The 56,670-nt window shown below is 46.0% G+C and carries 53 protein-coding genes, 12 tRNA genes, 3 rRNA genes and 1 riboswitch (2 of these 69 running past the window's edge); of the genes, 14 read left to right on the forward strand and 54 right to left on the reverse strand.

Annotation, left to right across the window (positions count from 1 at the left end; translation table 11 throughout):
* Positions 1–333, forward strand: the 3' portion of a protein-coding gene (locus tag AC1MBV_RS16310) for a flavodoxin family protein (RefSeq protein ID WP_480948810.1). Its footprint begins 201 nt before the window's first position; only the last 333 of its 534 coding nucleotides appear in the window; its start codon lies off the left edge, out of view; its stop codon occupies positions 331–333.
* Between the two features lie 31 nt (positions 334–364).
* On the opposite strand, the gene AC1MBV_RS16315 is transcribed toward AC1MBV_RS16310, so the two are convergent.
* Together AC1MBV_RS16315 and AC1MBV_RS16320 are read right to left on the reverse strand one after the other, a co-directional pair.
* Positions 365–862: a hypothetical protein gene (locus AC1MBV_RS16315; protein WP_480948811.1), complete on the reverse strand. Its 498-nt coding sequence runs from the start codon at positions 860–862 to the stop codon at positions 365–367.
* Between the two features lie 213 nt (positions 863–1,075).
* Positions 1,076–1,474 carry a hypothetical protein gene (locus AC1MBV_RS16320; RefSeq protein ID WP_480948812.1) on the reverse strand — a complete coding sequence of 133 codons (399 nt, stop codon included), beginning with the start codon at positions 1,472–1,474 and terminating at the stop codon, positions 1,076–1,078.
* Positions 1,475–2,276: 802 nt separating this feature from the next.
* Here AC1MBV_RS16320 and AC1MBV_RS16325 point away from each other — a divergent pair.
* Positions 2,277–2,912, forward strand: a complete 636-nt coding sequence (locus AC1MBV_RS16325; protein WP_255748403.1) for a LysE family translocator — start codon at positions 2,277–2,279, stop codon at positions 2,910–2,912.
* Positions 2,913–3,480: 568 nt separating this feature from the next.
* Here AC1MBV_RS16325 and tnpA read toward each other — a convergent pair.
* Positions 3,481–3,912, reverse strand: a complete 432-nt coding sequence (gene tnpA / locus AC1MBV_RS16330; protein ID WP_255748404.1) for an IS200/IS605 family transposase — start codon at positions 3,910–3,912, stop codon at positions 3,481–3,483.
* A gap of 259 nt (positions 3,913–4,171) precedes the next feature.
* On the opposite strand from tnpA, the gene AC1MBV_RS16335 reads away from it, so the two are divergent.
* Entirely contained in the window at positions 4,172–4,486 is a 315-nt protein-coding gene (locus AC1MBV_RS16335; protein ID WP_255748406.1) for a hypothetical protein, read from the forward strand.
* Between the two features lie 212 nt (positions 4,487–4,698).
* Complete coding sequence (locus tag AC1MBV_RS16340) at positions 4,699–4,878, forward strand: hypothetical protein (RefSeq protein WP_255748407.1); 180 nt, start codon at positions 4,699–4,701, stop codon at positions 4,876–4,878.
* A gap of 400 nt (positions 4,879–5,278) precedes the next feature.
* On the opposite strand, the gene groL is transcribed toward AC1MBV_RS16340, so the two are convergent.
* Positions 5,279–6,904 (reverse strand): chaperonin GroEL, encoded by a 1,626-nt coding sequence (groL, locus tag AC1MBV_RS16345; RefSeq protein WP_255748408.1) that lies wholly within the window; start codon positions 6,902–6,904, stop codon positions 5,279–5,281.
* A gap of 63 nt (positions 6,905–6,967) precedes the next feature.
* Positions 6,968–7,252 (reverse strand): co-chaperone GroES, encoded by a 285-nt coding sequence (groES, locus tag AC1MBV_RS16350; protein ID WP_255748409.1) that lies wholly within the window; start codon positions 7,250–7,252, stop codon positions 6,968–6,970.
* Between the two features lie 276 nt (positions 7,253–7,528).
* On the opposite strand from groES, the gene AC1MBV_RS16355 reads away from it, so the two are divergent.
* On the forward strand, positions 7,529–8,191 hold the full coding sequence (locus AC1MBV_RS16355; protein WP_255748410.1) for a CPBP family intramembrane glutamic endopeptidase: 663 nt from the start codon (positions 7,529–7,531) through the stop codon (positions 8,189–8,191).
* Between the two features lie 117 nt (positions 8,192–8,308).
* Here the strand turns inward: AC1MBV_RS16355 and map are convergent, their stop codons facing one another.
* Together map and AC1MBV_RS16365 are read right to left on the reverse strand one after the other, a co-directional pair.
* On the reverse strand, positions 8,309–9,064 hold the full coding sequence (gene map / locus AC1MBV_RS16360; protein WP_255748411.1) for a type I methionyl aminopeptidase: 756 nt from the start codon (positions 9,062–9,064) through the stop codon (positions 8,309–8,311).
* A 113-nt stretch (positions 9,065–9,177) separates the two neighbouring features.
* Positions 9,178–9,822 (reverse strand): redox-sensing transcriptional repressor Rex, encoded by a 645-nt coding sequence (locus AC1MBV_RS16365; RefSeq protein WP_480948813.1) that lies wholly within the window; start codon positions 9,820–9,822, stop codon positions 9,178–9,180.
* Between the two features lie 281 nt (positions 9,823–10,103).
* On the opposite strand from AC1MBV_RS16365, the gene AC1MBV_RS16370 reads away from it, so the two are divergent.
* Positions 10,104–12,053 (forward strand): ABC-F family ATP-binding cassette domain-containing protein, encoded by a 1,950-nt coding sequence (locus AC1MBV_RS16370; protein WP_480948814.1) that lies wholly within the window; start codon positions 10,104–10,106, stop codon positions 12,051–12,053.
* A 350-nt stretch (positions 12,054–12,403) separates the two neighbouring features.
* On the opposite strand, the gene tsaD is transcribed toward AC1MBV_RS16370, so the two are convergent.
* The 5 genes from tsaD to AC1MBV_RS16395 all read right to left on the reverse strand — a co-directional run bounded on the left by tsaD (position 12,404) and on the right by AC1MBV_RS16395 (position 17,002).
* Positions 12,404–13,432, reverse strand: a complete 1,029-nt coding sequence (gene tsaD, locus AC1MBV_RS16375) for a tRNA (adenosine(37)-N6)-threonylcarbamoyltransferase complex transferase subunit TsaD (protein ID WP_255748414.1) — start codon at positions 13,430–13,432, stop codon at positions 12,404–12,406.
* Positions 13,429–13,884: a ribosomal protein S18-alanine N-acetyltransferase gene (gene rimI / locus AC1MBV_RS16380; protein ID WP_255748415.1), complete on the reverse strand. Its 456-nt coding sequence runs from the start codon at positions 13,882–13,884 to the stop codon at positions 13,429–13,431. The genes tsaD and rimI overlap by 4 nt, the downstream gene beginning before the upstream one ends.
* 2 nt (positions 13,885–13,886) lie before the next feature.
* Positions 13,887–14,576: a tRNA (adenosine(37)-N6)-threonylcarbamoyltransferase complex dimerization subunit type 1 TsaB gene (gene tsaB, locus AC1MBV_RS16385; RefSeq protein ID WP_255748416.1), complete on the reverse strand. Its 690-nt coding sequence runs from the start codon at positions 14,574–14,576 to the stop codon at positions 13,887–13,889.
* The gene (tsaE, locus tag AC1MBV_RS16390; RefSeq protein WP_255748417.1) at positions 14,557–15,024 is read right to left on the reverse strand and encodes a tRNA (adenosine(37)-N6)-threonylcarbamoyltransferase complex ATPase subunit type 1 TsaE; all 468 of its coding nucleotides are present in this window, start codon (positions 15,022–15,024) and stop codon (positions 14,557–14,559) included. The genes tsaB and tsaE overlap by 20 nt, the downstream gene beginning before the upstream one ends.
* Positions 15,025–15,328: 304 nt before the next feature.
* A complete protein-coding gene (locus tag AC1MBV_RS16395; protein ID WP_480948815.1) occupies positions 15,329–17,002 on the reverse strand; it encodes an alpha-keto acid decarboxylase family protein in 1,674 nt (557 codons plus the stop codon).
* 235 nt (positions 17,003–17,237) lie between these two features.
* Between AC1MBV_RS16395 and AC1MBV_RS16400 the strand changes: the two genes are divergently transcribed.
* On the forward strand, positions 17,238–17,699 hold the full coding sequence (locus AC1MBV_RS16400; protein WP_255748421.1) for a MarR family winged helix-turn-helix transcriptional regulator: 462 nt from the start codon (positions 17,238–17,240) through the stop codon (positions 17,697–17,699).
* Between the two features lie 814 nt (positions 17,700–18,513).
* Here AC1MBV_RS16400 and rrf read toward each other — a convergent pair.
* From rrf to acpS, 27 genes are all read right to left on the reverse strand, one after another.
* Positions 18,514–18,630, reverse strand: a 5S ribosomal RNA gene (gene rrf, locus AC1MBV_RS16405).
* Positions 18,631–18,703: 73 nt separating this feature from the next.
* Positions 18,704–21,631 (reverse strand): 23S ribosomal RNA (locus AC1MBV_RS16410).
* A gap of 239 nt (positions 21,632–21,870) precedes the next feature.
* A 16S ribosomal RNA gene (locus tag AC1MBV_RS16415) occupies positions 21,871–23,419 on the reverse strand.
* The 16S, 23S and 5S rRNA genes sit together here with 12 tRNA genes alongside, the layout of an rRNA operon.
* A gap of 217 nt (positions 23,420–23,636) precedes the next feature.
* A tRNA-Ile gene (locus AC1MBV_RS16420) sits at positions 23,637–23,713 on the reverse strand.
* 10 nt (positions 23,714–23,723) lie between these two features.
* Positions 23,724–23,797: transfer RNA gene (locus AC1MBV_RS16425), tRNA-Gly, on the reverse strand.
* A 5-nt stretch (positions 23,798–23,802) separates the two neighbouring features.
* A tRNA-Pro gene (locus AC1MBV_RS16430) sits at positions 23,803–23,879 on the reverse strand.
* A gap of 4 nt (positions 23,880–23,883) precedes the next feature.
* Positions 23,884–23,960 (reverse strand) — tRNA-Arg (locus AC1MBV_RS16435).
* Between the two features lie 9 nt (positions 23,961–23,969).
* Positions 23,970–24,055 (reverse strand) — tRNA-Leu (locus tag AC1MBV_RS16440).
* Positions 24,056–24,068: 13 nt separating this feature from the next.
* Positions 24,069–24,153: transfer RNA gene (locus AC1MBV_RS16445), tRNA-Leu, on the reverse strand.
* Between the two features lie 6 nt (positions 24,154–24,159).
* Positions 24,160–24,231, reverse strand: a tRNA-Lys gene (locus tag AC1MBV_RS16450).
* Positions 24,232–24,234: 3 nt separating this feature from the next.
* Positions 24,235–24,309 (reverse strand) — tRNA-Gln (locus AC1MBV_RS16455).
* Positions 24,310–24,364: 55 nt separating this feature from the next.
* Positions 24,365–24,440, reverse strand: a tRNA-Asp gene (locus AC1MBV_RS16460).
* 21 nt (positions 24,441–24,461) lie between these two features.
* Positions 24,462–24,536: transfer RNA gene (locus AC1MBV_RS16465), tRNA-Glu, on the reverse strand.
* 6 nt (positions 24,537–24,542) lie between these two features.
* Positions 24,543–24,634: transfer RNA gene (locus tag AC1MBV_RS16470), tRNA-Ser, on the reverse strand.
* A gap of 1 nt (position 24,635) precedes the next feature.
* Positions 24,636–24,710, reverse strand: a tRNA-Asn gene (locus AC1MBV_RS16475).
* Positions 24,711–24,865: 155 nt separating this feature from the next.
* The gene (locus AC1MBV_RS16480; RefSeq protein WP_255749056.1) at positions 24,866–25,339 is read right to left on the reverse strand and encodes a SprT family protein; all 474 of its coding nucleotides are present in this window, start codon (positions 25,337–25,339) and stop codon (positions 24,866–24,868) included.
* 32 nt (positions 25,340–25,371) lie between these two features.
* Complete coding sequence (locus AC1MBV_RS16485; RefSeq protein ID WP_480948816.1) at positions 25,372–27,528, reverse strand: Tex family protein; 2,157 nt, start codon at positions 27,526–27,528, stop codon at positions 25,372–25,374.
* A 114-nt stretch (positions 27,529–27,642) separates the two neighbouring features.
* A complete protein-coding gene (sigB, locus tag AC1MBV_RS16490; RefSeq protein ID WP_255749054.1) occupies positions 27,643–28,431 on the reverse strand; it encodes an RNA polymerase sigma factor SigB in 789 nt (262 codons plus the stop codon).
* Positions 28,403–28,882: an anti-sigma B factor RsbW gene (gene rsbW, locus AC1MBV_RS16495; protein ID WP_255749053.1), complete on the reverse strand. Its 480-nt coding sequence runs from the start codon at positions 28,880–28,882 to the stop codon at positions 28,403–28,405. The genes sigB and rsbW overlap by 29 nt, the downstream gene beginning before the upstream one ends.
* Positions 28,875–29,213, reverse strand: coding sequence for an STAS domain-containing protein (locus AC1MBV_RS16500; protein ID WP_255749052.1), 339 nt, complete (start codon positions 29,211–29,213; stop codon positions 28,875–28,877). The genes rsbW and AC1MBV_RS16500 overlap by 8 nt, the downstream gene beginning before the upstream one ends.
* 64 nt (positions 29,214–29,277) lie before the next feature.
* Positions 29,278–30,279, reverse strand: coding sequence for a PP2C family protein-serine/threonine phosphatase (locus AC1MBV_RS16505; RefSeq protein ID WP_255749062.1), 1,002 nt, complete (start codon positions 30,277–30,279; stop codon positions 29,278–29,280).
* A gap of 308 nt (positions 30,280–30,587) precedes the next feature.
* Positions 30,588–30,938: a type II toxin-antitoxin system PemK/MazF family toxin gene (locus AC1MBV_RS16510; protein ID WP_255749051.1), complete on the reverse strand. Its 351-nt coding sequence runs from the start codon at positions 30,936–30,938 to the stop codon at positions 30,588–30,590.
* A 3-nt stretch (positions 30,939–30,941) separates the two neighbouring features.
* Positions 30,942–31,220, reverse strand: coding sequence for a CopG family ribbon-helix-helix protein (locus tag AC1MBV_RS16515; RefSeq protein ID WP_023509569.1), 279 nt, complete (start codon positions 31,218–31,220; stop codon positions 30,942–30,944).
* Between the two features lie 156 nt (positions 31,221–31,376).
* On the reverse strand, positions 31,377–32,567 hold the full coding sequence (gene alr, locus AC1MBV_RS16520; RefSeq protein WP_480948817.1) for an alanine racemase: 1,191 nt from the start codon (positions 32,565–32,567) through the stop codon (positions 31,377–31,379).
* 303 nt (positions 32,568–32,870) lie between these two features.
* On the reverse strand, positions 32,871–33,875 hold the full coding sequence (locus AC1MBV_RS16525; RefSeq protein WP_255749049.1) for a LolA family protein: 1,005 nt from the start codon (positions 33,873–33,875) through the stop codon (positions 32,871–32,873).
* Positions 33,876–33,922: 47 nt separating this feature from the next.
* Positions 33,923–35,437: an NAD(P)H-hydrate dehydratase gene (locus tag AC1MBV_RS16530; RefSeq protein WP_480948818.1), complete on the reverse strand. Its 1,515-nt coding sequence runs from the start codon at positions 35,435–35,437 to the stop codon at positions 33,923–33,925.
* 55 nt (positions 35,438–35,492) lie between these two features.
* Complete coding sequence (gene acpS / locus AC1MBV_RS16535) at positions 35,493–35,855, reverse strand: holo-ACP synthase (RefSeq protein WP_480948819.1); 363 nt, start codon at positions 35,853–35,855, stop codon at positions 35,493–35,495.
* A 286-nt stretch (positions 35,856–36,141) separates the two neighbouring features.
* Here acpS and AC1MBV_RS16540 point away from each other — a divergent pair, with 286 nt between their 5' ends.
* Positions 36,142–36,756, forward strand: a complete 615-nt coding sequence (locus AC1MBV_RS16540) for a rhomboid family intramembrane serine protease (protein WP_255749045.1) — start codon at positions 36,142–36,144, stop codon at positions 36,754–36,756.
* Between the two features lie 120 nt (positions 36,757–36,876).
* Positions 36,877–37,119, forward strand: coding sequence for an indolepyruvate ferredoxin oxidoreductase subunit alpha (locus AC1MBV_RS16545; protein WP_480948820.1), 243 nt, complete (start codon positions 36,877–36,879; stop codon positions 37,117–37,119).
* A gap of 181 nt (positions 37,120–37,300) precedes the next feature.
* Here AC1MBV_RS16545 and AC1MBV_RS16550 read toward each other — a convergent pair whose 3' ends face one another.
* The 3 genes from AC1MBV_RS16550 to AC1MBV_RS16560 form a co-directional block, all read right to left on the reverse strand.
* Positions 37,301–37,567, reverse strand: coding sequence for a late competence development ComFB family protein (locus AC1MBV_RS16550; RefSeq protein ID WP_255749042.1), 267 nt, complete (start codon positions 37,565–37,567; stop codon positions 37,301–37,303).
* Between the two features lie 356 nt (positions 37,568–37,923).
* Entirely contained in the window at positions 37,924–38,895 is a 972-nt protein-coding gene (locus tag AC1MBV_RS16555) for a peptidoglycan-binding protein (protein ID WP_304654900.1), read from the reverse strand.
* Between the two features lie 410 nt (positions 38,896–39,305).
* Positions 39,306–40,037, reverse strand: coding sequence for a DsbA family protein (locus AC1MBV_RS16560; RefSeq protein WP_255749040.1), 732 nt, complete (start codon positions 40,035–40,037; stop codon positions 39,306–39,308).
* Positions 40,038–40,325: 288 nt separating this feature from the next.
* On the opposite strand from AC1MBV_RS16560, the gene AC1MBV_RS16565 reads away from it, so the two are divergent.
* Positions 40,326–40,928, forward strand: a complete 603-nt coding sequence (locus AC1MBV_RS16565; RefSeq protein WP_255749038.1) for a DedA family protein — start codon at positions 40,326–40,328, stop codon at positions 40,926–40,928.
* A 37-nt stretch (positions 40,929–40,965) separates the two neighbouring features.
* Here the strand turns inward: AC1MBV_RS16565 and AC1MBV_RS16570 are convergent, their stop codons facing one another.
* The 7 genes from AC1MBV_RS16570 to AC1MBV_RS16600 all read right to left on the reverse strand — a co-directional run bounded on the left by AC1MBV_RS16570 (position 40,966) and on the right by AC1MBV_RS16600 (position 47,986).
* Entirely contained in the window at positions 40,966–41,859 is an 894-nt protein-coding gene (locus AC1MBV_RS16570) for a DUF1002 domain-containing protein (protein WP_255749061.1), read from the reverse strand.
* Positions 41,860–42,089: 230 nt separating this feature from the next.
* Positions 42,090–42,389 (reverse strand): Dabb family protein, encoded by a 300-nt coding sequence (locus tag AC1MBV_RS16575; protein ID WP_255749037.1) that lies wholly within the window; start codon positions 42,387–42,389, stop codon positions 42,090–42,092.
* Between the two features lie 201 nt (positions 42,390–42,590).
* Positions 42,591–44,453 carry a bifunctional homocysteine S-methyltransferase/methylenetetrahydrofolate reductase gene (locus tag AC1MBV_RS16580; RefSeq protein ID WP_480948821.1) on the reverse strand — a complete coding sequence of 621 codons (1,863 nt, stop codon included), beginning with the start codon at positions 44,451–44,453 and terminating at the stop codon, positions 42,591–42,593.
* The gene (gene metC, locus AC1MBV_RS16585; RefSeq protein WP_480948822.1) at positions 44,453–45,640 is read right to left on the reverse strand and encodes a cystathionine beta-lyase; all 1,188 of its coding nucleotides are present in this window, start codon (positions 45,638–45,640) and stop codon (positions 44,453–44,455) included. The genes AC1MBV_RS16580 and metC overlap by 1 nt, the downstream gene beginning before the upstream one ends.
* Positions 45,633–46,754: a PLP-dependent transferase gene (locus AC1MBV_RS16590; RefSeq protein WP_480948823.1), complete on the reverse strand. Its 1,122-nt coding sequence runs from the start codon at positions 46,752–46,754 to the stop codon at positions 45,633–45,635. The genes metC and AC1MBV_RS16590 overlap by 8 nt, the downstream gene beginning before the upstream one ends.
* 131 nt (positions 46,755–46,885) lie before the next feature.
* A riboswitch (SAM riboswitch) is annotated at positions 46,886–47,002 on the reverse strand.
* A 35-nt stretch (positions 47,003–47,037) separates the two neighbouring features.
* On the reverse strand, positions 47,038–47,169 hold the full coding sequence (locus AC1MBV_RS16595) for a hypothetical protein (protein WP_480948824.1): 132 nt from the start codon (positions 47,167–47,169) through the stop codon (positions 47,038–47,040).
* On the reverse strand, positions 47,153–47,986 hold the full coding sequence (locus AC1MBV_RS16600) for a MurR/RpiR family transcriptional regulator (protein WP_480948825.1): 834 nt from the start codon (positions 47,984–47,986) through the stop codon (positions 47,153–47,155). The genes AC1MBV_RS16595 and AC1MBV_RS16600 overlap by 17 nt, the downstream gene beginning before the upstream one ends.
* 182 nt (positions 47,987–48,168) lie before the next feature.
* Here AC1MBV_RS16600 and AC1MBV_RS16605 point away from each other — a divergent pair, with 182 nt between their 5' ends.
* From AC1MBV_RS16605 to AC1MBV_RS16620, 4 genes are read left to right on the forward strand one after another with little or no spacing between them, the layout of a single operon-like run.
* Positions 48,169–49,029, forward strand: coding sequence for a DUF8171 family membrane protein (locus AC1MBV_RS16605; RefSeq protein ID WP_480948826.1), 861 nt, complete (start codon positions 48,169–48,171; stop codon positions 49,027–49,029).
* A complete protein-coding gene (locus tag AC1MBV_RS16610) occupies positions 49,022–50,743 on the forward strand; it encodes an ABC transporter ATP-binding protein (RefSeq protein ID WP_480948827.1) in 1,722 nt (573 codons plus the stop codon). Before AC1MBV_RS16605 ends, AC1MBV_RS16610 begins: the two co-directional genes overlap by 8 nt.
* A complete protein-coding gene (locus AC1MBV_RS16615; RefSeq protein ID WP_480948828.1) occupies positions 50,710–51,534 on the forward strand; it encodes an energy-coupling factor transporter transmembrane component T family protein in 825 nt (274 codons plus the stop codon). Before AC1MBV_RS16610 ends, AC1MBV_RS16615 begins: the two co-directional genes overlap by 34 nt.
* A gap of 12 nt (positions 51,535–51,546) precedes the next feature.
* Positions 51,547–52,323, forward strand: coding sequence for a PHP domain-containing protein (locus AC1MBV_RS16620; RefSeq protein WP_480948829.1), 777 nt, complete (start codon positions 51,547–51,549; stop codon positions 52,321–52,323).
* 80 nt (positions 52,324–52,403) lie between these two features.
* Here AC1MBV_RS16620 and msrA read toward each other — a convergent pair whose 3' ends face one another.
* The 5 genes from msrA to AC1MBV_RS16645 all read right to left on the reverse strand — a co-directional run.
* Complete coding sequence (gene msrA, locus AC1MBV_RS16625) at positions 52,404–52,937, reverse strand: peptide-methionine (S)-S-oxide reductase MsrA (RefSeq protein ID WP_480948830.1); 534 nt, start codon at positions 52,935–52,937, stop codon at positions 52,404–52,406.
* A complete protein-coding gene (locus AC1MBV_RS16630) occupies positions 52,921–54,024 on the reverse strand; it encodes a sensor histidine kinase (protein ID WP_480948831.1) in 1,104 nt (367 codons plus the stop codon). Before AC1MBV_RS16630 ends, msrA begins: the two co-directional genes overlap by 17 nt.
* A 210-nt stretch (positions 54,025–54,234) precedes the next feature.
* Positions 54,235–54,906 (reverse strand): response regulator transcription factor, encoded by a 672-nt coding sequence (locus tag AC1MBV_RS16635; RefSeq protein ID WP_480948832.1) that lies wholly within the window; start codon positions 54,904–54,906, stop codon positions 54,235–54,237.
* A 68-nt stretch (positions 54,907–54,974) separates the two neighbouring features.
* On the reverse strand, positions 54,975–56,138 hold the full coding sequence (locus AC1MBV_RS16640) for an ABC transporter permease (RefSeq protein ID WP_255749023.1): 1,164 nt from the start codon (positions 56,136–56,138) through the stop codon (positions 54,975–54,977).
* A protein-coding gene (locus AC1MBV_RS16645) for an ABC transporter ATP-binding protein (RefSeq protein WP_304654899.1) crosses the window boundary here: on the reverse strand, positions 56,138–56,670 show its 3' portion. The gene runs 154 nt beyond the window's last position; only the last 533 of its 687 coding nucleotides appear in the window; its start codon lies off the right edge, out of view; it ends in the stop codon at positions 56,138–56,140. The genes AC1MBV_RS16640 and AC1MBV_RS16645 overlap by 1 nt, the downstream gene beginning before the upstream one ends.

Below are 56,670 nucleotides of genomic sequence, written 5' to 3' on the forward strand. Positions count from 1 at the left end.
GTTACTCCGGTTTACTGGTATGGGATGTCCAGTTTATTAAAACTATATATTGATCGTTGGTCTGAAACCCTTAGGGATCCAACAATGCTCGATTTCAGAGAAAAAATGAAGGCGAAAGAAGTTCATTTAATTACTGTTGGCGGCGATGAACCTTACATAAAAGTTTTACCCATGATCCAACAAATGCAATGTATTTGTGACTTTTTACAAATGAAATTCGGCAGTTATGTCATTGGCAAAGGGGACAAAAAGGGGGACGTTTTAACAGATAAGAACGCCTTGAATTCTGTTGCCCATTTAAATCACTATTTTAAAAATCGAGCTAATCATTGATCCAATTGGTCTGCCTTTAAAAATGATATGATCACTCTTTTATGTCGCTTTGCGATGCATTTCTGTAGAACATGAGCCAGTTGTTTTTTGTCCCGTCTTGTTCGAATTGAATGACGTGCCCATTATATTGATACTGAAGCAGGCGTTTTCCATTTATTTTTGGCGACATGCGCATTTCTTTAACGATCTTTTCTCGAGAAGTCTTCAAATGCACAACGAAGCTATATTTAAAGCGTCTCTGATCCTTAAAGGCATCCGTTTCAATGTTGTCATCGATCTGAAACGTTTGACCGTTTTTCTGATACACATAGCTCTGCACTTCTTCACGATCAATGTGCCGATCCGGCTCTCCCCAAGCTTTTTTGACGTCCGTCAAACTAAATCCATCGTTCAAAGAAAGCGGTGTCCCGCTGATTTTCCCATGCTTTAGATCTTTAACGAGTGCGGCATTTACTTGAACTTGCTTCGCATTTGTTGACTTCTTCACATGCGTGCACCCGGCAAATAGAACCAAAAGCAGAATACTCATTGCTAAAATTTTGTATGCCTTAATTTTCAATCACCTCTTAAAATTTTGCTAAACGATTATTTATAGGATACCTAAAAAGCTGCTGCTAATCAGTGTCATGTGAGTTTTTCCATCTCCTCTATTTTACCGATGAGTATAGACATGCTATTTTCTTCTCTTCTCATTATTCATTTTAATATGTACTACACCCAGAAACCCCTGAGTGGTGGCGTTTTATTTTGCCTTGAGAACTGCTTGTTCAATCAATTGCGGAATCAGCGCTTTAATATCGCCAATCGCCTGCTCTCCGAGTGAGATCAATTCCGGTGCCTGAGCGATGACGGACTTGACTGCGTCATCTTTGACACGCGCAGCAAGTTCTGAAGTAAACGCTCCTTTGGCCTTGGCATCCGCAACAACTCGCTGATTAAAATCTGCAACGACAGTCTCAGCAATTGATGACAGTCCATCAAGAACTTTATTAGCTATATCAGCCTGAGACGAGCTCAGATGTTTGTCCGCTGCCAATTTAATCTTTGGCACGAAGGCTGTGATTAAAGCACCGACACCTGCCACTAATAGAGATAAAACTGCCGATAAAACCTGTACTCCTAAATCCTGCACAACACTCATCCTTTCAAAAGGTTAGTCTGCTTACGCTCATTAGCTTATTCACGGTTACTTTCCTTGCTTGAGCGATCTTCCACAGACTGTCGCCTTTTTTGGCAGTGCAGATCATTAAAAAGAGACCGAGGAAATAACGGTATTTACCCGTCATTTCCTCGGCCTCAAACTTTTTCTATTTAGTATACAAAAGATACGATAAAGGTCACTAACGATAGAACAAATAAAACTGAGGGAATCCATGCAAGACCAGTTTGATCACAGAAGTCCGATAGTGATGTGTATTTTTCTTTAAATGATAATTGATACAGAGCCTGTATAGCAAAAGTCATTGACGCACTGCTCAATAAAAAAAGAACGCTGATCAGTAAAAGCATATAGATTACCTCCTCACCATTCGTTTAGTATCAAACGAAAACAATTCCCTTTCATCATACTTTATTTAAGTAACCTCTGCCTGGATAAATCTGCATGTTAAGTTAATTATGCAAGCTAATCAAAAATATAGTATGCTATTTTTTCAGGCTATTGAGGTGACTATAGTATTGGTGTCTTGTCTTTGCACATTGGCAACATCATCTTCGAACTTGAGAAGCTCGTCCCCAAAACATCTGGCTTACATTGCCGCATCCATATTTTCATCTTCAATTCTCTTTTATGAGATAGCTATTTCTGCGATCTCCTGCACTTTCTCTTTGACTGCGGAACTGAAAAGGAATTGACGGGCATTAATCCTGTGCAGCAGGGTCAGAAAAATTCATGAATCCAGGTTCACTCAAAGCAAAGCAAGGTAATGGAAAGGGGTTTATTGATGCATCTTTTGTTCACGTACATAGTATTAGGTTTTTCTATTTCAGTTCCTGTTGGTCCGATCACCATTGGTATGACCAAGCAGGGATTAAGAAATGGCTTTTTATTTGGGTGGTGCGTTGGTCTTGGTGGAATGACCGTTGATTTTATCATGATTCTCTTCATCTATTTCGGCTTTTCTACAATTCTATCGATGCCGATAATTAAAAGTGTAATGTGGCTGTTTGGCTGTTTCTTTCTTATCTATCTAGCTGTTGACAGTTTTAAAGAGAGTAAAGATTTTATTCATGATGAGGAACAGAAACCTGTTCAGCGTTCGCTTCTAAAATCCTATTTGTCGGGTTTAATGGTAGCAATATCGCCGGGAAGTATTATTTTTTGGATTGGTATTTTCGGCTCCATCCTCACAAATTCATTAACCGCTTCTACATCACATTCTTTTCTTTATATTGCCTTAGGAATACTATTGGGAATTATTCTTCACGATATCGTTCTGCTCAGCGTCATACACATGACACGCCGATTTGTGAATCAAAAGTTTATGCGTTGGTTCTCTATTGGCGCAGGTTTTGTATTACTGGCATTTGGCATCCGGTTTGGGTATGAATTTATAAGATCTTTGACCACAGCATATTAAGCATCTTGCTGCCGACATCATTTGGGACAATGCCTCCGTATGGATACAAAAAAGAGGTCTCTCATCGATTTCAAAATCGGTTGAGAAACCTCTTTTTTTAATAAACTAATACTTGAAAATTGAAAAAATATTCCAACCTCTTGTCAGCTCTGCAGTCTCCATGAATAAAATAGGGAAAGATTCCGTTCTTACCAGCTGTTGAGGGCAGCTGGCAGGCAAACGTACTCATCGTGTGAACAGTGGATGCCAATACCATTCCTAATACCTTCTTAATTCAGCCTTAAGCTGTTTTTAACATTTGAGAGGTACAATAAATGTCAGTGAGGGTGGCGTCAGTGGCCGCCATCAGTGTTGGCGATGGTGGGGCCAATACTATTTTTGTATAGCCGCAACCCATCATTTACCCGTGTCTAGCACTCCTAGAGCAATTGGCTGCATATCTCCTCTAAACGCCCACCTGCTAAAGCAGGTGGGTTCAGACATAAATGTCTGCGACTTAAAGTCGCCATTCAAGACTGAAGTCTTCTGAAAGTTCTTGTGCTCAATGCACACTGAATTCTGACTGAACTCAGTCATCAATCCTGAAAATGTCGTCCCTGACTTTATTTGATTGATTGGCAATATAAGTTCGGATGATTCCGTCTGTCACGGTGCCCACCGTTGCACAGAAATAGCCTCTGGACCATAAATGCTGACCCCAATATCGTTTTTTCAATTCTGGAAATTCATCCTGTAATAACCGGGATGAACATCCTTTCAAATACTGCATGACTTTACTTGGAGCCAAACTGGGCGGACAGGAAATTAGCAGGTGAATGTGCTCTTTACCTACGCTACCTTGCAGAATCGTGATCCCTCTGGCGTCACAACCTTGCCGGATCAGTTCCCGTAACCGGACAGCAACCTGGCCTCGCAACACTTTGTAGCGATATTTTGTCACCCAGATCACATGATACTTAATGTCATAGATCGCGTGACCATTTTTTTGATAACCGTCCATACTTTTCACCTCTGTAAAAAGTATGGACACGAAAAGATAAGGCTAAAAGCGGATACCGTCTAAAGACGGTGGGTTTAGACCCCGCTTTTGGAAACTAAAGCAAAATCAAAACAACCCCTGAGGGTGCCGCTTTCATTCATTCTCTATTATTTTCTGACATGATACGCCGCGTCTCCTTTAGCATCACATGCCATTTAATATGGTAAAATAGGGTATCGTTCGATCGAGACGAATCCCGATTTATTAAGGAGATGATTGGATGAAAAAGCCTTTTGTATTGCCTGCAATTATTGCACTGCTGACAATTGTGGCCTGCTTTTTTGGGTATGCGTTTCAAGAAATGGCCTACTGGACCAAAAACAGCATGTTTTGGTACTGGTTTGGCGCTGTGCTGGCTTATTTATTTTCTGCAGCAGCTATCACGTTTATCATTATCGACATAACGATCAAGAGAAACCTCGGAACCATCGAGCGCGTGATCGATGGATTAGTCATGGGTGGTGGGCTACTTGTCATCATCTTGACTATTCTTTGGACTACATTTATCATCATCGCTTGGCAGTCAGGAATGTAAAAATGCATGCTATGAAGAGTTCTACAGGAATTTTCCTTATTGCTGCTATTATCCTCAGATTTCACCTTAGCACCCTAAAAACTACTTGGTTCAGTTGTTTCCCCTTTCATTTTCAGTGTTCCTGATTTTGGATAAGAAGAAATGATTGGGTCGTGTCAAATCGCACATTTCTTCAACTCCTTACAATTTCATTCAATGAAAGGAAGTTTAAAATGAACTGGAAACTCTATACGCTGCTTGTTATCCCTGCCGTAATTATGATGTTCGTTTTTGGTTTTCTTTTTCCTCTTCCATCTAAATACTTTATCTGTATCATGATTATTCCAGCTGTTTTTTGGATTCTATACTATTCCATCGATTACGCTCAGAAAAGAGAAAAAAATCGCAATTAAAATTTATGCTCATGTCACTCAAAAAATAAGAAAAACCGGGCAAAAAGCGCCCGGTCCTTAATCTCCAGCCATGTGTGATTAGTTTGTGTCTTTACAGTGCTGAATCATCGCTTCGGTTGCTCGCATCAACTGAGCGCGACCGCGGGCGCACCGCGAGCCTCCTCAGACAAGCAGAAATCTGCGGGGTCTCGCTGGCACCTGATCCCGCAGGCGTCTCGCACCTCCGCTTTGATTCTCGGTCAAGACACTGGTTTATTTGTTTAAATACGAGGCAAAATCTTATACTTTCTTTACTTGTGAAAAAACACTTCTCATGTATCCAAATGGATACATGAGAAGTGCCCTAAAAAACAATCTATTCATACTGAAAAACATTGTTAAATCAATGTTTTTTAGTTTATTACATCATACCGCCCATTCCTGGTGCTCCGGCTGGCATTTGCGGTTCCGGATGTTCTTCAGGCTTGTCGGCAACGACTGCTTCAGTTGTCAGCAGCATTGCAGATACAGAAGCCGCGTTTTGCAGTGCGGAACGTGTAACCTTTGTTGGGTCAACAATTCCGGATTCAATCATGTTTACCCATTGATCCTTGGCAGCGTCATAGCCGATGCCTGGTTTCTGGGATTTCAGTTTTTCAACGATGACAGAGCCTTCGAGGCCTGCGTTTTCGCCAATTTGACGAACAGGTTCTTCGAGTGCGCGGACAACGATGTTCACGCCGGTCTTTTCATCGCCTTCAGCTTCAACAGCTTCAACGTTCTTGATCACGTTAGCAAGAGCTGTACCGCCGCCGGCTACGATACCTTCCTGAACTGCAGCGCGAGTCGAGTTCAGAGCGTCTTCAATACGCAACTTGCGTTCTTTCAATTCAGTTTCAGTTGCTGCACCGACTTTGATTACGGCTACGCCGCCGGACAGTTTTGCAAGGCGTTCTTGCAGCTTTTCTTTGTCAAAGTCAGACGTTGTTTCTTCCAACTGTGCTTTGATCTGACCGACACGCGCGCCGATCTTGTCGGATGCGCCTGCACCTTCAACGATCGTCGTGTTGTCTTTCGTAACGATAACCTTGCCGGCTGTTCCGAGTTGATCAACCGTTGTTTCCTTAAGTTCGAGACCAAGGTCACTTGTAACGACCTGTCCGCCGGTCAGTACAGCGATGTCTTCGAGCATTGCTTTCCTGCGGTCGCCGAAGCCAGGAGCCTTAACAGCAACAACGTTGAATGTACCACGCAGTTTGTTCAGTACGAGCGTTGCCAACGCTTCGCCTTCAACATCTTCAGCGATGATCAGCATTGGTTTGCCTTGTTGAACAACTTTTTCAAGAACAGGAAGAATTTCTTGAATGTTTGAGATCTTCTTGTCGGTGATCAAGATGTATGGATTGTCGAGAACGGCTTCCATTTTATCCTGGTCTGTAACCATGTATGCGGAAGCATAACCGCGATCAAATTGCATACCTTCAACAACGTCAAGTTCAGTAACAAAGCCCTTGGATTCTTCAAGCGTAACAACACCATCGTTGCCAACCTTTTCCATAGCTTCGGCAATCAGTTCGCCGACTTTTTCGTCAGCTGCAGAAATAGCTGCAACTTGTGCGATTGATGCTTTGCCTTCAATCGGCTTTGAAATTTCTTTCAATCCCTCAACGGCAGCCTGAGTTGCTTTTTCAATACCGCGGCGAATGCCCATTGGGTTTGCACCGGAAGCAACGTTCTTCAAGCCTTCGCGAATCATAGACTGCGCAAGAACCGTTGCAGTTGTCGTACCGTCGCCGGCTACATCGTTCGTCTTGCTAGCGACTTCGGATACAAGACGTGCACCCATGTTCTCGAATTTATCTTCAAGTTCGATTTCTTTTGCAATTGTTACACCGTCATTCGTAATCAGCGGTGAACCGTATTTCTTATCAAGTACAACGTTGCGGCCTTTCGGTCCGAGCGTTACTTTTACTGCATCAGCTAAAACGTCGACACCGCGAAGCATCGAGCGGCGCGCTTCTTCACCAAATTTAATATCTTTTGCCATTGTGAATAGTCCCTCCTAAATTAAATTAGATCTGAGGATCTTCTGTTAAACGAGCATTGCAAGTCAGTCAATAACAGCGAGAATATCGTCCTGACGAACAACGAGATAGCTTTTGCCGTCATATTTTACTTCAGTGCCTGCATATTTTGAAAAGATCACTTTTTCTCCTTCTTTTACGTCCAAAGCGATACGTTCGCCTTTGTCGGACACCTTGCCGGCACCAACGGCAATAACGCGGCCTTCTTGCGGCTTCTCCTTCGCCGAATCAGGAAGTACGATACCGCTTGCTGTTTGTTCTTCTTTTTCTTGTGGTTCGATCACAATACGATCACCCAATGGCTTTAACATGTTGAAATACCCTCCTTAAAAATGTTAAGTTAAGTACCTTTGTTAGCACTCAGTTCGCCTGAGTGCTAATCCATTTAATATAATAATCAATTCCCAATAGATTTGCAAGTTTTTACTCGAAAATATATGTAACCATAAAAATGGTTCAAATAGTTATTAAAGGATAAAGAAAATCCGCTATGTTAAAATAGACAAAACAAGCAATAACCTTCTAGAATGCTTTCAGCTTTTCACAAATAATCCTAAATTATACAAATAGATATGAGGTGTCTGACTTTGGTTTTACGGTATATCCTGATCGTTCTTGTTTATCTTATCTGCTTTATATCTCCGCTGATTCCCGGATTTCCGAAAGGTGGATCGTCCTCCGGTGATGCATACGCAGCCGTCTTTTTCTTAACCTTAATTATTGTCTCACTGCTGCTAATACCCGAGCGTAGGTTGGCACGCGGTCCGGTTGCTTCTATCGGCGAGTCGATCGCTTGGGCAATTTGCGGTGTGTTCATCCTGTTCGTTCTTCAGATTGCGACAGCACTGATCAACAGCCTCATATTAGGTCAGCCGATCAGCTCGCAGCATACTCAGGATGTCGTCCAGATGACCCGCAAGGCGCCTTTGTTTATATTCGCAGTCAGCATCATCGGACCGATGCTTGAAGAAATTGTTTTCCGCAAGATTCTTTTCGGAAGTTTGAAAAAGGGCATTGGCTTCTTTTTTGCCGCGTTGATCAGTTCCCTAATCTTTGCTGCCGGCCATTTTGATTTTTCGCATCTGCTTATTTATGTTGTGATTGGCTTCTTTCTTTGCTATGCCTATCACAAGACCGGTCGCATTTGGGTGACCATGTTCATGCATGCAGCCATGAATGCCACTGTTGTTCTACTCAGCTTGAGTGTGCACATTCCGAATACAACCAGCTGGATTCACTGGTTTATGTAAAAGAGCGGTTGAAAAAATTTGGGAGGCCAAGTCCTTTCTTTGATCTATTAAACGTTTTTTTGTATAAAAACAGCGGGGCCCGTTAATTGGGGCTCCGCTTCTTCTATCCCGTACTCTTTATTCTTCATCAAGTGCGGTCAGAATTTCCGGACCGTTTTTCGTGATCGCCAATGTGTGTTCGTACTGTGCGGACAATGAACCGTCGATCGTGCGTGCCGTCCAACCGTTATCATCAACCTTTGAACGCCAGTCACCAATGTTCAACATCGGTTCAATCGTAATCGTCATGCCTTCTCTAAGGCGAAGACCGCGACCAGGGCGGCCATAGTGTGCAACCGGCGGATCTTCGTGCATTGTCGGTCCGATACCGTGGCCGACAAATTCACGAACAACGCTGAGTCCGCGATCCTCGGCATATTTTTGAATAGCGTAGCCGACATCGCCGAGCCGGTTTCCGACAACCGCTTGTTTAATACCTTCATAAAGCGATTCTTCCGTTGTCTTCAGCAAATGCTTCGCCTCATCAGAAATTTCACCGACTGCATAGCTCCACGCTGAATCCGACATCGCGCCGTTCAGATTAACGACCATGTCGATCGTGACGATATCTCCATTTTTCAGAGGCTTTTTATTCGGAAAGCCATGGCAGATTTCATCGTTAACTGAAGCGCAGGTCGCATACTTATAGCCCTGAAATCCCTTTTCTTCAGGAATCGCGCCGTGCTTTTCAAGAAATTCATTTACAAACTCTTCGATTTCCCAGGTCGTCACGCCGGGACGAATCATTTTTTTAATATGCTGATGCGCTCGAGCAAGCAGCTGACCGGATCTTTTCATTTCAGCAATTTCATTTTGTGATTTTAATTGAATCATTCCTGCATTCCACCTTATTTTTAAACCGCATAAGCGCGAACGAACTGCTCACTGTCCGCGCATGCGTTGATTCTTAACCAGTTAATGCTATGCACCTGTATTTTACCACTTAATCATTTAGAATTCCTTTCTTCCATCGAATGATTAAGAAAATAAATCAGCGCCTGAAGTTCAACCGTCATATCCACATGACGGACATAAGCGTTTGCCGGCAGAGACAAGGTCGTCGGAGAAAAATTTAAAAATCCGTGAATGCCTGATGCAAGCGCCATTTCCGCTGCTTCCTGCGCGTGTGCAGCTGGAACAGTTAAAATAGCGGCTGTTATGTCACTATTGTCGTCGGTTGCCAACGTATCCATTGCATAAATTTCCGTACCGCTGACTTCCGTACCGACAAGCGAAGGATCAATGTCATAGGCCTTCACGATCTTGGTATTGTTATTCTTTTGAAAGTTGTGATTGAGCAGTGCAGTGCCCAAATGTCCGACACCAATCAGGACCACTTTTGACAATTCATCTTGATAAAGTGTTTTCCTTAGAAAATCCATCAGATGCTGCGTATCGTAGCCGTATCCTTTTCTTCCGAGCGCACCGAAATAAGAAAAATCCTTGCGAATCGTTGTTGAATCGATTTGCACAAGATCTCCGAATTCCGAAGATGAAATACGCGTTTTTCCTACTGCAACCAAGCCCTGCAGTGTTCGATAGTACAGCGGCAGCCGCTCGGCAGTCGCCTGAGGTACATTTTGGTTCGCCATGACCGGGTCTTCCCCCCCAATTTTACAAAACAGATCGTGTTGCCATCATTTATCTGTGTCTCTAGTTCAACTATACTATAATCATCATTATTTTTGTTATTTATTTCACAATCATGATCGAATTTGTCTTAATCCAACATTGCATGCCTCCGCAGTTGCCGAATAATTTACGAGTAGGCTACAATGAACATATCTATCTTATTATGTGTACAGATTCCGAAGCAAACATCCTGCTTCCGGAAAATCGACCGCTATTCCTAATCTTTCTGAGGTGAAAATCTGTGTTGCTCTTACAAACCAATGAGATCAGTAAATCCTTTGTAACTGATCTTGTTTTATCTAATATCTCCATAGAAGTACAGCTTGGAGAACGCGTTGCGCTGGTTGGCCGTAACGGCGCTGGCAAATCAACGCTGCTTAAAATTATTGCCGGAGAAATGAGTGCGGACAGCGGTGAGATCATCATGCCAAAAGACCGTACAATGGGCTACCTGCCGCAGAATGCCACACTCGACTCGACGCGCGGAATCTATGATGAATTGCTGTCTGTGTTCGGGCCCCTTATCGCACTTGAGAAGAGAATGCGTAAGATGGAAGAACAGATGGCGGATCCCGGCAGCTTTGCTAATCCTAAAGATTACGATCAGCTGCTGAAGACTTACGATGCAATGCAAGCAGACTTCCGCGAAAAAGGCGGTTTCACTTACCAGGCAGAAACACGCAGCGTGCTGAACGGCTTGAATTTCGGTGGCTTTCCCGATGAGACGCCAGTAAGCAATTTATCCGGTGGGCAAAAGACTCAGCTTGCGCTCGGCAAGCTCCTGCTCATCAAGCCGGATCTGCTGATTCTTGACGAACCAACCAACCACTTGGACATTGAAACGCTATCATGGCTGGAAGGTTACTTGCAGCGCTACAACGGCAGTGTGCTTGTCGTCTCTCACGACCGATATTTTCTCGATAAAATTGCGACAAAGGTCTATGAAATTACCAGACATAAAGTGCGCAAATACACAGGGAACTATTCGCGTTATCTGGAAGTGCGCGCGGCAGAATTTGAAAGTGAACTGAAAGCCTATGATAAGCAGCAAAAAGAGGTAGCAAAACTGAAGGATTTTGTTCAGAAAAATATTGTACGTGCTTCGACGACAAAACGAGCGCAAAGCCGACGCAAACAATTAGAAAAAATGGATCTTATGGATCGTCCAATGGGCGACGCCAAATCGGCTACCTTTACCTTCGATATTGAACAGCAAAGCGGTCGTGATGTGCTCGCGGTTTCTCATCTTGATGTCGGCTACGACGATCAGAAACCCATGATATCTGATCTCAGCTTTCAGATCAGCCGAGGAGATCGCGTTGCATTAGTCGGCCCGAATGGGATCGGCAAATCAACGCTGCTTAAAGCGATTGACGGCGGCACAACGCTCCGTTCAGGTGAGGTGCGTCTCGGCAGCCATGTCAGCATCGGTTATTATGATCAGGAACAAAAGAGCCTCAATCCAACGAAAACCGTACTTAATGAATTATGGGACGATTATCCGTTAAAGCCTGAAGGCGATATTCGGACCGTGCTCGGCGGCTTCCTGTTTTCCGGTGATGATGTGTCAAAGATGGTTTCCCAATTAAGCGGTGGTGAGAAGGCACGTCTCATGCTGGCCAAGCTGATGATGCGCCATGACAATCTGCTGATCCTCGATGAACCAACCAACCATCTTGACTTGGACAGCAAAGAGGTCCTCGAAGGAGCCCTAATTGACTATCCGGGAACGATTCTGTTCGTTTCTCACGACCGTTATTTTATCAATAACATTGCCGATCGCATTTTCGAACTGTCGCGCGAAGGAATTACCGAGTATCTCGGCGATTATGATTATTATGTCGACAAGAAATTGGAACAGGAACAGATTGCAGAGCTGGAGGCACAGACGACAGCCGCACAAAAAAATGAGCCTGTGATCGGGGACGGAAAGGAACAATTTTTAAAAGAAAAGGAATTGAAAAAGAAAAAACGTCAGCTTGCACGTTTTATCGAACAAGCAGAGACTGATATTAGCAAGCTGGAAGAACAAATTGAGCACAATCAACAAGCACTGCTCGATCCGGAAGTCTTCAGCGACTCAAAAAAGTCAAGAGAAACTCAGACGCAAATCGAACAGGATGAAGCGAAAGTCGCTAAGATGATGGAAGACTGGGAATCCGCTCAGCTCGAATTAGACGAATTAGATTGATAATGATGTTATCCACACTAAGAAGAGGACATATCCACAAACATATGTGGTTATCCCCAATTTATTCAGTTAAATCAGGGAGTTATGCACAACCATTGTGTATAACTCCCTGATTGCTATTTTCAAAACAACTTATCCACCTGTGCATAAGCTATTTTTTTGGATTTATCCACGAACAATCAACAGGCATTCGTATTTCAAATTTTTGTGATCTGCTCAACCTGCACGAAATAAAAAAATAAAAAAAGAGCAGGAATCTCTCTCTGCTCTTGATGTGAACCCTCAATGTTGGATCTTCATTGCCCAATTTCAGGAGTTTAGTTCATCTCCGCTTTTGGGTTACTGTTTAGTTAAAAGTCTTCAATCGCCAGGTTTGCTTTCCCATTCAGTGACAGGTCGGCGCGCGTCCCTTTCAGAAACCCGATTGTTCCGGATGCTGCAATCATTGCTGCATTGTCTGTACACAGCTTCAGCGGTGGAATAATCAGAGGAATTCCCCGAGTACGTGCGGCCTGTTCCATTTCAGTTCTAACTGCACTGTTCGCAGAAACACCGCCTGCAACAAGAATTTGTTTCGCATGAACCCGTTCCGCTGCGATCAGTGTTTTCTTAACGAGTACATCACTGACACTGGCTTGAAAGCTGGCCGCAATGTTGGCGGAATTCAAGTCATGACCACGCTGCTGCTCGTTGTGGACATAATTGATGACTGCAGATTTCAATCCGCTGAAGCTGAAATCCAGCGAACCTTCCTCCAGCCATGCCCTCGGAAAATCAATGACCGGCTTGCCTGCCTTAGCCAAACGGTCAATTTCCGGTCCGCCGGGATAGGGTAGCCCGAGCGTTCGCGCAACCTTGTCAAACGCTTCGCCTGCGGCATCGTCTCGTGTTGTACCAATGACTTCATACGAGCCGTGTTCCTTCATGTGAACGAGCTCGGTGTGTCCGCCTGAAACAACCAGTGCAATCAGCGGAAATTCGAGTTCACGAACAAAACGATTGGCGTAAATATGCCCGGTTATATGATGAACCGGGACAAGAGGCAGACAATGCGCATATGCCAGTGCCTTTGCACCGTTCACACCTACGAGCAGTGCACCGATTAATCCCGGCCCCTGGGTCACCGCAATCGCATCCAGGTCGCCCCAGGATACTCCGGACTTATCCATCGCTTCCTCACAAATAACCGTGATCTGATCCACATGATGACGGGATGCCACCTCAGGAACAACACCGCCGAAACGTCGGTGGATATCAATTTGTGAGGCAACCGCGCTTGAGCGGATGATCGTACCGTTCTCGACAACGGCAGCTGCCGTTTCATCGCAGCTCGTTTCAATTCCCAAAATTAATGTCTTTTGATTCATATCTATTTTCATAGTCTCACCCACATGACTAGCGCATCTTCCCCATTGTTTGAATAATAGTTTTTACGGATACCGCCGTTTTTAAATCCGACCTTACGATACAAATTCTGTGCAATCTCATTGCTGACACGTACCTCAAGACTCATGGAACGTGCCTGCTGGGATACCGCATAGAGAATAACCTGGCGCAGCAGCGATTCGCCCACCTTGAATCCACGATAACCTTCAAGTACCGCTAAATTAGTTATATGCGCTTCGTCAACGATGACCCAGACTCCACAATAACCAATGATCTTCCCGGCAAGCTCGGCAACGAAATAAGCAGCAAAATGATTGCTGCTGATCTCATTTTCGAATGCCTGTCTTGACCACGGCACATCGAAAGCACTGTACTCCACGACCATAACCTGATCAATATCCTCCGCGGTCATCGGTCGGATGTTTACTGATTCTAGATCCGGCATGCTTATCGCTCCTGTTTCGCCAGCCACTTCGCTTCAGCCTCAGCTAAGCGAAGATATGCCGGCAGAAAATGATGTATATCGGATACCGGCTCTTTTTTTGCGCCAATTCGGGCAAGTTCTGCCGCCTTAGGCACATTCTGAGTGATATCTCCAAGTTCCGCGTAGGCTTCAGCGGATACTAATTCACCCCATTTGTCTAAATCATTGCTGAGAAAAAGTATCGGTTTGCCCAATTTTCGTAATTCAGATATCCAATCATTAATCATTACAAGCTGATCGGGAACAACTGAAACAATTTCGCCGTTTTTCTCTTCATACAACCCGGCAAACACTTGACCGCGCCGCGCATCAAAGAACGGTGCGATATAGCCCTCAAAACCACGTCCATTTTGAGCAACCACTTCAAGGCTTGAAACGCCGACCAGTTCTTTTTTCAGTGTCCAAGCCAGCATTTTTGCAATGGTTGCGCCTATACGAAGTCCTGTGTAGGAACCCGGGCCTTCAGCCACAACGATACGATCGATGTCTGCCGGCTCAAGTCCGGCTGCCTTAATCATCTGCGCGATGGCAGGCATCAGACGCTCCGAATGATTTTTACGGCTGTTCGTCGTCAACTCGCCAAGCACTTTCTGTTCCGTTGTCACGGCGACACCCATCACTAAATTGGATGAATCAATCGCTAGCACGTTCATCGTTTGATATCTCCTCATTTATATGCTCAGATCTGCTGCCGCTTGCTTTGCATGTGATCCTTCGCTCCTGTTCGTTCACACGCTCAATTGTAACAGATAAAAGATCATCGGGAAGCCACGAAGGGATGTTCTCCGCCCACTCAATCACGGTCACCCCATCCTGATCAAAATAATCCTCCAGACCGATATCCTCCTCATCGCTTATCCGGTACACATCCATATGAAAAAGGGGCAAGCGCCCACTCTGATATTCTTTAACAATAGTAAATGTCGGGCTGTTCACCATCTCTTGGATACCGAGGCCCTTGGCAAGACCTTTGGTAAAAACAGTCTTACCCGCGCCGAGATCTCCTGACAAGGTCAAGACATCACCAGGTCTTAGGAAAGTCGCCAGACGCTCGGAAAAACTCATGGTCTCTTCAGGAGAATGTGTGATCCATTGATGCATAACGTTCACCTTTTCAATAGCTTTATGCCATAATATTAATTTTAAAATGACTGGCATCCTTCACCAAATATATTTTAAGTGTACCATAATTAAACAACAATTTCTTTCTTCACAACGATGTCTGTAAGGAATAATCCTAACAATAGAGCAGACTATAGTTAGTCAAATTTCACGGTCATTTGTGGATTTTTTCAAATCGAATAGTTTAATCCCGAAACATACGTAATTTTAAAGGGCGTTTCGCAGTCAATAGACTTTTGAAACGCCCTCTTCTTATTACCATCTTTATTGGACACTATTAAATTCAGTCATTCTGAGCAGCAAAAACTTTACCGAGGGTGGTCAATAATTCTGGCATATCCATTTTCTGAGTAACGACCTCGACAAATCGCAAAATATCCGGTGATTCAGCAATGTCCTTAAGGGCATCAGCAAGTTCGCATTCTGTATTCGTTTTGTAGCTTTTAAAATTCTTGTTTCCACCGAGAGCAGCAGGGATATCTGCATAGCGCCACATTTTAATATCATTGTATGGAGCTTCAGGTCCGTGGATTGAGCGTTCAACAGTATAGCCGTCATTATTGATCACGAAAATGATCGGATGAAGATTTTCGCGTAACATGGTCGAAATTTCCTGAAAAGTTAATTGAAATGCACCGTCACCAATCAGCAAAAGATTACGTCGTGATAGATCAGCCAGCTGTGTGCCGAGTGTCGCTGGCAATGTATAGCCGATTGATCCCCATAGCGGCTGTCCAATATAGGTAACATTTTCTTTAAGAGGGACCGTCTGAGCACCAAAAAATGAAGTGCCTTGATCAGCAACAACCACATCATCTTTCTGGATGAAAAGTCGAATCATTTCCCAGAAACGTTTCTGTGTCAGCGCCTGATTCTCTTCTACATAGAAAGGCTCTACTCTCTGCTGCTTTGTAACTGGAATAATATTCAGATCCGGAAAATCATGTTTTTTTAGAATTCCTGCCAATTGATTGAGCGATTCATCCATAGGTATTTTTGAAAAAGTTCTATTCAAATAGTTTACATTCTTGGGTGATATGTGGATGACAACATTCTCATTGAAGCCTTGTGAGAAACCACCGGTAATCGAATCGGTGAACTTAACCCCAATACTTAGAATACAGTCTGCGTGATCAATCCGATTTCGTAAATAATCGGGACTTGTTTTTCCACTATAGACGCCAATAAATTGAGGATGTTCTTCATTAAAGACACCTTTTCCCATGCTCAGTGTTGCTATAGGGAAACCAGTCGCTTCCACAAATTTTTTCAATGCTTCTTGAGCATGAAACCGGGAAACTTGATAGTCGGCCAAAATGACTGGTGACTTTGCCTTCTCAATTACAGGAACAAGTGTTTCGAGCATTTCGCTAATCGTATGGGCGGATGCTGCGGGTTCTTCTTTAAGCAAAGGTTCTTTTGGCTGCTCCGCCGGAAGTGCATGTATATCTACCGGAAGATTAATATAAACCGGTGCCTTTTCGTACCAGCAAACTCTTAGTACCCGGTCAATTTCTTCTGTTGCATTCTTTGCTGTTAGTGTTGTCTGGGCGGCAGTGACTTCCTTATACATTTTCGAAAAATGATTAAATTCACCATCACCTAATGTATGGTGAACAAGACGACCTTCTTCTGCAATCTTTGATGCAGGAGATCCTGTAATCTTAACCACTGGCACCTGTTCAGCTCGTGAACCTGCAATTCCGTTCACAGCACTTAATTCACCAACGCCGAACGTAGTTACCAGTGCGGAAATTCCGTGTATGCGCGCATATCCATCTGCAGCATAAGCTGCGTTCAATTCGTTGCAGTTTCCTACCCAGTCAAGTGCCGGATGCTCAATGATTGTATCAAGAAATGAAAGATTGTAATCCCCGGGCACACCAAAAATGTGTCGAATGCCGAGCTCACCTAGTCTGTCGACTAAATAACGTCCAATCGTGTACGTTGTACTCATTTCTTCCGATCGCCTCACTTTTAATTATAAAAATAATCTTTGATGAAAGATTATTAGGTCAATATTGTTGACCTTTATAGGAAGTATAGTCTGGGGCGCCCAATAAGTCAACCATGTTGTCCTATTTAAAAATTGAGTGAGACATTGGTCCTTATTTTATGCTATACTACTAGGTCAGAACGAAAGGAGTTAGAAAAACGTGAATGAGGAAGAACAGCAGCTGAATAAGGTTCTTATGCTATTCTATTTCGGATATCGAACTTTTACTGAGAAACCGGACCAAATAATTGAAAAATATGGTATACAGCGTGTGCACCATCGCATTCTTTATTTTATTGCTCAGGTCCCAGGGATAACCGTGAACGATCTTCTTTCGATCCTCGAGGTTTCAAAGCAAGCGCTTAATGCACCGCTCAGAGTGTTATCGGAAAAAAATCTGATTACGATGGTTCAGGCGGATTATGATAAACGCTACAAACTGCTCTATCTGACGGAACAAGGCAAGCAGCTTGAAAGCAAACTTAGTCATGTGCAAAGAGAGCAGATGAAGACAATCTTTAATTCTCTCGGACCTAATTATCAAGAAGCGTGGATTGATGTCATGAACGCCCTTGCAAAAGTCCGTCCGGGGCAGCAGCAATTTAATGCACAATTTAAAAGTAGAGCTATTGATCAAACTCAAGGCAAAACTCACTAATGGACACTATAGGTATGCTTAGAGCGCACTATTCTCCGTGCGAGCAATCCGTTCACTATCGCTTTAACGCCACAATACGAGACTCTCACTTAGTGAAGATTGCCTGGTTATCGGTGCTGTCTTTTACATTTTGAGCATTAAACGAGGTGTGTTCGTTGAATAAAAATAGGGAACCTGGACGAAGGAAGATTTCCTTAAAAATAACTATTTAAATTTAACAACAGAATCTTAGAAAAACCGGGCAAAAAGCGCCCGGTGCATACTTCCGCAGAATGCGGTGCATACAGGATGTACTCTCACAGGATCACAGGATGTGATGGCTTTTGCGTTGCATACAGGACGTATGCGTATTTAACGAAAGCTCCTTTACACTTGCGAAGGTTCCCTTACATATGAAAGCTCCTTCATCCTACCTCTGTTTCATTAAGCATTCTGGTCCTTCATTAGTTAACGGGTATAATAAGCGGAGATTTTCCGGTTATATGCACCATGGGGCTTGTTTCGCCGGTAAATAAGGGTAATTTTTCCGGTTATGCAAAGAAAAAACGTCCATTTTCACGTTTTTCGATTTAATAAGCGGAATTTCTCCGTCTATTTAAGCTATTTTTTCGTTCATTTTCTAATTAAGCGGAGTTTTTCCCTCTATTTATCAGATTAGGCACTTAACTGATCGCCCAACCGATAAGTGCGGATTGGGAATAAGCAACGTATCACCTTATCGTCGTACCAGTGGGGCAAGCTCTTAAACCTTGTACATACATGTAAAAGCAAAAACACGCACCTCTCAAAATTGAGAAATGCGTGTTTTTCCATTGCCTGGCAGTGACCTACTCTCACAGGGGGACAGCCCCCAATTACCATCGGCACAGAAGAGCTTAACGACCGTGTTCGGGATGGGAACGGGTGTGACCTCTTCGCTATGACCGCCAGACTTCCGGCTCGCATGAGCCTTCAAAACCGGTAACGAAAGCAATCGAAACAAAACAAGTGAATCCAAGGTATTCTGGGTTAAGCCCTCGACCGATTAGTATCTGTCCGCTGCACACCTCACGGTGCTTCCACTTCAGACCTATCAACCTCATCATCTCTAAGGGGTCTTACTGATTTAAAATCATGGGAAATCTCATCTTGAAGGGGGCTTCATGCTTAGATGCTTTCAGCACTTATCCCGTCCACACATAGCTACCCAGCGTATGCTCCTGGCGGAACAACTGGTACACCAGCGGTGTGTCCATCCCGGTCCTCTCGTACTAAGGACAGCTCTTCTCAAATTTCCTACGCCCGCGACGGATAGGGACCGAACTGTCTCACGACGTTCTGAACCCAGCTCGCGTACCGCTTTAATGGGCGAACAGCCCAACCCTTGGGACCTACTTCAGCCCCAGGATGCGATGAGCCGACATCGAGGTGCCAAACCTCCCCGTCGATGTGAACTCTTGGGGGAGATAAGCCTGTTATCCCCAGGGTAGCTTTTATCCGTTGAGCGATGGCCCTTCCATGCGGTGCCACCGGATCACTAAGCCCGACTTTCGTCCCTGCTCGACTTGTAGGTCTCGCAGTCAAGCTCCCTTGTGCCTTTACACTCTGCGAATGATTTCCAACCATTCTGAGGGAACCTTTGGGCGCCTCCGTTACCTTTTAGGAGGCGACCGCCCCAGTCAAACTGCCCGCCTGACACTGTCTCCGAACCGGATCACGGTTCAGGGTTAGAATGTCGATATCGTCAGGGCAGTATCCCACCGATGCCTCCACCGAACCTAGCGGTCCGGTTTCCAAGGCTCCTGCCTATCCTGTACAAACGATACCCACATCCAATATCAAGCTGCAGTAAAGCTCCATGGGGTCTTTCCGTCCTGTCGCGGGTAACCTGCATCTTCACAGGTACTATAATTTCACCGGGTCTCTCGTTGAGACAGTATCCAAATCGTTACACCTTTCGTGCGGGTCGGAACTTACCCGACAAGGAATTTCGCTACCTTAGGACCGTTATAGTTACGGCCGCCGTTTACTGGGGCTTCAATTCAAAGCTTCTCCCGAAGGATAACCTCTCCTTTTAACCTTCCAGCACCGGGCAGGTGTCAGCCCCTATACATCACCTTACGGTTTAGCAGAAACCTGTGTTTTTGGTAAACAGTCGCTTGGATCTTTTCACTGCGGCTCATCGGACCCGTAGGTCCGACGAGCACCCCTTCTCCCGAAGTTACGGGGTGATTTTGCCGAGTTCCTTAACGAGAGTTCTCCCGAGCGTCTTAGAATTCTCTTCTTGCCCACCTGTGTCGGTTTGGGTACGGGCACCGTTTCACTCGCTAGAGGCTTTTCTTGGCAGTGTAGGATCAGGCGCTTCGGTACTTAAGTTCCCTCCTCATCACCGTTTGGCGGATAGCAGCGGGATTTGCCTCGCTGCCGGCCTCGCGGCTTGAACGCACACTTCCATCCGTGCGCTCGCCTTACCTTCCTGCGTCCCCCCATCACTCAAACGTGAAACGCTGGTACAGGAATATCAACCTGTTGTCCATCGCCTACGCCTTTCGGCCTCGGCTTAGGCCCCGACTAACCCTGAGCGGACGAACCTTCCTCAGGAACCCTTAGGCTTTCGACGGAGAAGATTCTCACTTCTCTTTTCGTTACTCATACCGGCATTCTCACTTCCAAACGCTCCAACATGCCTCACGGCACATCTTCAATGCCCTTGGAACGCTCCCCTACCATGACCTTACGGTCATCCGCGACTTCGGTGCTGTGCTTAGCCCCGTTACATTTTCGGCGCGACGCCACTCGACCAGTGAGCTATTACGCACTCTTTAAATGGTGGCTGCTTCTGAGCCAACATCCTGGTTGTCTGGGCAACGTCACATCCTTTCCCACTTAGCACAAACTTAGGGACCTTAGTCGGCGGTCTGGGCTGTTTCCCTTTCGACGACGGATCTTATCACTCGCCGTCTGACTCCCGGACGTAAGGGCTTGGCATTCGGAGTTTGACTGAACTCGGTAATCCTGTGGGGACCCCTTATTCAATCAGTGCTCTACCTCCAAGTCTCACTCATCCGAGGCTAGCCCTAAAGCTATTTCGGGGAGAACCAGCTATCTCCGTGTTCGATTGGCATTTCACCCCTACCCACACCTCATCCCCGCATTTTTCAACATGCGTGGGTTCGGGCCTCCATTCAGTGTTACCTGAACTTCACCCTGGACATGGGTAGATCACACGGTTTCGGGTCGACAACCCTAAACTAAAACGCCCTATTCAGACTCGCTTTCGCTGCGGCTCCGCCTCTTCAGCTTAACCTTGCTTAGAATCGTCACTCGCCGGTCCATTCTACAAAAGGTACGCTGTCACCCCCCGAAGGGGGCTCCAACTACTTGTAAGCACACGGTTTCAGGATCTCTTTCACTCCCCTTCCGGGGTGCTTTTCACCTTTCCCTCACGGTACTGGTTCACTATCGGTCACTGGGGAGTATTTAGCCTTGGGAGACGGTCCTCCCGGATTCCGACGGGGTTTCTCGTGTCCCGCCGTACTCAGGATCCACTCCGGAGTGCACGTTCCGTCGGCTACAGGGCGTTTGCCTTCTTTGGCCGACCCTTCCAGGTCGTTCGCCTGAAACGTGCATTTCTGACTCCATGTGGAGTGTCCTACAACCCCAAAGAGCAAGCTCTTTGGTTTGGGCTGTTTCCCTTTCGCTCGCCACTACTCAGGAAATCGCATTTGCTTTCTCTTCCTCCGGGTACTGAGATGTTTCAGTTCCCCGGGTCTGCCTTACTCTGCCTATGGATTCAGCAGAGCATCCTATCTGTTCAAGATAGGGGGTTCCCCCATTCGGAAATCTTCGGATCAATGCTTACTTACAGCTCCCCGAAGCGTATCGGCGTTCGTTCCGTCCTTCATCGGCTCCCAGTGCCAAGGCATCCACCGTGCGCTCTTTAAAACTTAACCACTGCCTGCATCATGAGCGGCGAATTGCTTCGTCATGGCTCACAATGCCTGCCTTTATGATTAGTTTCTTGATCGTAAGATCAATTCAATAATCTTCTTGGATGTTTCTTGACTTTCTTTCGTTGCTTTCGTTATCCAGTTTTCAAGGTTCAAGGCTGCCTTTCGGCACGCCGGTGAAGGAATGATTCCTTCAAAACCAAACAAAAGTCCAAGCGCTTCGCTATTGATCGTTTCCTTAGAAAGGAGGTGATCCAGCCGCACCTTCCGATACGGCTACCTTGTTACGACTTCACCCCAATCATTTGTCCCACCTTCGGCGGCTGAGTCCATAAAGGTTCTCGCACCGACTTCGGGTGTTACAAACTCTCGTGGTGTGACGGGCGGTGTGTACAAGGCCCGGGAACGGATTCACCGCGGCATGCTGATCCGCGATTACTAGCAATTCCGGCTTCATGCAGGCGAGTTGCAGCCTGCAATCCGAACTGGGGGTGGCTTTATGGGATTAGCTCGACCTCGCGGTTTCGCTGCCCTTTGTACCACCCATTGTAGCACGTGTGTAGCCCAGATCATAAGGGGCATGATGATTTGACGTCATCCCCACCTTCCTCCGGTTTGTCACCGGCAGTCACCTTAGAGTGCCCAACTGAATGCTGGCAACTAAGATCAAGGGTTGCGCTCGTTGCGGGACTTAACCCAACATCTCACGACACGAGCTGACGACAACCATGCACCACCTGTCACTCTGTCCCCCGAAGGGGAACGGCCTATCTCTAGACTTGTCAGAGGATGTCAAGACCTGGTAAGGTTCTTCGCGTTGCTTCGAATTAAACCACATGCTCCACTGCTTGTGCGGGCCCCCGTCAATTCCTTTGAGTTTCAACCTTGCGGTCGTACTCCCCAGGCGGAATGCTTAATGTGTTAACTTCAGCACTAAGGGTTGGACCCCCTAACACCTAGCATTCATCGTTTACGGCGTGGACTACCAGGGTATCTAATCCTGTTTGCTCCCCACGCTTTCGCGCCTCAGCGTCAGTTACAGACCAGAGAGCCGCCTTCGCCACTGGTATTCCTCCACATATCTACGCATTTCACCGCTACACGTGGAATTCTACTCTCCTCTTCTGTACTCAAGCTTCCCAGTTTCCAATGACCGTTTGCGGTTGAGCCGCAAGATTTCACATCAGACTTAAGAAGCCGCCTGCGCGCGCTTTACGCCCAATAATTCCGGACAACGCTTGCCACCTACGTATTACCGCGGCTGCTGGCACGTAGTTAGCCGTGGCTTTCTGGCCGGATACCGTCACTGCAAGAGCATTTCCTCTCCCGCACGTTCTTCTCCGGCAACAGAGCTTTACGATCCGAAAACCTTCTTCGCTCACGCGGCGTTGCTCCATCAGACTTTCGTCCATTGTGGAAGATTCCCTACTGCTGCCTCCCGTAGGAGTTTGGGCCGTGTCTCAGTCCCAATGTGGCCGATCACCCTCTCAGGTCGGCTATGCATCGCTGTCTTGGTGGGCCGTTACCCCGCCAACTAACTAATGCACCGCGGGCCCATCTGTCAGTGATGGCCGAAACCATCTTTCAGCCCTGCACCATGCGGTGCAGGGGATTATCCGGTATTAGCTGCGGTTTCCCACAGTTATCCCAGTCTGACAGGCAGGTTACCCACGTGTTACTCACCCATCCGCCGCTCACTTCCGGGAGCAAGCTCCCTTCTATGCGCTCGACTTGCATGTATTAGGCACGCCGCCAGCGTTCGTCCTGAGCCAGGATCAAACTCTCCAAAAAGTGTGTTGCATACTTACTTACTTTATTGTCGTACTTCCAAAGAGTGGAACTTCTGCTAAGGTCGTGCACGTCCTGTGCACAACGCAGAAGTCACCACATCCTGTGGAAGCTCATAAGATCCATAGCAAAATTGAATTGATTATGGGGTTTAAAACCCTTATATCACGCTTGGCTTTTGTTCAGTTTTCAAGGAACATTCATATACATTAAATAATAATGGTGGGCCTGAGTGGACTTGAACCACCGACCTCACGCTTATCAGGCGTGCGCTCTAACCAGCTGAGCTACAGGCCCATTACAATAATGGAGCGGGTGATGGGAATCGAACCCACGACCAGAGCTTGGAAGGCTCTTGTTTTACCACTAAACTACACCCGCATATATGGTCGGGAAGACAGGATTTGAACCTGCGACCCTCTGGTCCCAAACCAGATGCTCTACCAAGCTGAGCCACTTCCCGACAATGGTGCGCCCTAGAGAAGTCGAATCCCCAACCTTCTGATCCGTAGTCAGACGCTCTATCCAATTGAGCTAAGGGCGCAAAATAATATGGTGCGGTCGAGAGGACTCGAACCTCCACGAAGTTGCCTCCACTAGCCCCTCAAGCTAGCGCGTCTGCCATTCCGCCACGACCGCATATTCAATTAATTGGTGCGGGTGAAGGGACTCGAACCCCCACGTTGGAAAACACTAGATCCTAAATCTAGCGCGTCTGCCAATTCCGCCACACCCGCATAAAATGAGCCACGAAGGATTTGAACCTTCGACCCTCTGATTAAAAGTCAGATGCTCTACCCCTGAGCTAGTGGCTCATGTGGCTGGCCCAGCTGGATTCGAACCAGCGCATGACGGCACCAAAAACCGTTGCCTTACCGCTTGGCTATGGGCCAAAAACAATTATGTATAGGAACACATATCGTTTTCTTTTATCAACTAATTAATAAATGGCGGATCCGAGCGGATTTGAACCGCCGATCTCCTGCGTGACAGGCAGGCATGTTAACCCCTACACCACGGATCCTCAAATAATTCTTATTATAAATGGTGACCCGTACGGGATTCGAACCCATGAACCCACCGTGAAAGGGTGGTGTCTTAACCACTTGACGAACGGGCCATAAAATGGCGGAGAAGGAGGGATTCGAACCCTCGCACGATTTACACCGTCTACTCCCTTAGCAGGGGAGCCCCTTCAGCCGACTTGGGTACTTCTCCATGGCTCCACAGGTAGGATTCGAACCTACGACCGATCGGTTAACAGCCGATTGCTCTACCACTGAGCTACTGTGGAATAAGTGGTTCAAAAAAACAAATGCATATGCTATTCTACACTGTGTTCATTCACTTGTCAACAAGGTTTTGAGCGACACAATCGCTTGTCCTTTTGACGACTTAAATAATTTAACACAGATTAACATCCCGCGTCAACCCTATTTTTAATCTTATTTAAAATTGATTGATACGTGTCTTGCTGAGCAATTGAAGTGTACCGCCGCATGCACCGCAAACATAGCGTGCAGTATCTAATTTTCTCTTACGATAAAAGTTTGTTTCACATGCGGAACATTGATAATGATAACGAACGCCCGAACCATTGCGCGTGTTAGGAATTGCCTCGCAAAACCTTGAACCGCCCACCCTTGCCAGCAACGTGCGGAAATCGGCATCCCTATGACGATAACCCATACCAAGCAGATGGAGATGGTAATGACACAATTCATGTTTAATGATTTTCAAAAAGGCTTCTAATCCAAAATAGTTGAGCTGACGGGCATTGAATTCGAGCCGGTGCGAGTTCAGCAAATAACGTCCACCGGTTGTTCGAAGCCTTGAGTTAAAAATCGCCTGATGACGAAAAGGACGATGAAAGCTCTCCATCGATACCTGTTCTACAAGCTTTTGAAGTTCTTCATCAGTCATGACCTCACCTCCACGGGTCATCAATTCTGCATTTATTTGTTGGGAGCTACCATTGTTAATGAGATACGTCCCTTTTCTGCGTCCACTTGTTCCACCCAAACGGTGACTATTTCACCAACACGAACAACGTCAAGCGGATGGCGAACAAAGCGTGAGGCAAGCTTTGACAGGTGAACCAGACCGTCCTGTTTCACTCCAATATCAACAAATGCACCGAAATCCACAACATTACGAACCGTTCCTTCCAGCTGCATACCCGGCTTCAAATCGTCCATCTTTAGAACATCGGTCTTCAACAGTGGTTTTTTCAGGTCATCGCGTGGATCGCGACCTGGCCGAATCAGTGCCTCGATCATATCGCGCAAGGTCGGTTCGCCAACAGAGAGTTCATTGGCAGTTCGTGTCACATCCAATGCCCGCAATTTGTCAATCAGATCCTCAGTTCCGATTTTGTCGGCATCGCAGTCTGCTTTTTTGAGCAAATCTCCTGCAACATTATAGCTTTCCGGATGAATCGGCGTATTATCCAACGGATTTTTTCCTCCGCTGATCCGCAAAAATCCTGCCGATTGTTCGAAAGCACGTGCGCCAAGCCTCGGAACCTTTTTCAGTTGAAGCCGGCTTTCAAATTTGCCGAGCTTCTCCCGTTCTGCAACTACGTTACTTGCTACCGTTTTCGACAGTCCAGCAACATATTGAAGCAGCTGAGGCGAAGCTGTGTTAATGTTAACGCCTACCTGATTCACAACCGTCTCTACGACAAATTGGAGCGATTTTGCTAATTCTCGCTGTGACACGTCATGCTGGTATTCACCGACCCCAACAGATTTTGGATCGACCTTTACAAGTTCCGCAAGCGGGTCTTGAAGTCTTCGCGCAATGGACACGGCACTGCGTTCTTCAACATGCAGATCCGGAAATTCTTCGCGTGCAAGTGCAGAAGCAGAATAAACGCTTGCGCCTGCTTCATTAACAATCATATAAAAAAGTTTATGATCGGACACTTGCTTCAGTGTCTCGGCAATGAATGCCTCAGTCTCACGCGATGCCGTGCCGTTGCCAATCGCAACCATGTTGATGTGGTACCGTTCAACCAGTTCCAGAACCTTTTTCCTTGCCCCTTCGATATCCGACTTAGGCGGTGTTGGATAAATAAGTGAAATGTCCAGCACTTTGCCGGTCGGATCGACAACAGCAAGCTTGCAGCCTGTGCGATAGGCAGGGTCAACACCGAGTACGGTCCGCTCCTTCAGCGGCGGCTGAAGAAGCAGACCGCGAAGATTCTCTGCGAAAATATGAATCGCCTGCTGCTCGGCCCTTTCTGTCAATGCCTGTCTCAGTTCCCGCTCAACGGATGGTGCAATTAATCGCTTGTACGCATCCTCAGCACATGCATTCAGCAACCCCTCTGCCGTCGTTTGCTTTCCCGGATTCAATGCACGTTTGATCGCAGGGAGAATCGATCCTTCAGGTGCTTCTACAGATACCTTGAGTATTTCTTCTTTTTCCCCGCGATTAATCGCTAAAATCCGGTGAGGAACAAGTGTTTTTATCCGCTCTTCGTAGGCATAATAATTGGCATACACATTCTTCTCATCAAGTTCCTGGTGCTTCACCTGAACATGAATCATTCCCTGTTCAGCCGTTCGCTTGCGTGCCAACGCACGCAATTCTGCACGTTCCGCAAGGCGTTCAGCAATAATATCCAATGCTCCTTGCAATGCTTCCTCAGCTGATGCCACTTGAAGCTGATCGGAAACAAACCGTTCGGCAAAGGGCTCCACAGGATCAGAAGGCAAGCGCATCAGCCAATCAGCTAATGGCTCCAGTCCTTTTTCCTTTGCAATAGACGCACGTGTACGCCGTTTCTGTCGATAAGGAAGATAAAGATCTTCTATTTCCTGCAAAGTCAATGCCCGATTAACCTTCTGTTTGAGCGCATCAGTCAATTTGCCTTGCTCTTCAATCCGGTTAATGACTTCGATCTTGCGTTTATCTAATTGCTTGCTGTATGTATAGGAATCTTGTATTTTTTCAATTTGAACTTCATCCAGCCCACCGGTCATTTCTTTCCGATAGCGTGCGATAAAAGGTATGGTATTGTCATCCTCCAGGAGTTCAATGGTGCGTGCTACCTGTGGCGCAGAAATATTCAGCTTTTTTGCTATATGTAAAACAACTTCGTCCATTATAATCGTCCCCTTCCCATCTATCATATCAGAAAACAGATTTGTTCGTCTGAGTAAACAGAATAGGTAAAACAAAAACAGCTCGTCCCTATAACGAGCTGCCTGAATAAACGATCACTTGTTAATTGAAAGTCCCACTTCGTCTTTCCGAGGAAGATTATCCCTTAACTTGCGAAGGGCACTTCTTTGCAGACGAGAGACATGCATTTGCGAAATTCCTAAGCGTGCACCCGTTTCTTTTTGACTGAGATTGTCGTAATAGGTGCAAATCAAGATCTTTTTCTCCCTCTCCGAAAGGACCTGGAACGCTTCGGTTAGAATGAGCTTCTTGTGTACCAGCTCATAGCCGTTCTCTTGCTTACCGACAATATCAAGCAGTGTCATCGCTGTACCTTCCGGATCTCCATCGATCTTTGAATCCACGGATAAGGTGTTGTATCCTCGAGCCATTTCTAAGGTTTCAAGAATACTTTCCTCGCTTTCACCAATGGCTTCAGCAATTTCATCAATCCTCGGAGAACGCTGGAGGGAGTTTGTCAGTGCTTCGGTCGCACGTCGGATTTTCGGACTGAGTTCTTTGACACGTCTTGGCACATGGACGCTCCACGTCTTGTCTCTAATGTAGCGCTTTATTTCTCCGACGATTGTTGGAACAGCAAAAGATTCAAAGCTGCCGCCAACTGCAGGATCAAATCGCTTAATAGCTGCGATTAACCCAATCATGCCGACCTGATAAAGATCCTCGCGTACATCGCTGTTCTTAGCAAATTTGCTGGCAAGTGCACCGACCAATTTCTCATAACGGCGAATTATTTTCGTCTGAAGCTGTTCATCCTCAGGATTTTTTTGAAAATCAGCGATCCATTTCTGAATCTCATTCTGTTGTTGAGACTTTGTTGGCAATGCGCTCCACCCCGTCTCTGGTTACATACTTGACCATTCGGACAGCTACACCGCATTCCGTACTGATCGTTACCTGATCCATAAGCGCATTGATCAAAAAGAGACCCAGTCCTCCCTCATTGACATCGTCAAGATCGGCGGAAGGATCGATCGGCCTCAGTTTCTGCAGTGCTTCGCTCGCATCAAAGCTCTCTCCGTTATGCAGAACAGTAAGTGTCAGCGCCTCTTTACCACATTCCATAATAACTTGGATCTGACCAATCCCATTTTGTTTGTATCCATGACTGACCGCATTCGTGCAGGCTTCGGACACCGCAACCTTGATATCTTCAACCGCGTCGAACGAATAGCCCATTCTGCTTGCCGCTCCAGAACATGCAAGCCGCGCAATTCCGACAAATTCAGGTTTTGCCGGAATGCTAAGCCGAATCACATCACTCGTTTCAGTCATTTGCGCTCCCCCCGCTTATCTGTGCTCTCGTAAGAAGATCCATTAATCCGGTGATTTCAAACAGTCTTTTAATTCGCGGCGTCATACCAATTACAGAAAATCGGCAATTGTGTTTGACTGCCGATTTGAGTGCAGCAACAATAACGCCAAGTGCTGTACTGTCCATATATTTTGTCTCATTGAGATCTAAAATCAATTCACCGTCTTCAACTTCTGTTAAAGGAAGCAAGCCTTTCTTTAATTCCGGTGCTGTGAATACATCGATTTCTCCTTCCACAGCGACAAGATAAAGTTTCTCTCCTTTTGCTTCCCGCTCAATTGATATATTCATGTTCATCCTCCTGCATGCAAAGCATCTTTAAATGATCCATACCCAATATCAGAATAGGCAAAACCTAAAACTTCATCGCAATAAATGTAAAATCATCAGTAAATGAACATTTCTGCATCTTCTTTAATTCATACATAACATGCCGTACCAAGCGTGAGGCGGGCAAATGCATCGATTTGCGGATGATTTCCACGATCTGTTTGCGTTCAATAAAATCGTGATCCTTCCGAATTTCGGTTACTCCGTCGGTCAGAAGGAAAATCATATCGCCAGGCCAAATTTTCCGAGCCCACTCCCTATACTTGGATTCAGGAGTGAGTCCAAGCGATAGTCCTCTAGCTTCCAGATCGACAAATCGGTTCTCGCGTGCCGAATAATAAAAACCTGGTTCATGACCTGCTGAAGAATTTGAAAAAATATGAGTCTCAGGATCATAGACACTGTAAAACATGGTGATGAACATACTTGGATCAACATTGCGCTCAACGACACGATTCAAACTTGAAAGAATTGCCGATGGAGCCCCCGATTTATTTTCAGGAAGGCTGTCCATTGCGTACTTGATCATCGACATACACATAGCTGCCGGGATACCTTTTCCAACGATATCGGCAATCGTGACTGCCAATCGTTTTCCATCGTTCACAATGCGATAGTAGTCTCCGCTCATCTTTTTCGCCGGTACACTAACCGCGCCGATGTCCGCAAAAGAACAGCTTGGAACTTTCCCTTCAAGAAGTGCCTTCTGTACCTCAGCAGCAACATCAATCTCGGTGTCTAACAGCTTCTGGCGGTTTTTAAGCGCTTGATGTTCCCTATAATCGCGGCCGTATCCCGACATCATCTTTATTAAAAAGTCAATGGATCGGAGTATCACGCGATCAGGGTTTATAACGATTTGTTTCAATGCATCAAGATGCAGTTCGACAAGATCATCAGGAGAAACCCCATGTTCATGCAAGTATTCGCTCAGCTGCTCACATTCCTCCATATTCGGTTCTGAACTTTGAGCAACGTAATGTGCGAGTAAATCTCGATATGCAGCAAGCTGCGGCTCTTCTTCCATTGTACCCACTGTAGCCCACTCCTTCCGAACACCCATAGACTAAAAAGCTAATTAATTAATGAATAGTCTAACTCAACTAAATAGAACGGTTTCAATCACCTTTTCTGTCGAAATAACAAACAATCAAAAATGCAAACTCGGTACCTAATTATTTCATGAATTGACGATTATGGCAAAAAATATGAACAGCAAAATTCAACAAAAATTCCCATATTGAGCAAATAGGCTGGACTGAATTGATTCCCACAAAAAAAGCGACTTTCTGATGGGAAAGGCGCTCTTCGTTCATTTATGTGTATGTATGCGATTCAAAAATCAATCAAACTGAGACTGATTTGAATCGCTTTGTTTACTCGACTCATCATTTCTTCATCCAAATGCGTGATTTTATCCGTCAGTCGCTGCTTGTCAATGGTTCTGATCTGCTCGAGCAGGATGACCGAGTCACGATCAAAGCCGTATTTTTTCGCATCGATCTCCACATGAGTCGGCAATTTGGCTTTTTGAATTTGTGCGGTGATGGCCGCTACTACAACCGTTGGGCTAAAGCGATTGCCAATGTCGTTCTGTATGATCAGGACCGGGCGTACACCGCCTTGTTCTGATCCAACGACTGGTGAAAGATCTGCAAAGTAGACGTCGCCGCGCTTAACAATCACCAGTTACACCCCGCTGACGGAGCGTTCCATAGTGATCTCTGCCTCCTCCTCAGCGAGGAATGCTTCAGAAGCAATGTTAAGGTTGATTTTAGCCATTTCCATGTAGCCCTGACGCATAATTTCACGGACATAGCCCCTGTTACGCTCACGCAGATACAGTCTGATGGCGCGATGGAGAAATTCACTGCGATTCATCTTGTCCCGACTCGCCATTCCATCAATTTCGTTCAATAAATGTTGCGGCAAACTCAGCATGATTTCCTTTATCTTTGATTCCGACATGCCTGCACCCCCACCACTTTCGTCAGAATATATCTTTTTTTGATCTAAAATTCATGTTACCATTTCAAAATTGTTTTGCAAAGCTATTTTCGCCAAAAATCGAGTACTTCTATGCTTAATTGTGTTATTTTTTTCATTTTTTTGCTGATTTATTGATCATGTTTCATCTGCGGCAGTTAGAATCGGATTGCTTGTCGCTATTTTCTTTCCGTTTTTCCAATAAACCCGTGGAATGCGGGGGTGAATCGTGCAGGTTACTTCATAATTTATTGTTTGCAGCTGCTGAGCCCTCTCGTCTGCCGTGATTTCCTCAGCGCCATTTTTCCCGATTAAGGTTACCTCTGTTCCTTCAGGGTATGCGCGCGGAAGCCGGCACATGAATTGATCCATGCAAATCCGTCCGACAATCGGACATCTTTGACCGTCGATCAGAACATCGGTATCGTGAAATCCCCGGAGCCAGCCGTCTGCGTAGCCTATCGGCACAGTGCCGATCCATTCATCATCAGAGGCTTGGTACGTTGCACCGTATCCGATAAACGACCCTTTTTCCACTTGTTTTACGTAGGTCAATCGGCTGTGCAGCGACATGGCTCGTTTCAATACAAAGGGCAGCTGTTTGACCATTTCAGGGGAAGGAGACAGGCCGTACATCGCGATGCCATAGCGAACCATGTTAAACAAGTGACGTCTTTCTGCAGGATACTTCAAGGTTGTCGCGCTGTTCCCGCAATGAATCACTGCAGGGCGTGCACCAAGCTCCTGAATCCAGTCTACCATCATTTCAAAACGTCCGTACTGTTCATTAAAGTAAGCTTCGTCATCCTGATCGGCTGTAGCGAAGTGCGTAAACATTCCCTCAATGACAAAACGGGGATCCCGCCTGATTTCGCTGACAAGTGTGGATGCTTCGTCCTTGTTGCGGATACCGATTCTGCCCATGCCGGTGTCACAGGAAATATGCAGGGACACGGACTGTTCAGCAGTATAGTTTTCCCGGGCGCGTTTAACCCATTCTCCGTCAGACACAGTCAGAGCGATATGATACTTGGCCGCATGGTTGACATGCTGGGGCGGAATAGGCGACAACACTAGGATTGGCGCTTCAATACCTTGCTTACGAAGGGCAAGTGCCTCATCGAACAGAGCAACTGCAAGCCAGGATGCGCCGTTATCCAGCGCGGTTCGTGCGACCTGCAACGCGCCATGTCCATATCCGTTTGCTTTAACGACTGCAAGCAAAGCAACATCCTCCGGAATACGTGTCTTCATATTTCGGACGTTGTTCGCTACCGCGTCCAGATCAATATCCGCCCATGTTTCTCTATAAAAAGATGTAGCTGTCATCGCTGGCTCAACCACCCAATCCATTGAATAAAATTTACAGGAAGGTTTTCCGCTCGCCATTCGCTCATCACAAACAAGTGAAGCAAGTAAATAAGCCTTCCTCATCGCCTTGTTTCGACAAGGTTTTCTATTCCTATTTAAGCACTTCTCGCAAAAAAACGAAAGATGATTTTGTAATCCGTTTGCCCTAAAGCTTTTATAATAAAACACGCACCTCGATTTGGTTTTCTCAGCCAGACGAAGTGCTGTTATGCAAGCAAAAAAGCGCCCGATCACGAGGAGCGGAGCGCCGGCAGTTATTTGTTATTTCGTTGCAAGTCCGTTGACAGACTGAGCAATGGTCATCATTTCATCTTGTGTCAATTTATCTGAAGCGAGGAAGTAATCCGTTCCCCCATAAGACCAGTATAATGATTTATCTCCGCTGGAACCAATGGCAAATCCAAGATTTTCAGGGCTCCCGGTTGCAATCGTCGGTACGGAACTTACCGAGGTCCGACTTTTTGATTCAATGAGCGTGAACGGTTTCTTGCCCTCATATTTTAAAACATAACGATCGCCGACTTGAGTGGTTTGCGGTTTCACGGTCGCAAGCTTGGTTCCTGAAAGCATGGCCGTCGGATACAAAAGCTTGAACGAGGCATTTTCCGCCGTTGTCGTTTGTGTTTTCGTAATACGGGCCGCCGTCATGTTCGTTTTTACATCAAATGTTTTGTTATTCAGTGACGGATTCACTTTAAAGGATTTGAATTTGACCGTTACCACGACATTCTCATCCTTATCCTTGATCTGAACATTTTTTGGAGTCAGATCCTTTTTCAAAGAGATCGTTTGATTGGCCAGCTGTGTGGTATTGTAATTGGTTTTGGTTTTAAAAACGTACTGATTATCTTTTGCCGTGAATCCCGGATTCGGATCATTCAAAATATCCTTTGCCAGCGAGTGGTACAGATATGCTTGGCTTCGATTATTCGGCCAGTCGCTTTCAAACCGGTAGCTCTTATTTAATTCCGGAGTCAGGACAAAGACGCCTTCTTTATTGCGTAAGATCATTTGCTTGTTCTCTTTTTTCCCATCACTGAGCGCAACTTTGTAATAGTTTGGTTTCTTATACATGACATTAACTTGGTACGTTTGTTTCTTCCCATTATGCTGGAACGTCATGACTGCATCGGTTGAGTAGCTGTTGATATTTTCATAGCGCTTGTTCAGATCATTAATGACATCTTTTTCCGATTTGGTGCCGCATCCGGTTAATAACGCCAAAACCAGGATCGCGCCAAGCCATAATGCCGACCACTTTTTCATGTATCTCCAACCCCTTTGCCTCTATTCGGTGACAAAGGAGGAACTGCTTAAAGGTGCGCTGTTTCGCTGTAAAAGTGATGCAGAACAGGAGGAATCGCTTCAATAACATCAGTAGCCAGTACGTCGAGCAGAGAATGACCGTGCTCAACCAGATAGTCTGCAGTCGCGCCGTGCACATAGACTGCGTTACATATCGCATCCATCATTTGTTCGTGCTGCAGCAGAAAAGCAAGCAGGATGCCGGTCAGAATGTCGCCTGAACCGCCCTTAGCCATGGCGGCATTTCCGGTCGGGTTAACGACCTGCCGTCCGTCCGGAGCTGTAATGATCGTATACTTGCCTTTGAGTACCAGATAAACATGATACTTTTCCGCAAAAGCCTTGGAACAATTAAATCGGTCGCTTTCGATTTCCTTAACGGTATTGCCTGTCAGAGCCGCCATTTCACCCGGATGCGGCGACAGCACAGCAGGAACGCTGCGCCGAGTGAGCAGATCCAGATGGTGCTTCAAATGAATGAGCCCATCCGCATCGATGACGCAGGGCATCGCGCTGCTTTCTTCAACAACGCGGCAAACAAGAGCCTCCTCATGAGAATCCCTTCCAAGTCCCGGCCCAATCGCGACTCCGGTCACGCCATCAAGGCTGATCCCATCTCTTGGCATAAACATTGTCTCCGGCAGACGCCCGGCAATTAGAGGTTTAATCGCATTCGGAACACTAACTTTCAGCAATCCGATACCGGAACGAAGTGCCGACTTGGCTGAGAAAAAGGCTGCGCCCGACATATCGGTGCTGCCTGCAATCAGCAGCCCTTTGCCATGCGACCCTTTATGTGAAAAAGGATCACGCCACGGAAGTGTTCGAACAACGTCCGATCGCATCCGCAGGTCACGGCGAATGCCCGATTCACGATATGCGATACTCGGGATACCAATCGGAAGTACCTGAACGGCTCCAAAGGATCTGGCGGCAGGCAAGACAAACTGAGCCAGCTTGGGACATTCCAAGGTTAGGGTCCGGTCGGCGGCGACGGCTGGGTGTGTAAATGACTCACCGTTAGCAGGGACGCCGCTTGGCAGATCAATTGAAACAACCTCTGCACTTGAATGGTTGATTTGCTTGATCACCTCACCATATTCAGGATACGGTGCTCCATGAACGCCTGTCCCCAGCAAAGCATCAACAATCAGTTCCGAACGTTCCAACTGTCTTGCAAAGCGTTTGGGATCATCTTTTACTTGAAAGATTGTTCCCCCGCAAGTTAAATAAGCGTTCATGTGGTACGCAGCGTCTCCTGTAATTTTCTGCGGATCTGCTACGAGCCATGTGCTGACGCATACTTCACTGTCCATAAGCAGACGAGCTACGACAAATCCATCGCCCCCATTATTTCCTTTTCCAATAATGACCATGACTTGTTTTCCTGGTGTCAGTTCCGGCTCGATCGCCGCATATACGGCGCGACCCGCATTCTCCATAAGCACCGGTCCTCCCAGCCCGATATGTGTTATGGTGTACTGATCAATGTTCTGCATTTCTTCTCGCGAAACAACGTGCACAATAGTCCCTCCTAGCGTAATAAACTATATGAGACAAGGTTCTTTAATATGCAGACTAGCATGACAAGCTTTCAATAATAACAAAAGCTGCGGCGGTGTGATCTGTATGTGTAATTGATACGTGGACGGTGTCGCCGGAAGCGGTTCGATCCTCAAGCAGCGGTCTGCCAAGGGAGTCGTTGATGATGGTCAGGTCCTGAAAGGAAACGGATTTTCCGATTCCTGTACCGCATGCTTTCGCATATGCCTCTTTTGCAGAAAAGCGACCCGCCAGAAATTCCAGTTTGCGCTTGTCGCTGAGCATGTCGAATTGTTTGCGTTCCTTCTCAGTCAGGACACGATTGATAAACGCGTCCTGATGAATCTGTTTGGCTACTCGATCCAGTTCGATCAAATCAATGCCGATCCCTTTAATCATGGAATGCTCCCGCCTTATTTTTGCAGTATCTGTAAATTTCGGTTAATGAACCTCTATTAAAAAATAGATGAAAAAGGTTACATGCACATCGCTCGATCAATTGAGTTGACAAGTATTTATTTCTCGATTGTCTATGTGTAAAAGCTCTCAATGGCGGTTAAAATGGATGAACGATACCTGTTCGTCATGATCCGCCTATTCGGCGAACCACTTTTTCGCTACCACTGATTTCTATTTTACCCTATACTTAGTACAAGATCATTCCTCAAGGGGGTTTTATACTGCTTTGTTTATCAGAAACGAACCATTCAAGCTCTTTATAAAGCTTTACCCAATCACCACGATCATTCTGGCTGTCGATCTTTTCATTTATCTTCTGTTTTTAATCACCGGAACATGGCATGTTGCACCGGAATTTGCACTGCGTATGTTTGTGTTTTCCGCTGGATCCAATGATGCGATTTTGAATCAAGGTGCGTGGTGGCAGCTTGTAACACCCATTTTCCTTCATATTCATTTTTCACACATCTTATTCAACGCGTTCTCTCTTTTTATTTTTGGACCCGCGCTCGAAGTGATGTTGGGAAAATGGCGATACGCAACCGCCTTTTTGGCGACAGGGATCATTGCGAATATCGCCGCGCTGTTCCTTGAACCCGTGGGCTTCAGCCATTATGGGGCAAGCGGTGCGCTGTTCGGACTTTTGGGCATCTACATTTTTCTTGTTATTTTCAAGAGAGAGAGCATTTCAAGACAGGATCAGACGGTCGTCTTCGTCATCGTTCTCATCAGCTTGATCAGTTCATTCATCGGTGCAGATATTGATGTGATGGGGCATTTGATCGGTTTTCTGTCAGGATTGATACTCGCTCCACTGTTCTTTTTTAATAGAACCGAGTAAAGAATCCTATCATTTTATACTGCATCATCTATGAAAACGATTGTTTTTTGTTCAAAAATTGTTCATAATAGTGTTAGTTATTATGGTTAAAGATTTCCATTTTGAAAGGAGCTCCTCTTCATGGCATTCGTCATTACGTCAGCCTGCGAAAATGAAAAAGCAGGTGAGTGTATCGAAACATGTCCTGTAGATTGTATCGTAGAAGACCAGTTACAAATGTATATCGATCCCGATGTCTGCATTGACTGCGGCGCTTGCGAAGCGGTTTGCCCAGTCGAAGCAATTTTCCCGGAAGATGAAGTACCGGAAAAGGAACAGAAATACATTCAGATCAATCGCGATTTCTTCAAATCGAGATCTTGATCCTCAGATACGAAACCCCCGCTGCTCTTCATACGCAGCGGGGGTTTTGCTTTTTATCATTCAACGAACTATTTATTTAGTTGGGATAAGCACATGGGGATCGAGCCAATCCATAACTATGAGTTCAAGACATAGCGTTTAAGAAGCCCAATCCTATGACAATGATTTGCGGATGCGACCGTTAATGATGCGGATAAGCGGACACTACTTTGGCACTTTCCGTGATTGCCGTTAAAATTGTTGCCCGTGCCTGAGTGGTCATCAAACTTGCTTTCGCATACATTCTTCCTGACTGATCTCTGACATAATGAGGCTTGAGCCGATTCAGGCTCAATGCGTATACATCAAGTTTACATGTCTCGCAGTGGCATGAAATTGATAAATTCTCCCACTGTTGATCCAAAAGATCCTCTACTGCCGCTTCCATGACATTATGTACTGCATTCATGGTTAATCCTTCTTTCATCAAACAAAATCATATGTTTGCACGTAAAAAAGACATATTGCTCTACCACCGAATCGTAGCACACAACTAAAGCTCGCTCAAGATAATTTGGTATTATATTCCAGTATTTTTTTCTTTGATGATATCAACCCTTTAATTAGCGGATCAGCTATCCAGGGACACGCAGAAACCTAAAAAGATACCAGACTGGATATATGGCTCTTAGGATACATTTTAAAAGGGGCAGTAGGCGGCTTGGATTTCCTCTTCGGCGCAAAAATTCACTCAATAGGTTTGTACGAACCTGAAAAAAGACGTTACCAGTAACGGCAACGCCTTCTTTCAATTGTATCCGATCATTATTCAAGAATTTTAACTTTAACCGTGCGGCGCCCCCATTGGAGAGCCGATGAATTATCATTGAAGAATACATCAATTTTTCTGCCTTTAATTGCTCCCCCGGTATCTCCGGCAACGGCGTATCCGTAGCCTTCCACATAGAGCTTTGTTCCAAGCGGAATAACGGACGGATCGACAGCGATCACCTTGGCGTTCGGATTTTGCAGCAAATTGATTCCTGTCGCTGTCGTTCCGGAGCAGCCGTTACAGCGTGCCGTATAAGCGGTACTGTTCGCATAGAACTCCTTAACCGCAGCAACCGTCTCCGACTTTCGGATCACGCGTGTCTGCTTCGCCTTAGGTGCCTGTGCCGATTTGCTTTGGATTTTCTCAGGCTGTTGCACGTTTTCCGTTTTCACAGGTGCTGCTTTAACCGGTTTTGGCAACGGCTGCGGGTTGCGAAGCAGCTTCTCAATGCTTCCCCAGGTTTCCGGTCCAACAATACCATCAATATTAATTTCCTTCACCTTTTGCAGTGTGCGCACAGCATTTTCTGTCTTCTCGCCAAAATAGCCGTCAACAGGCAGATCATTGAATCCGACAGCTTTCAGCATCTGTTGAAGATAGGCGACTTCATTACCTTTCGAGCCTCTCGATAATAGATCCATATTCTTATTAATATACTCAATAAGTGCTGCTTTCGTCTGAGTCCCAACCACGCCATCGACATTGAGATCATTATTTTTTTGGAATTGCTCCACTGCTTTTTCCGTATTAGATCCAAAATACCCGTTCGTTTTAGTCAGAGGATATTCACCTGTCGCTTTTAAGATCGACTGTATGGTCTTCACTTCATCACTGTGCATCCCTTTCGTGAGAACGGTGTCATTGTTCAGGTGTGCAGCTGCAAAAGGCGGCAGGATAATGAATGTGGATGTAAAGGTTGTCGCCACGGCAACGCTTTTTGCAAGTGCAGTCCCGCTATAATACATTGATGTCTCCCCCCATCTTTGACCTCTTCTTTACTACTATGAACTGGGCCTGAGGAACATACTTTACATTTAGATGACAGGACTGGCCATTTGCACGTCTCAGCTTGTTCAAAGTACGACGTTTTGCCGGGATGAAGCATCAAAAGATAGGAACCATCTGACCACGAGAACTAATCATTGTGGGAGTGCATAGTGAATACAAACTGCTCATCATAGAACGGGAAAAGTTAAACAGGTGAATCGATTATCTAGCAGGTGAGGCCGTTATTCAGCAGGTGAGTCGAAATACGTTATGATTTCCCTAGGTTCGTTACAATTTTAATGTCTGCCTGCATATCTTCCATCGACTTTTCAGTAAGAAAATTAAAAACCCTGAGAAACGCGTGATCGTCTCTCAGGGCTCTGTATGGTTATTTACTGCTTTCCAGCGCGCTGTCTATTGACTGCTTCAAAAGATCATAATTCAGTCCGTCTTCAAGCATCTTGTCGCCGACAAAAATGGCCGGGGTCCCCGGGACACCTAGTGATTCGGCAATCGCTTCATCTTTGTCCACATCATCTTGGCGTGATTTAGTATCCAAGGCATTTTGGAATGCCTTTAAATCTATGGATGGAACCGTCTTCTTGGCAATGTCGGTGAGCAGTTTCTTTGTTACCCATTGTTCCTTCTCACTCTTTTGCGCATCAAAAACCGCTTTATGGAATGCCCAGAACGCTTTCGGATTTTGATGATACACTTCCTCAGAAGCATTTGCGGCCAAAACGGATCCGGAACCAAGTACCGTATAATTGATAAAGTACAAGCTGATTTTTCCAGTTTTTATATACTCTTTTTCAAGCTTAGGAACCACCGTTTCCTCAAATTGCTTACAGTAAGGACAACGATAGTCCGAAAATACCGTCACTTTCACAGGGGCATTACTGCTGCCGATAAAGGGCTGACCTTGATAGTCAATGCGCGTCGTCTGTTCCGTGCGGTGCGTCGGCTGTTTTTTCGGTTTCGCCTCTTTGTGACTCAGATTACTGAAGATCATGACTGCAATTGCCGCAATCAAAACAATGACAACGATCGAACTGAAAATGACAATTCGACCTTTCTTTGGATCATTGGTCCCTTTTGAGGGACGCTTAGTGTCTGACATTGTCTCACCTCTCATAGTTCTATTCGCCGGATGTCTGCGGATGATTATGTATCTTTAATTTGTTTCCTGTTATTGGCTGTCTGCCGACATTCAATGGGAAACGTCTTCGATACTTTATGATAACAGGTCGCCTGTCCATTCAGCTAGTAATCAGTTTCATTTATTTCCCAATCCTCTAATTTGAAACCATTGAGATTGTTAAAAGTTGCTATAATAATTGCAGGTGTTGACCATGCTGTTGATGAAACGTGTCATCAGTGACTTCAGATCATTAAGCGGGGACACATTATGGAACACATTCAGACATTATTTTATACATACGGATATTTTTTTGTTTTTCTTTTTCTGTTTTGCGGATTGATCGGCATTCCCGCTGCAGAAGAATCATTCCTGCTCTTTGTCGGCGTAACCCTTTCTCAGATTTCCGCTACTGATTACCAGCTCAGCCTCACACTCTGCATTCTCATGGCGGTTCTGGGTGCCTCCTCGGGAATGGTCAGTGCCTACCTCATCGGTTATTACATTGGCGAACCGTTTATGATGAGGTACGGGAAATATATCGGTCTGACTCCGAAACGGTGGAAAGTTGCTCAGGATCGGTTCCAGCGTCACACTGTTCTCGCTATTATTGCCGGTTATTTTATTCCCGGCATCCGCCAGATTAATCCTTATTTAGCCGGACTCAGTCGTGCGCGTTTTGCGTCGTACCTTCCCGCATCCGTGCTCGGAGCTCTAATTTGGTCATCTCTTTTTCTCATGCTCGGCTACTTTATGGGCAATCAGATTCACCACTTTCTTGGTTTAGGCTTGTTCCATTTTATTTTAGTCGGCGTTGTTCTATTCGTCGGATTTATCATTATTACGATCATACAATTTAAAAAGAAAAAATAAGCGGCCGATGTAAAGGCCGCTTATTTTGCACGATTAATCATTGAAACAACGATGCGATCGCATTAAAAATGGAGGAGAAAAAGTCGCCAATCGCTTGAAACACCTTTGCTAAAAATCCTTTGGTCTCGCCGGAATTCGCAAGCTGATTGACTTTATCCTTGAGCTGCTGCATCTGACTTCCAACCTGACCCCAGTCAATATGCAAGGTGCGCATTTTATCGAAAAGATCCACAAGCTTCTGGATATCCGCGTCGCTCAGCTTCACATTTACTTGGTTAGCCGAGTCGCGTACCGCTTGTTCGACATCTGCTCTTGATTGCGGTTTGTTCTTAGCAAGGTTATCCTTTATGGCTGTGACGAGATCTGCAGCCTTTTGTTTGCCGACTCCGTCTTGATTTGCAAGTTCGGCCGTTGTAACGACTTCCTCATTAGCAACCTGTTTTTTCGCTTCAGGAATCACTTCACCGGTCTTGGCTTCATATGCCTTGATCAGACCGGTCAGTGCAGCAGTTCCTGACACAGGAAACGGCGCCGTCACATAAACATCGGCATCCTTCACGCCGGCTGTCGCGAGTGCATTGATGTACATATCTTTAGATACATAAGTAATATTATGCGTGCTCGCGGTCAAACCCGAGCCTGATTTCCCAATCGTAATCTTCGACGAGCTGAGTGCACGTGTGCCGATTTGTGCCGAAGATAAATAGTTATCAAGATATTTATGTTCTTCACTGTTATTGACCGTAATGATCTGAGCAGAATCAGGATCCACGCCCATCTCATTCAAAATCGACTGTTTCTGTGCCGCCGTTAAATTTGCACCTAGGGTCACCACGACGTCACCGGTCACAGCATCTGCAGATGCCTTCGCCGGCATAAAAACTGAAATTGCGAGTATCGCCGCAAAAACAATCATACTCATTTTTTTCATATTCATCATGAATTCCTTTCCGGGATGCGAGAACGAAGTTGGCCCGCTCCCAAAAGATCTATCCTAATTCTATTCGCTGCAATCCATTCTATTTGAACGTCATATTAGAAAATGTGCCTGCTTAACTACTGCCGGATCAACCGACAAATCTGCCTCATGAACCGCAAAAATCGAGCCCGAAACAAGTCTTGTCTACTCCTTTCAGGCTCACATTCGAAACAAAAGTTCACTTATTCCGCAATTTCGAAATCAATCGCAAGAGAATCCACAAGTCCGACTTCTTTCAGGTATGAAACACAAGCCTGATGCTCAGGTGACGGTGTATAGAACTCATGGTCTTTCTTGGAACGAAAACGCGTGGTCAGCGCCATTGAATAGCCTTTGCCGCGTGTCGAGTAATTCTGTCCGGATTGGATATCAAGAATACCCGGCAGTTTATCCTTTAATTCGCGCAGTCTGCGTGCGCCTTCTTCTTTTTGCGCTTCGGTTGTTTCGTCACTGAATTTGAAAAGCACAATATGTTCAATCATCAATAACCCTCTCTTCAACATGTTCTCTAACACTCGTCTGTTCCTATGATAGCATTTTTTCATCTGTACATGCTTATTTTAAAGATCTTCACACAGATGAATGATTTTTTCTTTTTTTCAGGCAAACAAAAAAGAAAACATGGTGATTGCTCAGATCATGTCTTCTTCTCATCATTTGTTTAAGAATTTCAGTATTGAATCTTAAAGAATTGCACTTGCGCCTTTGCCTTGTACTGCGCGTTTCTGTTCTTTTTCCTTAATATATCGAACCAATTCAACGGTCATTGAGTAATGGGTCATCGGCGTGATCAAATAAATGCCTCTGAAATGTTCCATCGCAGTATCAATCAATTCACGGCAAATGTTCAGACTTACGCGGCGTGCCTCTTCTTTTCCTTGAGCAGCAGCCATTCGAGCACGAACATCGTCGGGCAGTCGGATTCCCGGCACTTCATTATGAAGAAATTCAGCATTGCGACTTGAGGTCAGCGGCATAATGCCAATATAGATCGGTGCAGCGAGATTTCGCGTTGCTTCACTGATTTCGATGATTCGCTCCTTATCGAAAACAGGCTGCGAGATAAAGTAATCGGCACCGCATTCTACTTTGCGTTCCAAACGCTGTACGGCGCGATCCAAATTACGCACATTTGGATTGAAGGCTGCCGCCACCCGGAAATGAGTCGGTTGCTTCAGACTTTTTCCAGAGTATGAAATACCGCGATTGAACTGTTTGACCAGCTTAATCAGTTCCATTGACGACACATCGTATACCGAGGTTGCACCGGGGAAGTCTCCGATTTTCGTCGGATCACCGGTGACCACCAAAAGATCATGCAAACCGAGCACGTGCAAGCCGAGCAAATGCGACTGCAACCCGATCAGATTCCGATCTCGGCAGGTAAGGTGTACAAGCGGAGAAACACTGAACCGTTCTTTAATCAGCTTGCCGACTGCAGCATTGCTGATTCGCGGCGAGGCAAGCGAGTTGTCGGCCATTGTAATCGCGTCTGCTCCCGCCTCCTCAAGTGCTTTGACTCCTTTAAAAAAGTGATCGGTATTCAGGTGACGCGGGGTATCAAATTCAACAAATATGGATCGTCCGCTCATGACCTTTTTATAAAGCGGCGAATCGGGAACCGCATCATGGCCGCTCACTTTAATAACTTCAGGCCGTTCTGCAACCCTTTTCGACTCTAGGGGTTCAAGCTCTGCAATGCCTTGTTTGAAGGCTTGGATCTGCACCGGTGTCGTGCCGCAGCAGCCGCCGAGCAGCCGAACGCCTTCATTACGAAAATCGGCCGCATATTTTCTGAAATACTCAGGCTCATTTTCATAATGCAGCTTGCCTTCGCGGTAATCAGGAAGACTGCTGTTCGGATATGCAGAAAGAAATGCTTTTTTCGGCAGCGGAATGCCGCGCAGCGCTTCAATCATATGGAATGGACCAAGCCTGCAGTTCGTGCCTACAACGTCTGCGCCGAGTGCTTCCAGTTCCCTTAACGCTTCTGAAAGTGCCATTCCATTTAACAATACGCCCGGCTCCTGCATCGACACATGCGTAATGATCGGCTGATCGGTCATCTTGCGTGCAATCTTCAGCATTTCCCGAAGTTCATCAAAGTCGTAATAAGTCTCAAGTAATAGTCCGTCGACACCTTCATCAAGCAATGCATATGCTTGTTCACTGAATCCTGCGCGAATGTCTTCAATAGCCAGTGATTGCTTTTGGAACCCGCGAATACCGCCGATTGTGCCAAGTACATAGGTTTCCGGTTTTGCCGCTTCCTTAGCCAGCTTCACCGCCGCGCGATTAAAAACAGTGACCTCATGCTTCAGTCCATATCGATCGAGCTTGATTTGATTTGCTCCATAGGTATTCGTCTGGATCACATCGGCGCCTGCATTAATATACGCTTCATGAACATGCTTCACTTCTTCAGCCTGAGAGACATTGAGTTCCTCAAAACATCGGTCAATTCCATACGAGTAAAGCAGCGTGCCCATCGCGCCGTCACCGATCAATATTCGTTTTTTTAATTCATCACGAATCGATTGCTTCATTAATCTACGCTCCTTACGGTCACCTTCTCATGATTTCGCACAAAATCAAGTGCATTACTGAAATCGCGAATAAGATCTTCAGCATCCTCAAGGCCTACTGATAAGCGCAAAAGTCCGCTTCCGATGCCTGCCTTTTCACGCTCTTCCTCATTCAACTCTGCATGCGACATTTTCGGCGGATACGAGAGAATCGATTCCACCGCACCGAGACTGACTGCGAATACGGGCAGCTTTACATGATTGACAAAGGTGCGCGCGGCTGCCTCGTCTTCCAACTCAAACGACAGAACCGCGCCGCCTGAAGCTGCCTGCTCAGCGTGGAGTTTGGATCCGGGGTGATCAGACAGACCTGGATAAAATACGTTGCGGACTTCCGATTGCGTCGTGAAAAATTCGGCGACACGCTGCGCCGAATCCGCTGATTTGCGAATACGGACGTCAAGGGTTTTCAGACCCCTGAGGAGCAGCCAGGAATCCTGAACACCAAGAACGGCACCAAGCGCATTTTGGAGAAAATAGACTTTATCTGCAAGCTCTTCCGTGCGCGCAACGGCAAGACCGGCAACGACATCGCTGTGTCCGGAAATAAACTTCGTCGCACTGTGCAGGACAAGATCCGCCCCAAGTTCGAGCGGTCGCTGGAATACAGGAGTCATGAAGGTGTTATCAACGAAGGTCAAACATCGATGCGCTTTAGCTAGTTTGACAACAGCTCGAATATCCGTCACGGCCAGCGTCGGATTGGACGGTGTTTCCACGTAGATCACCTTTGTATTTGGACGGATTGCCTGCTCTACCTCATCAAGGTTTGTTGTGTCGACAAACGTATGATCAATTCCGAAACGACCGAGGACCTGGGTCAGAATCCGAAAGGTACCTCCATACACATTCTTCGGAACAATGGCGTGATCACCCGCAGAAAGGAGTAAAAATGCCGTAGAAATCGCAGCCATTCCAGACGCGAATGCAAACCCGCGAACGCCGCCTTCCAAGGCAGCAATCGCATCTTCAAGTGCTTCACGCGTTGGATTTCCGGACCGTGTATAGTCATACTTACCATAATGATCAAAGTCCTTTTGATGAAAGGTTGATGATAAATAAACAGGCACATTTGCCGCCCCTGTTTGTGGATCGACAGCAACCGTTTCTTTTATTAGTTTGGTAGAAAAATGAATCGATTCACTCATGTGCGGTCACCTCTTCTTTTAACGTCTGAAATGCTTGATTCAAATCGCTAATCAAATCGTCCGGGTGCTCAATACCGGTCGAAAGACGAAGCAATGAATTAGACAGGCCGTATTCAAGACGCAGAGCTTCGGGAATATCTGCATGAGTCTGCGTTGCCGGATAGGTAATCAGACTTTCAACACCACCGAGACTTTCGGCAAAGGTGATCAAGTGCAGCGATTTGAGAAAAGGTTCGACATAATCCGGCGCGGTTAATTCAAAGCTGACCATTCCGCCTTTGCCTGGATAAAGCACCTTGGTCACAAGCGGCTGCTTCTCGAGATAGGCAACAATCTTGCGTGCGTTCTCCTGATGCTGGCGCATACGCAGGGCGAGCGTTTTCAAGCCACGTATCAGAAGCCACGAATCAAACGGATCAAGAACCACGCCACATGAATTATGATAGAGTCGCAGTTTCTCAGTAACTTTTGTTCGATTTGAGATCACAAGACCTGCAAGCACATCATTATGTCCGGCCAAATATTTTGTTGCACTGTGCACGACAATGTCGGCTCCCTGTTCAATCGGGCGTTGCAGAATCGGTGTGTAAAATGTATTGTCAACGATAAGCAGCAATTCATTTTTTTTCGTAATCTTTGCGATTGCCGATAGATCAACCTCGTGCATCAACGGATTGGTCGGTGTTTCAATGAAAATTGCTTTTGTCTCCGGACAGACAAGATCAGCTAATTCACCCAGATTTTCGCCGTCCCAATAAGAGAATGAGAGATGGTACTGCTTACTCAGAATCTCAAAAAAGCGGAAGGTACCGCCATAGAGATCTCTTGAAGCAATAATATGATCCCCGGAGCTGAATAATGAAAAAGCGAGCTGAATCGCGCTCATTCCTGAGCTGCAGGCAAAGCCCTCCTGACCGCCTTCTATATCGGCAATTGCCTTCTCCAAAATAGATCGTGTCGGATTGCCCGTGCGCGTATAGTCATAGCCTTTTGAGATGCCGATTCCTTCATGTTTATAAGCGGTAGATAGATAAATTGGCGCGTTGACTGCACCCAATTCATCAAAACCATTCCCGATTTGTGTTAATTTTGTTTCTGTCTTATACGATGCCATGTCGCCATTCTCCCTTCAAAACAAATACATTTAAGTTCACCAGATAGATCGTGAGTCGCTTATACAATTCAAAAATAGGTAAAATAAAAAGCCTTCTTCGCAATAAGAAGAAGGCTTGGTTTGCCGGTATCTTCTTATCCCTCAGGCCGCACGCAGCCTGCTGGAATTAGCACCTTGTCGCCATTCGTAAATCAGCGACGGTTGCTGAAGCGTCATCGGGCCAGTCCCTCGGCTTCTCTTGATAAGAATCAAAATGTCTCATTCAGTTGTTGATTAGTGTACACTAGTGCGCCCAATTTTTCAAGGCCTTATTCGCACCGAAAAGCAGCTGTTCAATCCTGACCTGAGCTTTCATTTCCCAGCTGATTGAACGAAAACGCTGCAGCGTCCAGTCACTTTTATCTCGGCAGATCATCCTTATACTTTTTTCTCAAAGCGCTCAATTGATCCAATCTCTGCATATTTTTGTCTTGCTGTTTCTCACTGAGCGACAAGATCAGATTCTCAACCAGGTAAGTCGCTGCAATCATGGAATGGAATTCATCCTTTTCTCCGCGGCTCGCAAATAAAAGAGCGTCGAAGGCGTGGTGCGTCCGAAGCACCGGTTGATCGGTGATGACAATCGTCCGATAGCCTGCCGACGCCCCGTAATCCAGGAGCACGTCGCCTTCCTTCAATATTCGTGAAAAAGCAAAAATCAACACGACGCAGTTTTTGTCAATATGGACCAAATCTTCGAGCAGCTCGCTCCCCCATTTGCGCAGGATAACAACCGTTACGCCAAACCGAGCCAACCGGTAATTCAGCAATTCCGCAAGGCCGATCGATGGTCCCGGAGCATAAATGTAGAGCTTCTTCGCTTCCTGAATCAAAGCAACCGCACGCTCGAAATAAGCCTTGTTGAAATGATTCAACGTCACCTGCAGGAGCTGGACACTCTTATTCAAATGATGAATCTGCAATTTGGTGTGTTCAAGATCGTCAATGGTGTTCATCATTTTTTTTGCCGGCGTAATTTCAAGATCTTCTCTTAATTTCCGCTTGTAATCTTTCAAATTTTTAAACCCAATCATCATCCAAAAACGGGAAACAGAGGCAATGCTCACTCCTGATTCTTTAGCGATTTCTTTTTCAGTCAACAGCATAACTGCTGATTCATTGTGCTGCAGCCATTGGGCAATTTTCAGATGTGTCGGCGAAAGCAGGCTGATATTAATGGGACTGCGACTCATGAGATCACCTTTTTTTGCTTTCATCATAGCATTAGCGTCGCTGATTTCGCAGTTCTATGAAAATAAAATTACATTATTATATAAAATAATAATTTATTTACACTAGATTCACATGATTCCCACGGTTCATTAACAGTGATTTTCTATACTACAAGAGAAGTTAAAATTCAGGAGGGACACCAATGACGCAAATCAAAGAACGCTACACGCTGACCCAGCCCCAGAAAATGATGGTTTTTATCTTGTCGATGTCTTTATACGGATTATCCAACATGATTACCGAACTTGTACCGGAAGTAAATATCGGACCTGTTAATTTCTCAATTGAGTACTTCGCATTTATTCCTTTGACGCTGTGCATCCTGTTCCATCCTTTCTATGCCGCAATCGGCGCATCTGTCGGTGAAGTTATTTTCGGCGAAGTGATGCTCGGTCAGTTCAGCGGTTTCGGAGAAATAGAGAAACTGGTCATCTTCACCTTGGCGATGTATGTTGCCGGAATCATCGTTAACAATCCCAAGAGCCGGGTTCAAGTCGGCATTGCCGCAATGACCGGTGTGATTATTCACCAATTTCTCAATATGATTTCAGATATTACCAAGGTCTGGATCGGCGTCGATGACTTTGAAGCCGTTTCCGGTCTTCCTCAAAGTGTAGTTGCAATCGAGGGCTTCTCATTCCTGAATGACGTGCTGTTCTCGGGGATCCTATTTGCCCTCCTGCCAACGCTCTACCTCGTTCCGCGTTTGTATGGAAAAATCGAACCGCTGCTCGGCATGAAGCCGCGCGATAACAAGACCAAATATCCGATCAGCGGCATCCTTAAACCACGTTTCATCATCATCGGTGTCCTGCTTTCGGCTGTCGCGATGGGATGCGAGTTCCTGTCTGAAGCCGGGATTGATATCTTTGAATGGGAAGCAGAATTTGGAGACACGGCAATTTGGATCAGTCTGGCCGCAGCCGCTGTCGTTGCCCTGATCACCATCATTGTACTTGTTACAGGAAAAAACAAAGCGAAGCGCAGTATGGCCAATGAATGAACTCATTCATGTGGAGAACGTGACCTTTCAATACCCAGGCGCCGAACATCCGGTTTTAAAAAAAATGAACTTATCCGTTGAAAAAGGCGCGTTTCTTGCGGTAATCGGCAGCAACGGAAGTGGAAAATCAACCCTGTGCAAGCTCTTTAACGGGTTGATTCCCCATTTTTACACCGGAGATTTTGAGGGCTCCGTAACTGTAAACGGATTGAATATACTCAACAGCAGCGTCGCCGATCTATCCTGCCATGTCGGCTATGTATTCCAGGACTTTGAAAATCAGCTTGTTCAGGCGCGTGTTTTGGAAGATGCCTCGTTCGCTCCGCTTAATTTCGGCATGGAGGATTACTTGCAGCGTGGTCGCCGGGCACTGGAACTCGTCGGGCTCGCCCATTTGGCGGATGAATTTGTTTGGCAACTGAGCGGCGGACAAAAGCATTTGCTCGCACTCGCCGGCTGTCTGGCAATGAATCCAGACATCATTGTCATCGATGAGCCAACGGCGCAACTGGACCCTTATCATGCCAAAGAGATCTATGAGGTTTTGAAAAAGTTGAATAAACAGTATGGAAAAACAATCATATCGATTGAACACCATACCGAATTTATCGCTGAATACTGCGATACGGTTCTTCTGCTGAATAAGGGATCAGTCATTTGGAAACGGCCGATGCGTCAAGCGCTGTCTGAAGTCGATCTATTAACAGAATTGAACATTTACCCGCCTCAGGCAGCCCAGGCTGCCAGCCGGCTCGGTGCCGATCACGTGCCGATCACCTTAAACGAAGCGGTTGCTTTTTTCAAAGAAATGATTCCGCGAAGCACGCCATCTGTCCCAAAGCCTGAGCCCGTACAGGCTCAGGAAGAGCCGGTCATCCGATTTGATCAGGTCGGCTTTTCTTATAAATCGATGAATAAGAAACAGGCGCAGGTTTTAAAGAATATTAATCTTTCACTATTCAAAGGCGAACAGGTCGCCATTGTCGGCAACAACGGCGCAGGCAAGTCAACCCTGCTTCGGCTGATCACAGGCGTCAAAAAGCCGGAAAGCGGCACGCTCACCGTCCGCTCGCAATCCGTCGCTTCATGCACACCGGAAAAAATGGCGGATCACGTCGCCTACATCTATCAGAATCCTGAGCAGATGTTCATTGACGATTCAGTAAAAAAAGACGTTGCCTTTTTCCCAAAGGCGAGAAAAATCAAGGACTATGAAAACAAAATTGATGAGATTTTGGAGCAGTTCGATTTAGTCGACCTGCAGGACAAAGACAGCCGTCTGATGAGTGGCGGACAACAGCGCCGGGCATCACTTGCAATCGGTGCCGCCATGAATCCGTCGGTCATTCTGCTTGATGAACCGACTGCCAGTCTTGATATGGCAACGCGAAAGCACCTGACACAATTCATCTTGAAATTAAAGGAGCAGATCGATCTTGTCATGATCGCCACCCATGACATGCAGCTTGTCAGCGAATGGGCGACGCGCGTTATTGTGCTCCATCACGGGCAGATCATTTTTGACGGCGGCAAAGAGGAACTCTTTTCAAACCCGGCGCTGATGGATAAAGCCGGACTTGTCCCCCCGCAAATCGTTACGCTCAGTCTCGCATTGAACGTCGATCCGGTTGACTATTCGGTTGATTCCTTTATCAATCGATTTAAGGAGGTGCCAGAAGAATGGCCGCTGCAAAAAGCTTCGCAGATAAATTAAGCTTCGAACAGATTAAGATTGAGTTGCTGAATACAGCCTATGGCAATGATCGAACGCTGATCGCAAAGCTGGATCCGCGGACCTTGTTCCTGTGGTACACCTTTTTTGGGATCGCTCCGTGGTTCATCTATAGCAAAATGATACTCGCCGGCATGCTGGTCTTTGTGATTGGCACAACGATTATGACCAAGGTCAGCCGTTTGATTATTTTCATTCTGATCCTGGGATTACTTGGCGAAAGCGGCTACCTGCTTATTGCATCGTTTTTTTTCGGAGGCAACTTGGGGATTATTGTCCCACTCCTCACGTTGACCATGAAACTATCAGTCATTTCACTCGCCAGTATTACCGCATTCTGTTCGATGAGTCCTGAGCGATTGGGTGAGGGCCTGCTTCGCATCGGCGTACCGGGTCAGGTATCGTTCAGTATCTCCTACGGCTACCGAATGCTTCCGACCTTGTTTGAAGAATACAATCACATTTTCATGTCTTATCGCCTGCGCGGAAAAAGTCCCGAAAAACACGGACTTTTCTACTTTCGAACGGTGATCTATTTCATCAAACTGGCGGTCAAATCCTTTTATCCGCTGCTGCTCAGCATGGCCAAACGTGCGCGGACGACCGTTGAAGCGCTGGAGACCAAGGGCGGGCAATACGCGTTTAAGAATCCTGCAGTGAAAAAGCTGAAACTGGCAAATTTAAAGATCGGCAAAAATGATTATTTCTTTTTGCTGATTTCTGTTCTGTATTTAATCTCAATTTTTATTTCAAGCCATTATGTTCAATTTTAGGAGGCTGAGTACGTGAATATTGATTTTCATACCCATGTTAAGGTTGCAAAGAAGTCCGATTTTTCCCCGGACTATTTTAAAGAAATGATTCATGAGGCAAAGCTTGCTGGTCTTGATGCCATCGCACTTACCGAGCACTTCAATACATCCAGCCTTGAGACGGTCTACAACTATCTGGACGAAAACTACGATTACATTGACGATTATTACGACGCAGACGGTCTGAAGATTTTCCCGGGGATGGAAGTGGATGTTCGCGAAGTCGGCCATATCCTCTTAATCAGCCGCCGCGAAAACCTTCGTTCCATGTTTCAAACGCTGAAGCATCATTTAAGCAAGGACAATTTCCTGCCATTCAGTGAGCTGATGGATTTAGCTGAGCAGTATAACGTACTGAAAATCGGTGGGCATCCGTTTCGCCCGGCGACCCCTCTGACTCAGCATGCATCGCAGCAGCTCAAGCGGCTCGATGCTCTGGATCCGAACGGAAAAGATCTGTATACTCTGGGCATCGAAGCGAACCAAAATAAAGTTTATCCGTTCGCGCGTTCACTTGGCCTGCCCGTAACCGGGGGCAGCGACACACACCAATTCATGCAATACGGAACGGTGATCAACACATTGCGCGATGACTGCACGACGATTGATCAGCTTAAAGCAGCGATAGATAGTGGCGCCTATGCGATTCATATATCGGATGACCTGTCTCTGCGTGTCAAATCAGCCACTTTAATTAAAAAATTGGTGAAACGACTGCTTGAGAAAGAAAATGCGCTTCACATTATTTAAAATTAAATGCAATCGCAGTAAAAAAACCTTCCTGTCATAAGACATGGAAGGTTTCTTTCATTTTATATAATTGTCCGCAGTCAATTCTTTTCCCATGTTTCATGAATAAACGCATCACGTCCGGATTCCACACGTTCAGCCTTGTAACGGTCGGGATGCTTTTGGTAAAACTTTTGGTGCTCCTCTTCCGCTGGGTAAAACGGTGCCGCAGGCAGAATTCGAGTCACGATCGGTTTGATAAAGCGTCCGCTCGAGGCTAAATCCGCTTTGGACTGCTCTGCCGCCTTTTTTTGCGCCTCATTATGGTAAAAAATTGCGGTCCGATAGTTGTCGCCGCGGTCAAAGAACTGTCCGCCGTCATCGGTCGGATCGACCTGAGTCCAGTACAATTCGAGAAGTTTATCGTATGGAAACAATTCAGGGTTGAAGAGAATCTGAATGGCTTCCATATGGCCGGTCGTTCCGGTTTTCACTTGCTCATAGGTGGGATTTTCAATCGTACCGCCTGAATAACCGGAAATGACTTTTTCAATCCCTGGTAAAGTGTCAAATGGCTTCACCATGCACCAAAAGCATCCCCCAGCGAAGGTCGCCATCTCAAGATTTGCTGTCATCTTCTTTTTCTCCCTCTTGCTGCTCCGGCTCATTTTTCACTAAAGGAAGCCGCACATTGAATGTTGTCCCTTTACCGAGCTCGCTTTCCACATCAATTTTCCCGCGATGCTTTGCCACGATCCATTCGGCAATCGATAGGCCAAGACCGGTGCCTTTTTGGCCGGTACGTGCGCTGTCCACTTGATAGAAACGGTCGAAAATATGTTTGGCATCCTGTTCCGATATGCCGCATCCGCTGTCGGATACGGTCAGCCGGGCAGACTTGTTCTCCCGCGCGCATGCAACTGTAATCTTTCCACCCTTTGGCGTAAATTTCATCGCGTTATCCAAAAGGATGACAAGCAGCTGATGCACACGTTGTTCATCACCATTAATGTAAATGGGATCGTCCGCCCCGTCAAGTATGAAGAATTTCTCTTCGAACTCTGCCATTTCCGAGAAGGGTTCGGTTACCTTTCTCAGTACCGCGCTCAAGTCAAGCGGAGCCAAACTTACTTCAAGCCTATTCGCGTCCGAACGCGCCAAGGTCAGCAGATTTCCGACAAGTTTGGACAGCCTGCGCGTCTCGTCAAGCATGACCGCAATATCCTCGCCGACCTCCTGAACCTTTTGCCGCGGCTGCCGAAGCAGACCTTCGATTTTCAGTTGGATAATCGAAAGCGGTGTACGCAACTCATGTGACGCATCGGCTACAAAGCGATTTTGCCGATCCCATGCCTTTTCAACCGGTCGAAGCGCGTACCTCGCAAGGAAATAGCCGACAACAACAGAGACAATTGCTCCGCCAATAAGCCCATAAACAATGATCATACTTAGCGTGTTTAACAAATTTTTCTCCGGTGTCACGTCAACGCTGAAGATAATCTTAAGTGATTGACCATCGACTTTCCCGGTTTTGACCAACAAGTGATAATAATTTCCGTGTGCCTTCTTTTCAACAATACTTCCCGAAGGAGTATTTAAGAATGGTTTAAAAAATTGTTTCGCTTCGGTAGTACCTATTAAAGCATCCAAACTGGATTGAATCTGTCCATTGCTGCTTGTGAGGACCCAGGTCAGCCTCGGATTTCGCAACCGTTTGTCCATCCCCCCCTGGCGTTGATCCTGTAGGGGGCCGCTGCGAAAAGGCACTTTCCCCGAAGCCGCATCCCTCAAGACCTTATTACTGTCTCGAAAGGTCACGCCCTGTTCATAGAAATAAATGGTCCCACTTAAGATACTGAGTAGCAAAATCAGCAGTATTGAATTCAAAATCGTTAATTTGATAAGCGTCCTGCGAAAAAGTGTCATAGGCAATCACTTATCCGTCATCATATAACCGATACCGCGGACAGTTTGGATATCGGAGTCATAGCCGTATTTCTTCAATTTTTTTCGTAGTTGATGGATATAGACCTCGACAATACCTACCGTTGTATCCGAATCAAAGCCCCAAATCCGGTCAAAAATCTGCTCCCGGGTGAGTATTTGGTCTTCATTCTGCACCAGATATTCAAGTAAATCATATTGTTTTGTCGTAAACGAAAGAATTTCTCCATCGACTTTAATTTGTTTGCGTTTGTTGTCAATCTCAATGCCCTTATAGTGAAGGATATGGTCAAGTGCCATCGGCGAACTGCGACGCAAGACTGCAGCCACTCGTGCCTTTAGTTCCTGGTTCTGAAATGGCTTAATCATATAATCATCGCCGCCCAAGTTCAGCCCCTTCACACGGTCATCGACGGCATCGCGCGCCGTAAGAAAAATAATCGGCGTCGCTACTCCTTTTTTTCGAATCCGCTCAGTGACCTCAAAACCATTCATCCCAGGAAGCATCACATCAAGAACAATCGCGTCATATATATTCTGCTCCGCTAGATACAGTGCATCGTCGCCGTCCTCTGCCGAGTCGACCGTATACTCCTCCTCAAGCAGGCGGACAATTTCTTGAAGCAGATAGTGATTATCCTCAACAACCAGCAGTCGCATCGTCAACACCTCACATTTCTCATTCCTGCACTTATTGTACAACATAACAAACCTTTATTGAAAATGGCTCACTCCATACGAAGGGCCTCAATCGGATTAAGCTTTGACGCTTTATATGCCGGAAATACGCCAAACACAATGCCGACAACTGCCGAGAACAGGAATGCGGCTGCCATAATCGGCAGTGAATAGACAATGGTTCCTCCTACAGCCAGCGCATAAATCTTCGCAGCCAGAACGCCGATGCCGACACCGCAAAGTCCGCCGAGCATACTGAGGACGGCTGCTTCAATCAGGAACTGAAGCATAATATCTTTTCTTTTCGCTCCGATCGCTTTGCGTATGCCGATCTCCCGTGTGCGTTCCGTAACCGATACGAGCATGATATTCATGATGCCGATGCCGCCGACAAGCAGTGAGATACCTGCGATTCCGGCAAGCAGCATCGTCATCGTACTTGAGACCGAGCTCATCGCTTCCATAACATCTTGCTGATTGACAACACTGTAATCATCTGAATCGCTGTATGTTTGGCTCAACACGCGAGAAATGCCCGCCATCGCCCAATTTACAGAATCCTGACTCTCAGCTTGTGCATAAAACTGTGTAATATAAGTCGTACCGATCAGCCGCTGCGCAGTCGAGAATGGGAGAAAAGCCGCGTCATCACTGCTCGATCCCATTGATCCGCCTTTGCTGTTCAGGACACCGACAACTAGATAGCTTTCACCGTCAATCAACACTTTTTTATCAATCGGCGATTCATTTTCAAAAAGGGTCGTCGCCAGATCGCTGCCCAGAACGACAACCTTCTGACGGAATTTATTATCCAATGAGGAAACAAATCGTCCCTGTTTGACGGTAAGCTGTCGGATCGATAAATAGCTGGAGGTTGTCCCGGTCACACTGACCTGGGATGTTGTGCTGCCGTTGCGCAGCGTACTTCTCCCGCTTAGTACCGGTGCCACCGATTTCACGCCGGTAGCCTGCTTGACTTCTTTCAAATTATCCATTGTAAAATGGGTATCCGTATTCGTAATGTTCACCGTAATAAGATTAGTTCCAAGACTATTGACACTGTCGGCAACCGACTTGCTGGAACCCTGTCCTATGGCTAGTAAAGCGATAACCGAGGAAACGCCGATAATAATACCAAGCATGGTCAAAAAAGAACGCATTTTATTTCCCTGGATATTGCGAGCAGCCATTTTTATCGAAGTAAAAAGATTCATCAGATATGCTCACCTTCCTGAAGCCTGCCGTCACGGATGCTGACTGTTCGTTTTGCTTTTCTTGCCACATTCAAATCATGGGTGATCAGCACAATTGTGCGTCCGCTATTATTCAGAGTGGTCAACAGCTTCATAATATCTTCACTGGTCTTGCTGTCCAGAGCCCCCGTCGGTTCGTCAGCAAGTAAAATTTGCGGTTCACCGGCGAGTGCGCGTGCAATGGCCACACGTTGCTGCTGACCGCCTGAAAGCTGGTTGGGAAGATGCGTTGCGCGATCTTCAAGCCCGACCAGTTTCAAGCATTCCAAGGCGCGGGTTCGTCTAATTTTTGCCTTAACGCCGCGATAGAGCAAAGGCATTTCCACATTTTCAACAGCAGTCAATTTTCCAAGAAGATTGAAGTTCTGAAAAATAAAGCCGATTTTTCGATTCCTGATTTCTGCTAAATCGCGATCCTTGAGGCGATCAATGTGACTGCCGCCCAGAGTGTATTCGCCTGCATCTGGTTTGTCGAGACAGCCCATCATATTCA

The organism is Sporolactobacillus sp. PKPK-6 (genome assembly GCF_056678885.1).

What these genes read in the sequence shown, in the direction of transcription:
- AC1MBV_RS16315 (WP_480948811.1), bottom strand. Translation starts at nt 862, where the DNA reads ATGAGTATTCTGCTTTTGGTTCTATTTGCCGGGTGCACGCATGTGAAG.
- AC1MBV_RS16320 (WP_480948812.1), bottom strand. Translation starts at nt 1,474, where the DNA reads ATGAGTGTTGTGCAGGATTTAGGAGTACAGGTTTTATCGGCAGTTTTA.
- AC1MBV_RS16325 (WP_255748403.1), top strand. Translation starts at nt 2,277, where the DNA reads ATGCATCTTTTGTTCACGTACATAGTATTAGGTTTTTCTATTTCAGTT.
- tnpA (WP_255748404.1), bottom strand. Translation starts at nt 3,912, where the DNA reads ATGGACGGTTATCAAAAAAATGGTCACGCGATCTATGACATTAAGTAT.
- AC1MBV_RS16335 (WP_255748406.1), top strand. Translation starts at nt 4,172, where the DNA reads ATGAAAAAGCCTTTTGTATTGCCTGCAATTATTGCACTGCTGACAATT.
- AC1MBV_RS16340 (WP_255748407.1), top strand. Translation starts at nt 4,699, where the DNA reads ATGAACTGGAAACTCTATACGCTGCTTGTTATCCCTGCCGTAATTATG.
- groL (WP_255748408.1), bottom strand. Translation starts at nt 6,904, where the DNA reads ATGGCAAAAGATATTAAATTTGGTGAAGAAGCGCGCCGCTCGATGCTT.
- groES (WP_255748409.1), bottom strand. Translation starts at nt 7,252, where the DNA reads ATGTTAAAGCCATTGGGTGATCGTATTGTGATCGAACCACAAGAAAAA.
- map (WP_255748411.1), bottom strand. Translation starts at nt 9,064, where the DNA reads ATGATTCAATTAAAATCACAAAATGAAATTGCTGAAATGAAAAGATCC.
- AC1MBV_RS16365 (WP_480948813.1), bottom strand. Translation starts at nt 9,822, where the DNA reads ATGGCGAACCAAAATGTACCTCAGGCGACTGCCGAGCGGCTGCCGCTG.
- tsaD (WP_255748414.1), bottom strand. Translation starts at nt 13,432, where the DNA reads ATGAAAATAGATATGAATCAAAAGACATTAATTTTGGGAATTGAAACG.
- rimI (WP_255748415.1), bottom strand. Translation starts at nt 13,884, where the DNA reads ATGCCGGATCTAGAATCAGTAAACATCCGACCGATGACCGCGGAGGAT.
- tsaB (WP_255748416.1), bottom strand. Translation starts at nt 14,576, where the DNA reads ATGAACGTGCTAGCGATTGATTCATCCAATTTAGTGATGGGTGTCGCC.
- tsaE (WP_255748417.1), bottom strand. Translation starts at nt 15,024, where the DNA reads ATGCATCAATGGATCACACATTCTCCTGAAGAGACCATGAGTTTTTCC.
- AC1MBV_RS16395 (WP_480948815.1), bottom strand. Translation starts at nt 17,002, where the DNA reads ATGAGTACAACGTACACGATTGGACGTTATTTAGTCGACAGACTAGGT.
- AC1MBV_RS16400 (WP_255748421.1), top strand. Translation starts at nt 17,238, where the DNA reads ATGCTATTCTATTTCGGATATCGAACTTTTACTGAGAAACCGGACCAA.
- AC1MBV_RS16480 (WP_255749056.1), bottom strand. Translation starts at nt 25,339, where the DNA reads ATGACTGATGAAGAACTTCAAAAGCTTGTAGAACAGGTATCGATGGAG.
- AC1MBV_RS16485 (WP_480948816.1), bottom strand. Translation starts at nt 27,528, where the DNA reads ATGGACGAAGTTGTTTTACATATAGCAAAAAAGCTGAATATTTCTGCG.
- rsbW (WP_255749053.1), bottom strand. Translation starts at nt 28,882, where the DNA reads ATGACTGAAACGAGTGATGTGATTCGGCTTAGCATTCCGGCAAAACCT.
- AC1MBV_RS16500 (WP_255749052.1), bottom strand. Translation starts at nt 29,213, where the DNA reads ATGAATATATCAATTGAGCGGGAAGCAAAAGGAGAGAAACTTTATCTT.
- AC1MBV_RS16505 (WP_255749062.1), bottom strand. Translation starts at nt 30,279, where the DNA reads ATGGAAGAAGAGCCGCAGCTTGCTGCATATCGAGATTTACTCGCACAT.
- AC1MBV_RS16515 (WP_023509569.1), bottom strand. Translation starts at nt 31,220, where the DNA reads ATGTCGGAATCAAAGATAAAGGAAATCATGCTGAGTTTGCCGCAACAT.
- alr (WP_480948817.1), bottom strand. Translation starts at nt 32,567, where the DNA reads ATGACAGCTACATCTTTTTATAGAGAAACATGGGCGGATATTGATCTG.
- AC1MBV_RS16525 (WP_255749049.1), bottom strand. Translation starts at nt 33,875, where the DNA reads ATGAAAAAGTGGTCGGCATTATGGCTTGGCGCGATCCTGGTTTTGGCG.
- acpS (WP_480948819.1), bottom strand. Translation starts at nt 35,855, where the DNA reads ATGATTAAAGGGATCGGCATTGATTTGATCGAACTGGATCGAGTAGCC.
- AC1MBV_RS16545 (WP_480948820.1), top strand. Translation starts at nt 36,877, where the DNA reads ATGGCATTCGTCATTACGTCAGCCTGCGAAAATGAAAAAGCAGGTGAG.
- AC1MBV_RS16550 (WP_255749042.1), bottom strand. Translation starts at nt 37,567, where the DNA reads ATGAATGCAGTACATAATGTCATGGAAGCGGCAGTAGAGGATCTTTTG.
- AC1MBV_RS16555 (WP_304654900.1), bottom strand. Translation starts at nt 38,895, where the DNA reads ATGTATTATAGCGGGACTGCACTTGCAAAAAGCGTTGCCGTGGCGACA.
- AC1MBV_RS16560 (WP_255749040.1), bottom strand. Translation starts at nt 40,037, where the DNA reads ATGTCAGACACTAAGCGTCCCTCAAAAGGGACCAATGATCCAAAGAAA.
- AC1MBV_RS16565 (WP_255749038.1), top strand. Translation starts at nt 40,326, where the DNA reads ATGGAACACATTCAGACATTATTTTATACATACGGATATTTTTTTGTT.
- AC1MBV_RS16570 (WP_255749061.1), bottom strand. Translation starts at nt 41,859, where the DNA reads ATGAAAAAAATGAGTATGATTGTTTTTGCGGCGATACTCGCAATTTCA.
- AC1MBV_RS16575 (WP_255749037.1), bottom strand. Translation starts at nt 42,389, where the DNA reads ATGATTGAACATATTGTGCTTTTCAAATTCAGTGACGAAACAACCGAA.
- AC1MBV_RS16580 (WP_480948821.1), bottom strand. Translation starts at nt 44,453, where the DNA reads ATGAAGCAATCGATTCGTGATGAATTAAAAAAACGAATATTGATCGGT.
- metC (WP_480948822.1), bottom strand. Translation starts at nt 45,640, where the DNA reads ATGAGTGAATCGATTCATTTTTCTACCAAACTAATAAAAGAAACGGTT.
- AC1MBV_RS16590 (WP_480948823.1), bottom strand. Translation starts at nt 46,754, where the DNA reads ATGGCATCGTATAAGACAGAAACAAAATTAACACAAATCGGGAATGGT.
- AC1MBV_RS16595 (WP_480948824.1), bottom strand. Translation starts at nt 47,169, where the DNA reads ATGATCTGCCGAGATAAAAGTGACTGGACGCTGCAGCGTTTTCGTTCA.
- AC1MBV_RS16600 (WP_480948825.1), bottom strand. Translation starts at nt 47,986, where the DNA reads ATGAGTCGCAGTCCCATTAATATCAGCCTGCTTTCGCCGACACATCTG.
- AC1MBV_RS16605 (WP_480948826.1), top strand. Translation starts at nt 48,169, where the DNA reads ATGACGCAAATCAAAGAACGCTACACGCTGACCCAGCCCCAGAAAATG.
- AC1MBV_RS16610 (WP_480948827.1), top strand. Translation starts at nt 49,022, where the DNA reads ATGAATGAACTCATTCATGTGGAGAACGTGACCTTTCAATACCCAGGC.
- AC1MBV_RS16615 (WP_480948828.1), top strand. Translation starts at nt 50,710, where the DNA reads ATGGCCGCTGCAAAAAGCTTCGCAGATAAATTAAGCTTCGAACAGATT.
- msrA (WP_480948830.1), bottom strand. Translation starts at nt 52,937, where the DNA reads ATGACAGCAAATCTTGAGATGGCGACCTTCGCTGGGGGATGCTTTTGG.
- AC1MBV_RS16630 (WP_480948831.1), bottom strand. Translation starts at nt 54,024, where the DNA reads ATGGACAAACGGTTGCGAAATCCGAGGCTGACCTGGGTCCTCACAAGC.
- AC1MBV_RS16635 (WP_480948832.1), bottom strand. Translation starts at nt 54,906, where the DNA reads ATGCGACTGCTGGTTGTTGAGGATAATCACTATCTGCTTCAAGAAATT.
- AC1MBV_RS16640 (WP_255749023.1), bottom strand. Translation starts at nt 56,138, where the DNA reads ATGAATCTTTTTACTTCGATAAAAATGGCTGCTCGCAATATCCAGGGA.